Genomic DNA, 44,608 nt, shown 5'->3' with positions numbered 1-44,608 from the left:
GCTGAATGATCGACCATTCGTGCTCGGTGAGATCGTAACGTCGGCGCATGGCTGTCCTCCCCGTCGGCAGGACCAGTGAATCACCGCCTGAACGCGAAGGGAAGCAGGTTTATGGGTCCACGGCCTACTTCGAGCCTTGAGGTGATTGACGGAAGGGGTGGGACGGAACAGGTTTCAGCGGCGAAGCATGGCGCGGTGCCAAAGTGGACGGCGGAGATGTGCGTGAACGACCAGTCTGAATTGAAGTCGTATTCTTTGGCCGCTTCTTTCAAAGAGTGCCTGTATCAAGCGCGGCGGGCGAAGGGCTGGTCGCAAAGTGAACTGGCCCGACAGATGTGGGGGTCGGTTGAGGACAGCCGGGGATATACCGTGGCCAAGAACCGCGACCGGATTTCGGCCTATGAACGCGGCAGGGCGACGCCCGAGCGGGAAACGCTCGACCTGCTGGTCAAAGTGTTCGACGTGACAATCGAAGAACTGGCGCCGGACTTGGTTCTGCGCCGGGCTGAGAGCACGGGCGAAGCGTCGGGCGTTCACATGACGCTCGTTGACGGAAGCATGAGCGTGGCACGGCTAGAGGTAAATGTAACTGTGTCGCTTGAAACTGCGTCCAAAGTGATTGCATTGCTAGGGTCGGAAATGTCGGGGAAGGTTTCCGGATAGAATGATCGGACTTTGCCAGATCAAGAGGTATTGTGTCTGGTGGAAAAAACACAGATGGGGCCACGGTCCAAGTAGTTCCGGGCGTGCGGCTGAGCGGGTGCGGAGCGGGCTCCTCGCCGCTGCGGATGCGCGACAATGTGGGCACTCCCGCCACTGCGGACCTGGACATGCGTTTGGTTGGCCACGGACTTGCGTTCGTCTGGACCTTCGAATGCGGCAACAATTCGTAGGTCTTGACCACAAATCCTGATTGGAATCGGCCGCAAAAAGCGCGTGATTTCAACGTAGGTGTACAAAGCTGTGCGGCATTGCCGCACAGGTTTTTGAATAACCTTCAAAAGGCCGGTTGATAACAATTTTCAAATCAACTACTTACACCGGCGGAGACGTGGCCGAGTGGTCGAAGGCGCTCCCCTGCTAAGGGAGTAGACGGGAAACTGTCTCGAGGGTTCGAATCCCTTCGTCTCCGCCACCCACCCCTGTCTCTGTCAGCGCAGTCGATCTTTCCCTGTTTTCCCCCGATTTTCCGCGGGGTTGGCGAGGGCTATCCGCGAGAGAGACGACCACCCATCCCTGTATCAACCCGATTTCCCGGCGCCGTCTCCGGGGGCAGCATCGCGCGCTTCGGTTGGGCCCGGATTTCCCTGCTAACAGGGAATTTGCAGGGAATTTTCCCGGAATCCGGCCTCTGACCCTGATTTCCGTCGAGAATCCGCGTGCGTTATCAGCAACTTGCAGTCGAATTCCCTGCGCGAATTAACAGGGAACATTTTCGCGATTATCAGGGAAGTTTTCCGCAGGAACAGGGGACCCCGCGCGCAGATCAGGGATGTCGCGGATCTTGCGCGAACCCGTACACCCTGGCCTGCGCGTCCCAGTCCAGCGGAACTGGTTTGCGGATGATCCGTTCGAGCGTCAGGTCGGCTGGCTGGCGCCCCTCGAGGATGGCGGACTGGATTGCGGGCGCGAGGAAGGCCAGTTGCGCCCGGGTGCGGATGTAGGATTCGGAATGCCGTGTTGCGGCGGCAATCTCGCCGAGGGGCTTGCCTCCGCTCAGATCGGCCACCCAGGCATGGGCCTGCGAGATGGCGCGCAGCAGGGTGCGATCAGGCTGCGGCGCGCGGTCCCCGACGATGATCTTGCCTTCCACGCCCCGACGGCGCAGAGCGAAGGGCGCCTCGATCGAGAGGGCTGACAGATCGATCGCGTTCGGATGGAGATCGAGTGCTTTGGCGAGCGTCTTGGCATGGAGCGAGAGAACCATGCGGTGCTTCTCGATGCACCCGTCGGCCAGGATTGCGGCGAGCAGATCGGTTGTGCCGTCACAGAGCCGATCGGCCAGGTGGCGCACCCTGTCCCTGACGGCGTTGCCTTGCTGCAGGTCAGCCCCGGCGCAGATCCGGTGCTCGCGGGCGAGAGCGACGAGGTGCCGACTGATTACGTCCGTCACGGCCTGCTCCAGCGCCTGAGCCGAGAGCCGCCAACCCTGAGGATCAGTTCCGCCCGTGATCAACCGGTTCGAGACATAATAACGGATCTGCCGGCCATGACGCCGTGTATGCGTCGGGGTCAGCCGATCACCGATGTCATCGCGCAGCTTGCCCATCAGCGGAGCAACGCGGGTCGTGCCGGGACGGTCTGCTGGACCCTTACGGCGCCGCGGTCGTGCACCGGCAGCCGCCAGCTTTTCCTGGATCCGCTGCCAAACCGCTTCATCGAGAATGGGTTCATGCTGCCCATCCCAGATCTGCGTCTTATGACGGATCTTTCCGATGTAGAACGGGTTCCGCAGCAGTGCATAGATCTGGCCGCGAGAGAATAGATTGCCGCCCTGGACCCGCCCGGATTTGAAGCGGTGCTGCTTCGAGCGTAGCCCGATTTCATTTGCCCGGCGCATGACAGCGTTCAGGCAGCAGCGTTCATCATAGAGGGTGAAGATCGTCCGTACTGTTTCCGCTTCTTCGGCGTTGACGACGAGGCCGCGGGTTTTGGGATCTGGATGCGGATCGTACCCGAGCGGTGGTACCCCACCCATCCAGAGCCCCTTCTTCTTGGAGGCGGCGATCTTGTCCCGGATCCGTTCGGCCGTGACCTCCCGCTCGAACTGGGCGAAGGATAAGAGCACGTTGAGCGTCAACCGCCCCATCGACGAGGCCGTGTTGAAGGCTTGGGTGACTGAGACGAAGGAACAACCGGCGGCATCGAAGCGCTCGACCAGCTTGGCAAAGTCGGCAAGCGAGCGGGTCAGGCGGTCGATCTTGTAGACCACCACCATCTGCACGTGCCCCGCGTCGATGTCGGCGACAAGACGCTGCAAGGCGGGCCGGTCAAGTGTTCCGCCTGATATGCCACCATCGTCGTACCGGGCCTTGCCCGCAACCCAGCCCTCGTGCCGCTGGCTGGCGATATAGGCGGCACAGGCCACTGCTTGCGCGTCGAGCGAGTTGAAGTCCTGGTCGAGTCCCTCATCAGAGGACTTGCGGGTGTAAATCGCGCAGCGGATCCGGGATTTGGTCATGTTCAGGTCGTCCGCTTCAGCCCGAAGAAGCGCGGCCCGGACCACCGGGCCCCGGTGATGGCCCGGGCGATCGGCGACAGCGACGCATAACGCTGACCATTCCAGACGAAGCCACCGTCGATGACATCGACCACATGGGTCACGCCATTCCATTCCCGGATCAGGCGCCCTCCTGGCTTCAGGGCGGGGCTGGTGGTGCCCCGGTCGTCGCGGACCGCTTTCTGCAGCTTGCCGACGAAGCCCTTTGGCAACCCGCCAGATTCCCGGGCCTGCATCTCGAAGGCCAGGTACCGGCGCAGGAACGGGCTGCTGAGGCGTTTCGGGACGGGTGTGCCGAAGACCACGTCCCATGCCGCGATCAGCGCCGCCCGGTCCATAGTCTCGATCTCGGCCAGGCAGAGCTTCATGTCGCGCTCTCCGGACCGCTGGTGATGCGGTAGACGGCGCCGCTGCTGGTTTTGGCAGGATCCGCGCGGTCAATGGTGTATCCGGCCTTCCTGAGACCGCTCATCGCCGCCCGGACGGAATGCGGCTGCCAGCCGGTGGCGGATTGCAGGGCGTCGAGATCGGCGCCGGCCTTGCGGCTCAACAGTTTGCGCAAGATTGCGGTCTTGGTCTCGCGCGGGGGTGTCGATGTGGATTTGGACATGTTGGCTCCTCGGTTTTCCGGGCCAGAAGAAGGCTGGCCCTGGTACCGAGATGCGCCCGGGGTCCGACCGGGCTTGGAACCAGTGACGCTCGTGTCGCGCGCGAAGTCCAGTCCAGAGGGGCGCCAATTGCGCAATTTGGAGTCTTTTGGAATTGGCACGCCCATGCGCTCCAGTCTGTCCAAGACATCCTGCCGTTTGTTCTTCTTATCTTCTTCTTTTGCCGCCACGGCCGGGCCGATACGCGGCAATGCCGTCTGTCTTCAGAGCTGCGTAGAGGTTGGCCTCCGCTTCTTCCGGTGACATTTTCCCGATCGGCTCAGGCAGGTGGCGGTGGTCGAGCCAGTCGACGCATTCGAGGGCGACATATATGACGGCTTCGAGGTTGCGCCACTGCCCGCGGTGGTGATTACACGACCGGCTCGGGAGGCCCGGGGATTTCTACGTCAAGCCGCACCCGATACCTCGGGACGCGCGCGGTCGGTCGATGACTGGCTGCCGTCCTCCTGAGCGGTATCGTCCCCCATTCCGCGCGCCGCGGCGAAGCGCCGCATCTCGGCCCCCGTCGGCGTGGCGCCGGTGAAGGTTTTCACATAATCGGGGATGCGCGCCATCCGGGTCTCGGTGGTCTCGATCACCTGCATCGAGATATAGCCGATCTGGACGAGGTAGACGGTCCGCGCCCGCACGTCGGCCTCGGTCGCTTCGTAGCCGAAGCGCAGGAACATCGCTCGGATCGCGTCCAGCCGCGCTGCGTCCGCCGGGTTCACCCGGGCCGCCACCTTCTCAGACTGGTGCGCCCACCCGCGCACCGCAAGGTCGAAGCGGGCCCCGAACGGCCCGTCGTCCAGGAAGACGCCGATCAGGTTGAGCACGGCTTCCTGGATCGTCTCGGCATAGCTTTGCGTCGCGGCGATCAGGCTGCGGGTGTTGTCCTCGTCCCAGATCTCCAGCAGGGCCTCCAGCAGGGCTGCTCGGTCCTTGAAGAACCAGTAGAAGCTGGTGCGCGCAATCCCCAGCCGGCTTGCCAACGGCTGAATTTTCACCGCCTCCACTCCGCTTTCGATGAAGGCCTCCCTGGCCGCTTCGAGCCACAGCTCGCGCGAGCCGCGCCAGCCACTGGTCTTTTCGGGTCTCGGGGTTGCGCCTTCGTCGTGCATGGCGCGACCCTACCCGGTTGACCGGCGGCAGGCAAGGAAATGATCACTCATGAACTGCAGCTTGACATAAATGAACATTTTGGAAATCTTGGCGAAGCTACAGGGAGTCCCGCAATGTCCGATGATCCGCTTCTGCAGCCTTACCGGCTCAAACACCTGACGCTTCGCAACCGTATCATGACGACGAGCCACGAACCCGCCTATCCTGAGGACGGCATGCCGAAAGAGCGCTACGCGGCCTATCACGCGGAGCGCGCGAAGGCAGGGGTGGCGCTGACGATGACGGCGGGCTCGGCCGCGGTTTCGAAGGACAGCCCGCCGGTGTTCAACAACGTGCTGGCCTACAGGGATGAGGTCGTTCCGTGGATCAGGAATCTTACCGATGCCTGCCACGATCACGGCTGCGCCGTGATGATCCAGCTGACACATCTCGGTCGCCGAACCGGTTGGGCCAAGGGCGACTGGCTCCCGTCGGTCTCGTCATCGAAGCACCGCGAACCGGCGCACAAGTCCTTCCCGAAGCTGGCCGAGGACTGGGACATCGCCCGGATCATCACCGATTTTGCCGACGCGACCGAGCGGATGAAGGCGGGCGGCATGGACGGGGTGGAGCTGCAGGTCTACGGTCACCTGCTCGACCAGTTCTGGTCGCCGCTGACCAACGACCTCGATGGCCCCTACGGCGGGCAGAACCTCGACAGTCGCATGAAGCTGCTGCTCGACGTGCTGCGGGGGATCCGTAAGCGGGTGGGCGACGAGTTCATCGTCGGCCTGCGCTATACCGCAGACGAGGCCGAGGCGGGCGGTATCACACCCGAGGAGGGGCTGGAAATCTCGAAACGGCTGGCAGCGACCGGCATGGTGGATTTCCTCAATGTGATCCGGGGCCGCATCCACACCGATCCCGCGATGACCGACGTGATCCCGGTACAGGGGATGCCGAACGCGCCGCATCTGGACTTCGCCGGGGCTGTGAAGGCGGCGACAGGCATGCCCACCTTCCACGCGGCCAAGATCCCGGATGTCGCCACCGCGCGTCACGCGATTCAGGCCGGGCTTCTGGATATGGTGGGGATGACCCGCGCCCACATGGCCGACCCGCATATCGTGAAGAAGATCATGGAGGGGCGCGAAGACGACATTCGCCCCTGCGTCGGCGCCACCTTCTGCCTCGATCGCATCTACGCGGCCGGCGAGGCGCTGTGCATCCACAACCCGGCGACCGGGCGCGAATTGACCATGCCGCATACCATCGCACCCGCGACCGAGCGCAAGAAGGTCGTCGTCGTCGGCGCCGGCCCCGCCGGGCTCGAGGCTGCGCGGGTCGCGGCGGAACGCGGCCATGACGTGATGGTGTTCGAGGCCCAGCCGGACCCCGGCGGCCAGGTGCGGCTGACCGCGCTGAACCCCCGCCGGCGAGAGATGATCTCGATTATCGCCTGGCGCATGTCCCAATGCGCCGCCCGCGACGTCGAGTTCCGCTTCAACACCTGGGCCGAGGCCGATGACGTGACAGCGCTTGCCCCCGATGTGGTGATCGTGGCGACCGGCGGTCTGCCGAACCTTGAGTTGTTCGAGCGCGGCAAGGAGGCGGCAAACGTGGTTTCGGCCTGGGATCTGATCTCGGGCGATGTGAAGCCGGGGCACGAGGTGCTGATCTACGACGAGGCGGGCGATCATCCCGGTCTGATGGCGGCCGAGATTGCTGCGAATGCGGGCGCGAAGGTCGAAGTGATGACCCCCGACCGCACCTTCGCCCCCGATATCATGGCGATGAACCTCGTGCCCTACATGCGGGCCTTGCAGGACAAGGATGTGACCTTCACCGTCACCCGTCGCCTTAAGGACGTGGCAAAGGATGGCAACCGCCTGAAAGCCACGATCGGGACGGATTACAGCGATTTCACGGAGGAAAAGACCTACGACCGGGTGGTGGTGAACTACGGCACCATGCCGATGGACGAACTCTACTTCGAGCTGAAGCCGCTGTCGTCGAACCTCGGCGAGGTCGACTACGACGCGCTGATCGCCGGCCGACCGCAGGATGTGGTGACGAATTCTGAGGGTGGTTTCAAGCTGTTCCGCATTGGCGACGCCGTCAGCGCGCGCAACACTCATGCCGCGATCTACGATGCGCTTCGGTTGATGAAGGACGTCTGAGATGCGCAGCGCGAAATTCCGACCGGGCAAGGTGGACCGTTCGCCCACCGGCACGGAGCTGTCGGCGCGGATGGCGGTGCTTTGCGCGCGCGGCAAGAGGCAGGGGGACGCCCCGCAACCCTTCCCGAAATCTCGGGCCGCGGCTGGATCACCCGCATGCAGCAACACATGCTCGACCCCGGGGCCCGCGGCCCGGGGGCTGTCCGCTAAACGATACTTGGGGCGCACGCTGATAACCCCGAATCAGGGCCTCGCCGGACCGGAGGGACGGACTTGACCTTCAAGCATGTCTTCGCACCACTCACGCTGCGTAACAGGATTCTGAAGAACCGGATTGTCTTCGGCGCCCATACCGCCAACATGGCTGAGGCCGGGCTGCCCGGCGATCAGCATCTTGGCTATTACCTCGAACGCGCGCGGGGCGGGGCTGGCATGATCGTAGTCGAGCCGATGCCGGTTCACCCCACGGCGGTGCTGACGCGGGGCAATTTCCTGCCCGGCACCGACCGCGTGATCCCCGGCTTCAGGCGCATTACGGAAGCCTGCAAGGCTGAGGGTGCTGTGATGATCCAGCAGCTTTACCACGTCGGTGCGCATGGCGACTGGGATAATTCCTGGCGCGCACCCTGGTCGCCCTCGGGCGGACCCAGCTATCACGACAACGACGGCAGCCACGCGATGAGCGAAGCCGAGATCGAGGAGACGATCCAGTCCTTCGTCGACGCGGCGCTCCGCTGCAAAAAGGCCGGGTTTGACGGGGTCGAGGTCTGGGCCGCCTATCATTCCATGCTCGACCAGTTCTGGACGGACTTCTCGAACCAGCGCGAGGACCGGTGGGGCGGGTCGCTGGAGAACCGCACCCGGTTCTCGCGCGAGGTGCTGAGGCGGACGCGCGCGGCCTGCGGTGAGGATTTCATTCTCGGCTTCGCGATCTCGGACGACCCCCACACCGGCGTCTTCCCGACCCGCGACGAGATGGTCGGGATCATCAAGCTGCACGACGACGAGGGGCTGATCGACTACGTCACCGTCGGCACCGGCAGCTATGCCGATTTCCAGAAGATCATTCCCAGCTTCCAGTTCGCCGAGAATCTCGGCGCGGATCTCGCCGAACGGCTGAAACAGGCGGGGCTGCGTGCGAAGGTGACGGCCGAGGCGAACATCCGCACCCCCGAGAACGCCGACGCGCTGATCGGCGCGGGGCGGGCCGACATGGTGTCGATCGTGCGTGGCCAGATCGCAGACCCCCACTTGGCGACCAAGGCGCAGGAAGGACGGGCCGAGGACATCCGTGGCTGCCTGTGCTGCAACCAGCAATGCTGGGGCCGGCGCAGCCGGGATTACTACATTTCCTGCCTTATCAACCCTTCGGCGGGGCACGAATACCTGTGGGGCGGGGACCGCTTCACCCCGGCGGAGGCGCCGAAATCGGTGCTGGTCGTGGGGGGCGGGCCGGCGGGACTCGAGGCCGCGCGGGTCGCCGCCGCGCGTGGCCACCGGGTGACGCTGGCAGAGGCCGGGCCCGAACTGGGCGGGCAGTTCCGGCTGGCGGGGCTGCAGCCGCGGCGGGCTCAGATCACCGACCTGATTGCATGGTATGGACGGCAGCTGGAGAAGCTGGGCGTGGACGTGAGGCTCAACAGCTACCTCGAAGCGGCGGAGATTCTTGCCGCAGGGGTCGATGCGGTGGTGCTGGCTACTGGATCCCAGCCCGCTATGACGGGGTTCCAGAAGGCACTGCCGCGCATGGCGCAGATGCCCGGCATCGCCACCGGCCACGTCTGGTCGGCCGAGGATGTGATGGGTCGCGCGGCGCGGCTGGGCAAGCGGGTGCTGGTGCTGGACGAAGGTGGCCACTGGCGCGGGGTCGGCACTGCGTGGCACCTGGCCGAGGCCGGTCACGAGGTGACGATAGTCACGCCAGACGTGATGATCGGGCGGGATCTTCAGCGCAGCGCAACCGACCTCCCTGCCCGTCAGACGCTGGCGCGGTTGGGGGTGCGCTTCATTACCGAAAGCGCGATCACCGGGTGGAGCCCGCAGGGCGCGCGCTGCGTCTCGCTGCTGACTGGCGAGGAAAGCACGATCGCAGCAGACGGTCTGGTGCTCGCCACGAGCAATCGGGCGGACACAACGCTGGCTGAAGAATTGCGCGCCCGCAGCCTTGCCCCCGTTCTGATCGGCGACGGTAGCGCGCCGCGCCTTGCCTCGGCGGCGATCTACGACGGGCGTGTCGCCGGGCTTTCACTCTGACCCCGCCGGGAGACGGATTCGTCGCCCACGGGGGCGCGGCCTATTCGGTCGTGATCCTGCGCAAGTCGAAGAAGGGCCGCAACCCGGAACTCGTCCGCCCCTACCGCCAGCGGACCTGCGAACTGGGCAGCAGCCCGCGGTGGGCGCGGGACATGGGGTCGGATTTAGACCCGAAGGAACACGGCCTGAAACCGGTCCATTGCCGCGACGTGGCCTGCCTGGTCCATATCTGACCTGCTGCCGAGGCATCCGAATGCGCCTGAGGCCGCACTACCTCACACCGCATGACCTTGAAGACTCGAAGATCGCCTTCGAGAGCATGATCGTCGAGCTTCGCAATTGGAAGCCGGTGTGGGAGAATGACTGCAAATACTACCACTGCTCGGACAGCCACAAGCGATCCGTGCCGCAATATTCTGAGCGGTAGAGCAGCGGTCTCGGTGCAGCCATGTGGATTGAGCAGACGGACCTTGGCGCAGCCGATATCGGGCGCCACACTACGCCTTGATTGATCGTTTTTTCCATCGGTCTCGTGATCAGTGATCGCGCATATCTTGGCGAAGCCGCCACAGCCGAGGCGCTATGGTGACGCCTCGCAGCAGCACATGGCGTGCTGCAAAGTGCGGTCAGGACGAGGCGACCAGCCAGTCGTAGACCAGCCGCGCGCGCCCCGAGGCATGGCGGTGCAGTTTGATGTAGAAGTCCTCGGGCAACTCGACCCGGTCGGCCAGCAGCGGCACCAGCACGCCGCTGTCCAGGTAGGCGTGCGTCAACCCGACCCAGCCGAGTACCGCTCCCATGTCGTCCTGGGCCGCCTGCAGCGCTATGAGGTAGTTGTTGACTTGGTGGCTGTTGCGCAACGGGCCGGTGTGGCCAAGCGCCCTGAACCAGTCGGGCCAGTCCGTCCAGCCCGTCACTGCGCTGTCGAAATGGATCAGCGGCAGTTTCGTGAGGTCCTCGACCCCGGCCACGGGATGGGCATGCGCGAACGAGGGGCTGGCAAGCGCCATGATCCGGTCGTGAAAGAGGATCGCACAGGTACCGCTTTCGCGCGCCATGTTGCCATAATGGATGCTCAGGTCACACTCGGCCGGATGCTTGCCCGTGTCGCTGACGATCTGCGCGACTGAGATGTCGCCATGTGCCTTCCAGAACTGCGCCAGCTTCGGCGTCAGCCACAGAGAGCTGACCGCCGTCGTCACACCTATCGTCACCGAGGCCCGCGTCGGGCGTGATTTCAACTGGTCCACCGCGTCACTCATCGTCTCGAATCCGCGCTGCAGCGCGACCAGCAGGTAGGCGCCGGTCTCTGTCAGTTCGACGCCGCGGTGATGGCGCAGGAACAGCGGTGTTTGCAGTTCGGCCTCCAGGGCCCGGACCTGGTGGCTAATTGCCGCCGGGGTCACATTCAACTCGCGCGCGGCGGCCTTGAAACCTTCGTTCCGGGCGGCAGCCTCGAAACTGACAAGGGCGCGCATCGGCGGCAGGTCGTAGGGGCGTTTGGGCAAGGTGGCCTCGCTTTCCATTTCTTCGGATAGCCCACCGAGGACACCCGGAGAGGAGATGCGGCCCGGTGATGGCTTAATTCAACTAAGTCAGGATGAAAATTACTGTGATTGCAAGTTCGCCCTTCGCGGGCCGAATCTGGGGCAGAACCAGGGGTCCCGCAGACGGGCAATGCAAGGGAGGTCCCAATGCAGCACGATACCCAGATCGCGGCCACCGCCGCCCGTGGCCGCCGCCGTGGCCGGGGCACTATCGCCCGCAGCGCCGAGCCGGGCCAGAACCTGCACCTGCGCGTGCCCTACATCAGCCGCAAAGTCCCCACCTATGATCTGGTCGGCGAAGAGGCGCTGGAGCGGATAGAGGCCACCGCCAACCGCATCCTCGCCGAGATCGGGATCGTGGTGCGCGATGATGCAGAAGCCGTGCACCTGTACCGCGAGGCCGGGGCGAAGGTGATCGACCAGACGGCCGAATCCTGGCGCCTGACCTTCGCACCGGGCCTTGTGCAGGAGATCCTGAAGACCGCTCCCGCCCGCTTCACCCAGTACGCCCGCAACCCGGCGAACAACGTCGAGATTGGCGGAGACGCGGTGGTTTTCGCACCGGCCTACGGCTCGCCCTTCGTGATGGACCTCGACCGGGGCCGACGTTACGGCACGATCGAGGACTTCAAGAACTTCGTGAAGTTGGCGCAAAGCTCGCCCTGGCTGCACCATTCGGGCGGCACGATCTGCGAGCCGACCGATGTGCCGGTGAACAAGCGCCACCTCGACATGGTCTACGCCCACATGCGCTATTCCGACCGGGCTTTCCTCGGATCGATCACCGCGCCGGAACGTGCCGCCGACAGTGTCGAGATGTGCCGCCTCCTGTTCGGCGCGGACTTCGTCGACACTCATTGCGTCGTGATGGGGAACTTCAACACCACCTCGCCGCTGGTGCTGGACGGTGTAACGACTGCCGGCATCCGCACCTACGCCGCCGCGGGACAGGGCTCGATCCACCTGCCCTTTCTCCTGGGCGGCGCGGTCTCGCCGCTGACGATGGCGGGGGCGGTGGCGCAATGCCTGGCCGAATCGATGGTGTCCTGTGCGCTGACTCAGCTGGTGCGTCCCGGCGCGCCCGCGATTCTCGGGTCGTTCCTGTCGTCGATGTCGCTGCGCTCGGGCTCGCCCACCTTCGGCACGCCCGAACCCGCGTTGGGCAGCCTCGTCATGGGGCAACTGGCCCGGCGGCTGAACTTGCCGCTGCGCTGCGCCGGCAATTTCAGCACCTCGAAGCGGCCCGATGGGCAGGCGATGCAGCAGGCGATGATGTCGATGATGTCAGCCGTCCAATGTGGTGCGCACTACATCCTGCACACGGCTGGGTTCCTCGATGGTCTGCTGTCGATGTCCTACGAGAAATTTGTGATGGATTGCGACATGGCCGGCGCGCTGCATGCTTACCTCGCCGGGATGGAAGTGGACGAGGAAACGCTGGCCTTCGAGGCGCTGGCCCAGAACGGGCCGGGTGAACATCTGTTCGGCACCGACCACACCTTGCGCCATTACGAGATGGCTTATTGGGACAGCGGCCTGAATGACGACCGCACCTTCGAGACATGGGACGAACAGGGGGCCGAAGATTATGCGACCCGCGCCAACGCACGTTGGAAATCCCTGCTGGACAGTTACGAAGCGCCGGCGATCGATGAGGGTATCGACGAGGCCCTGAGGGACTTTGTCGAACGCAGGAAGTCGGAGGAGCCCGACGCCTGGTATTGATACGGGAGACCGCTGACTGAAAGCCGGGCACTCTACTCAGCTGAGAGTATTTTCGTGTACCCGGACGATGTCGTCATGTTTCATGCTGTCGGCCTGGATCGTCCTCGGGTGCGCTGCCGACCTGGGCGAGTTTCCCGGAAACACCCATTTTTGACATATCGGGATGTCAGTTTGGGCAGGGCGGCCGGTTCCATGGAAGAAGTTCGTCGATCCGGTTCGTCGGATGCCCCACTGTCAGACACTGCAGGGCATCGGTCATCCAGGCCTGTGGCTCTGCGTCATTCGGCTTGGCTGTGGTAATCAGGGTGCTGATCGTGGCCCACCATTCTGCACCACGTTCGGACCTGGCGAAGAGATGATACTTCCGGCCAAGTGTGATCGGTCGGATAGCAGGTTCGATTGTATTGGTGTCGAGGCCGATCCGGCCATCGTCGGGGAACCGGCAGAGCGCAGCCCAGCGTGCGAGCGTATAGCGGATCGCCTCGGCGAGGCCGCTGCGTTGCGGCAAACGCGGAAGTTGCGGCTCGAACCAGGGCTTCAGGTCATTGATGATCGGGAGTGAGTGCAATCGCCTTGCCGCCCGGCATTCAACATCGGGCCGGCCACGGATCTCGGCTTCGACCGCGTAGAGGACGGCAATCCGGCGCAGGGCTTCGTGCGCGACCGGCGACCCGGCTGCCTTGCACCTCATGGAACTTCCGCCGGATATGCGCCCAGCAGGCCGCACGAGTGATGTCTCCACGCGCGGCAAGCGGCTTGAACCCGACATAACCATCCACGTGCAGGATACCCTGGAACCGGTCGAGATGTGCGGACGGCCTATCGGCCCTCCGGTCGGGCTGAACAGATCGACGACCGCCGGTGGATCATTCCGGCGCCACGGTCGATCATCACATGTTGATCAGGACATGGGTCAGCCGGGCCCGGCGCGCCAACCCCTTCGCGATCGGCCGCTCGGGGGCCGGCGCCTGATATCTGGTTCCACGCTGCCGGCAACCATATTTCGGGCGACCGAGGCGCACGATCTTCAGTTGTGCCCGAGCACAATCAGGCATCTCACTGATCCTCTCGCCGACCAGGCGCAGCGGACCCCCGCAGCGCGGGCAGATACCCGTCCCGACACTGACCACGCGATCCTCGCGTGGCAGGTGATCCTGCAGGCTGAGACGCTCGCTGGTCCGATCTGACTGCAGAGACCAAGGACGATTGTCTTTACGCCCGGTCTCGGCCTCCACATCTCCGTCGTCACAGACCTGGCCGTGAAGTGAAGCTCGGCCCCGCCATCAAGCCGGTAAGTGTGCATTCCCGGTATGTTTGCCGCCAGTTCTCTGTTCTGGCCAAAACCTCCCTGTCAGCCGCGAAAGAATTCGCTGCTTTTAGGGAAATTTCGGCGAGGCCGGATTGCCACAAACTGCCCGCACAGCCAGCATAATTTTCACTTCATTATCGATCTTCTCGCCTTAATCCCCATGGTGCCTCCGGGAGTTCTGAGCCCCGCTTTGCATCTGGTTCCGGTCCCGGTGGCCCGGTTCGGCAGCAAATCCTGCCCAGGTTTCAACTGGTCTTGAGACGCGAGCCGTTTGCCAAGGCCGCATCGCAACCGTTGAAATGTTTCCGGCGCAAAGGGGCGCGTGCATACATGGCGGTATCGTCATCTGCGCGGCGACTGACATTGTTTCGTGCCGGTCGGGCGATAGGATGATAGACTACAAACATGATGTTGAAGGATGTAGCCGAGGCCGGTAGAGGCCGCTGGTCGCTGCCGGCGCAGTTTCTGTTCGCCGGCGGATTTGTCATGACTACGGCTATGTTAGCGGTCGGCTCCTGGGTGTCGATGCGGATCGAACAGGGTGTTGTTCAGAGCTCGGCCACCGCAGCCGCAGGCTACGTCGAGAACTTCATTGCCCCGCTCGGAGACCAGCTTGCCGGCACGGGCACTCTGGAAGAGCCGGTGCAGCGCAAGCTTGAAGAAGTATTCACGCTGCCGGCTCTTGCCGAGCAGGTCGTGTCATACAAGCTATGGCACCCGGATGGATTAATCGTGATGGCGTCGGACAGCGCCATTGTCGGCCAACGGTTCGAGGAGGCGGACGATCTCCAGCGGGCATGGACCGGAGAGGTCGCAGCATCCTACCAAGAGTTGAACGACGATGAAGACGCCCGCGAGGCCGAGCTGGGTATTCCGCTTTTGGAGGTCTACAGCCCCGTTCACGCATTTTATTCGGGTGACGTGGTTGCCGTGGTGGAATTTTATCACAACGGCACTGTGCTGGCGGCGGACCTTGCGAATGCGAGGCGGGCAAGCTGGTTGGTTGTCGGGTCGGCCTTTCTCGCAAGCGGGCTCCTGTTATTCGGCATCGTTCAGGCCGGCGGCCGAACAATCGACCGCCAACGACGCTTGCTTGAGATGCGCCTGACCGAAACCCGGACCATGTCGGCACAGAATGACGAACTGCGCCGCCGTGCGGTCTCGGCCTCGGCGCGGGCGACGGCGCAGACGGAAAAGGCGATCCGCCAGCTTGGCGCCGATCTGCATGACGGGCCGGCCCAGAACCTGGCGCTGGCCGCGCTCCGGCTCGATGCCTTGCTGCCGGAGGCGGAAAAGGGAAGCAATGAAGCTTTTGCAGTCCGGTCGGCGCTCGATCAGGCATTGTCTGAAATTCGTGGTATTTCACGCGGGTTGGCGATTCCGGATCTTGACTCGATCGGCCTTGCCGACGCGATCGAACGGGCGGTGCAGGAGCATCGGCTGAAGGCGGGCACCGAAGTGAAGCTGGAAGGCGTGCTCCCATTCGGAACGGGTTTCGATTATGCCCGCAAGCTTTGTGCATTCCGCTTCCTGCAGGAAACCCTGTCGAACGCCGCCCGCCATGGCGGTGGTGCTGCAACGGTCCGCGTGGCGATGCAGCCACAGGCGGTGACCATTACCGTCTCGGATTCCGGCCGCGGGTTCGACCCGTCGAGCGCATTGCGCCTGCGCGACGATGGTGGGCAGGGGCTGCTCGGCCTTGTCGACCGGGCTGAAAGCCTTGGCGGCAGCCTGACGATCCAAAGCGCGCCTGGCACGGGTACGACCATTACCCTCACCTTGCCAAGAGAGGACCGAACCGCATGACCACTCGCATCATACTGGCGGATGACCACCCGATCTTCCGGAACGGGCTGGTCTACAGCATCGAGGAGACCGGCGACTTTCAGGTTGTGGGTGTCGGTGAGAGTGCAGATGACGCGGTGCGCCTCGCCGAAAAACACCGGCCCGATATTGCCCTTCTCGACCTGTCGATGCCGGGGGGCGGCATCTCGGCCGCGGCTCGCATCGCCGAGGCCGGCTATGCGACATATGTGGCCATGCTGACCGTCTCGGAGGACGATGCAGACATCACCGCGGCACTTGGCGCCGGTGCGACGGCCTATATCCTGAAGGGGATCTCGGCTGATGAGCTGCGCCGTGTTCTCGGTCGGGTCGCCAAGGGTGAGGCGCATATCACGCCGGCACTCGCGGCACAGGTTCTGGCCTTGATGCATGCGCCCAAGGCGCCCAGGCAGACTGCCCTCGAGACGCTGCGAAAACGCGAGGAAGAGGTTCTGCGGCGGGTCGCGCGGGGGCTGTCGAACCGCGAAATCGCCGACGAGCTTTCACTGCAAGAGAAAACAGTGAAGCACTACATGACGGAGATTCTCACGAAACTCCACGCGCGCAATCGCGTCGAGGCGGCAATTATTGCTCATGAGGCCTGGCGCGAGGAGTGACACTCGGCAGCCAGCCTGGCCAAGCGGGGTGGGATGGGCCGGTTGCGCACCGCCAGATTTCGAACAGGTCCGGATCTTGTCTCGATCTGCGGACAGCCCGGCATGCTGGAAACGCGGAGCCAAACAACAGGGGGTCCGCGTTTCCAAGGGGCCGGTGGGCCAAGGGGAATACGCCAATCAGGGGTGGCACTCGTGTTACTCAAAAAGTGCTCGGGTCGTCTCCACTGGAGCTACCTGGTGCATCGGGGTATTTGCAGCCGGAGCCAGAGCTTGACGAGTGCCGATCAGCGATGGGGGAAAACTGCCACATTGTCCCTGTGGATATAATGGTACATCGGCCTAGCAACTTTAGGCCTTTGGTCCGATCCCGCATCAGACTTTAGTCTGATGCCCCGCAGATGCACACCGGGAGAACACGGCCTGCTACCCGGAAAAGATCGTCAAACCGCCATGTTCGATGGGAAGTCCTACAGGGTCCGCGCCAAAGCAATAGACGGGGCGAGTTGGCTCACGAGGCGATCCAGGGCCGTCACAGGCTGCTCGGCGACGAACACAACGTCATTGGGGCGGAGTTCGAATTTCGTTGCCAGCACGAGATTGGCGGCGTTCAAAGCGTTGAGGTGCCAAGCCGTGACGCCGGAACCGCTGTTCGAAGCACGCAGAACGTAGAGCTCGGAGATGTTGCCGGTGCGGTTTGGAACGCCTTCGCTTTGAGAAAAGAGAGCGTCGGCGAGCGATGCCGTGCGTTCGAAGGGCAGGGTGAACCTGCTCTGCACGCCAACCTCGCCGGCAATGTAGACGTAGTCGCGCTCGACCGAGTCCAGTTCGACACGAGTGAGGTAGTTCTCCCGCGCCTCTTCAAGCTCATTGCGGCGCAGGCCGATTTCGGTTTCGAGCTGCGTGAGCGCGGCCTGGCGGGCCGACTGCCGGAAATTCGCGAGCTGGATTTGCTGTGCGAAATAGCCTTGGGCTTTTTCGAGGTCGAACTCGGTATCGACATAGATCGAATCGCCGTCTTTCAGGGCAAGTGTCTGAATGGACGGATCGCTCAGATAGGCGGTCACCGGGATCTGGTAGAGCTTGCCGCCGCGGTAGAGCCGGATCGAGGCATAGTCGCGATCGGCGACGGCCAACCCGCCTGCGGCCGTGAGTGCGGTGTTGAGCGTCAGCGGCTTTAGCGTGATCGCAACGGATGTCGGGTTGCGGACGGCGCCACCGAGCGCAACCTGCTGCGAATTGAACTCGGCGATCTCGATCGAGAAGGTCGGATCAATCTGCCTGCCGACAAGGGCCTGGAAAATCTCGGCTTCGGCTTCTTCCAGTGAAAGTCCGGCCAGCCGGATCCGGCCCACATCGGGGATGGTGATCGCGCCATCGTCCTGGACCGTGTAGCCTTGGCGTTGTGTCTGAGCCGCGAGCAGGCCAGCCAGTGCCTCGACGGTATCGCCCGCGTTCGGCGTGGAGAGGAGGATGACGTCGCCTACGCCGATCTTGTAGGCGGTCGGATCTTCCGGCGGGGGAAGGAGGGTTGGCAGATTGGCTGGCCGGTCTTCCGGCAGAAAGGCAGCAGCGGGCAGCGCACCCGCGCCGACCGCACTGCCGCTGGTGCCGGTTGTCCGGGAAAAGATTGCCGGCAGAGTGCGCGGCCGATAGGGCGAGCCATTGGCTGCGGCCAGGTTCTGCGCGTTGATCTGCGCGACGGTGACGTCGCCGACGGCGGTGGTCTCGGCCGTGACCGTGGGCGAATTGTAGATCCCGCCGCAGGCTGCAAGAGAAAACAACAAAATCATCGGGACAAATGCTCGCATAGGGTTTGCCTCTGGATTTGCGTCTTGCGAAACAGGAAGTCAGTTTCTGAGACGTTACCGAATGGCTGACATTTTCCCAAGTCTGCATGCGCTTTGTGAAAGAATCTGTGGCTGAGGAGCACCATGTGTGCGGAGGCTCACACAATGCCGGGCGGATGTTCGGAGGATTAAGTCCTGATGGCGCGTTCGAGCGGCCTGGCGCAGCGCTGCCGGCCCAATTGAGTGGTGTGGAACAGCTCGATCACGGCCCCCAATGCCGGGGGGAATGCCGAAACCGCCTCGCCGCATATTCACGGGCCGGAGACTCACTGAGTTCCATGTGCTGAACGATAGGTCAGCCGGGTTCTGACATCGGTCAGTGGCCCGGCCTCATCAATACGTGGAGGTCAGCACCTCGAAGCGGTTGGGCCCGATCAGCGCGGCGGAAAGGCGTCCGGTTGCATAGGCCCCGGTATCCACGCCAATCCGCCCCTGATCGCGCGACACCTCCGCGACGATCGTGTGCCCGTGCACGACCCAACATCCGTCCTTGCGCGGGCGCGCAGTGAAATCGCGGTGCCCCCAGGTCAACACCTCGGGGGATTGGGCAGCGATAGGCAGGTCCGGATCGGCCCCGGCATGAACCACGGCGACATTTCCACTAGTAAAACGCGAGGGCAGGGCGCGCAGCCAGGTCAGAAGGTCCGGGCCAAGCGCGTTTGCCAGCGCGTCTCTGGCGCGCATGGCTTGTTCCGCGTTCGCCGTCTCGTTGATCCCTCCGATGCCGAAACTCGCGAGGGTCTGGAGGCCGCCGAATTTCAGCCAGCGCCGGGAATCCTGCTCCGGATTGTCGAGGAAGCGAAGCAGCATCTCCTCATGGTTGCCGCGCAAGAACACCGCCTGCGCGGGATTGGCCTGGGACAAGGCATAGAGACGATCCAGAACCGCCGCGCTTTTTTCTCCACGGTCGATATAGTCGCCGACGAAGACAAGCTGGTCGGGGTCGTGGCTGGAGATGTCATCGAGCAGCGCTTCCAGAAGCTGATCGCAGCCGTGGATATCGCCAACCACGGCAAGGGTTTCCGCCGGTTCCAGTGCGGTGTCGAAACCGACACAGCGGATCCTGGTGCGGCTGCGTGCGATGCTTGAAAAGAGCCTCATCACTTTCATTTATCGCGCCGCCGCGATCGAAAGCAAGTTGGACCTTAGTCCGTGTAATACTTGCTGCCGTAGGTCGAGTAGGCACCGTAGCGGTCGCCGTAGCCGTATCGTTTCATTCCCTTTGCGTCGATCTGGGTCAGCACGATACCAGTGACGGCGCGACCGGCTGTCTCGAACAGGCGGATGGCCTCGTTGACCTGGTGCCGGGGTGTGTCGTCCCATTTAACCGTGAAAAGAATCGCATCGACCGCCTGCGCGATGATGCGGGCATCGGGCACCACGAGAACGGGCGGTGTGTCGATGATGATCACGTCGTAGATTGCGCGGGCGTCATCAATGAATTCCTGAAAGCGGTTGGATGAGAACACATCCGCTGCGTTCACCGACGTGTCTTCGCCGATCAGCACATCAATGCCGACCCGGCCGAGGCGTTGGACGCATTCCTGAAGATCGCGCTTGCCGGACAGGACAGCGATGAGCCCGTCGGCATTCCGGAGGCCGTAATGCTCCGAAAACACGCGCCGCCGGATATCCCCTTCCACCAGCAACACCCGCTTTCCCATCCCGGAGAAGTTCTGAGCGAGCGCAAACGAGGTGGTGGTTTTGCCTTCGCCAGGCACACAGGAAGTGGCCAGAAATACCTGCGGCGGCTTGTCGATGTTTGATAGGACCAGAGAGGTGCGCAGATTGCGCACCGCTTCCGCTGCAGCGGAGGTTGGGTTGTCGATCAGGTAGTCGATGGCCTCGCCCCGGTCGCGTTTGGGTATCCGTGGGATTTGGCCCAGCACGGTATGGCCGGTGGCGGCTTCAACGTCTTCCGCAGTTCGAAAGCCGTTTTGCGCCATTTCACGAAAGAGGACTGCAGCGGTGCCGATGAGCAGGCCGATTAGGCCCGAGAGCGCCAGGATGCGCGATTTGCGGGGGGCCGAGGCGGTGCCTGGCTCGGCGGCTTTCGAGATCACCCTGCTATCGGGCTGTTGGATGCCTTCCTGCGCGGCGGTTTCTTTCATCCGCGACAGGAAATATTCATAGAGCAGGCGGTTGGCCTCGGCCTCACGCTGGAGCTGTTGCAGCGTCACAAGGTCTTTCGATTGCTGATCGTAATCCGCTTCGAGTTGCGCCACGGAGGCCGCGAGGGATGCGCGTTGTGCGTTTGCACGGGCGAGGTCCTCTTCCGTCCGAACCCGGAGAAGCTCCAGACGGGCGAGTATCGTGTCTTCCGTCGCGCCGGTGTTGGCAAGGCGCGTGAGCGTGACATCATCGGCCAGCCGAACCATTTCGTCGATATCGCCACTGTCGCGCGCCAGGCCGAAGGCTGTGAGCCGGGCGTCGAGGAGCGATGTGGAGGTTTCGAGGCTCGCAAGTCGATCCCGGGTATCCTTTACCTGGCGATTGAGCGCGTCGAGCGCGTCGGCGCTGACCAGTCGGGTCTCGGCCGCAAAGGACTTGACGCGGGCGTCGGCGGTTTCGAGTTCGCTCTTGAGGGTTGAGACGCGATCCGACAACCAGACGGTTGCCTGTTCCGTTGCCTGGAATTTGAACTCGATCTGATCGAGGATATACAGCTCTGCGAGCGTGTTTGCGATCTCGGCGGACTTGAGTGGATCACTCGTGATGACCGTGATAACGAAGACATAGCTCGAACGCACGTTGCTGATCGACACCGCCTCAAGCACACGATCAATCGTTGCGTTCAATACCTGTTGAGCGGAGGGTGTGGCCGGCGCGTCAACCAACCCGATGGCTTGCATGATGGACCTGCGCGAAAAGGCGGACGGAACACGAAGCTGCGCGTTGAACTCCGGGTCTTCAGTAAGATTCATGCGTCCGACGAGTTGCTCCACCAATCCACGCGACCGAAGCACCTCGATCTCGGTGTTGATCGTCGCCTGATCGCCGGAGAGGCCAGACATCACATTCTGAAGGTCGACAAATTGCGATTGCCGGTTCTCCAGGGCAACCACGGATTTCGCGGTGAACATCGGCACCGCAATCCTGTAGGCGTAATAGCCCCCAATGAAGATTGCGAGCAAAGTTGCGAGCAATATCCATAACTTGCCGCGCCAGATCGTGCGCGCAAGTTCGAGCAGGTCGATGTCATCGTCCTCCTGGATCCTCTCGCCGGGTCGGGAAGAGATTGCCCAGCCACGGCGCATTTCGTCTTTCATCCCGGCTCACCTTTCGAGGGCAGGTCTTGAAATAATAGGCCACATCCCCGAACCCACGCAAGTTTCTCGGCTGGCGGCGCCAAATTCAGATACCGCGTCGCAGGGTGACGGTAACCAGGGTGAGCCAGAAGATTTTGATGTCGAGCCACAGGCAGGCGTTGCGGATATAGGTCAGATCGGCATGTGCCTTGGCCCTGGTCTGATCGAGGCCGATCGCGTAGCCGAGCGTGACCTGGGCCAGTCCGCTGATCCCGGGGCGGATGGCATGGCGCGCCCGGTATTCCGGGATCGCCTCGAGATATTCCAGAGCGTGGTCATAGTAATCCGGCCGCGGCCCGATCAGGCTCATCTCGCCGCGGAGGACATTGATGATCTGCGGCAATTCATCGATCCGGGTCTGGCGCAGGAACCTGCCGAATGGCGTGATCCGGTGATGTTCCAGCGGGTCGCGGTAGCCGCGTTTGACCTGCTTGCCGGGCGCTTCCGGCAACATGGTCCTGAACTTGATCGCGACGAACCGTTTGCCGAAGCGGCCCATCCGGTGCTGGTAGAAGAATAGCGGGCCGGGGTTGAGGCGCAGGTTCAGGACGAGGAGTAATAATGCCAGGGCCCCGAGCGTCGGGAGCAGCGCCACGCTGCCCAGTATGTCGCTGATGCGTTTATTCAACCAGAAATGGTCGGTGCCCCCGACAAGCAACCTCAGATCACGGCTAGGGTGCCACTCCGATATCCGATCTGAAAAATCTTCGCTCGACATGGAAAATCCAATCGGCAAAAAAACATATGAAACTATGGAATTGTGGCGCCCAAAAAAACCGGCACCTATCCCCCACTCGCTATCTATTCTGCGGATTTTTGTCTCTACGCCAAGTTTTTTCTCGGGGGATGGCAGATAATTGCTTTGGGCCGGTTCGGTCGCCCCCAAATCTCACCTCGATCTGGTCCCGTATACAGAGCTGGGCAAACGGATTCGCGAGCAGAGCGGATTTCTGCGGGTCGGTCGCGACGGCCGCGATGTTGAACACCTCGCCCAACCGCACGTTGCTGATCGATATGGAGGACAGACGCCGATCAATCGCCGCATCCGGGGCCTTTCCCTCGGGCGGCACGACCGGGGCCTCGCGCGGCCCCAGGGCCTGCAGAGTGGTCGCGCGCGAAAAGGCAGAGGGCACGGGCAGGCTCACATTGAACCCCAGATCCTCGACGAGGTTCAACTCGTGTACGAGGTTTCGGCCAGCCCGCGCGACTGCAGCACTGAGGTGTCCCTGGATTTGTCGACGCTTTGCCGCCCAACTTTGAGGCGAGGAGGCTGAGATGGGGACAAGCAATTACGGCGCCGAGTTCAAGCGGGATGCGGTGCATCAGGTCACCGCCCCATGCGATCTCGCCGAGACGACGTCGATCAGGACTTAGGGATTAGACGGTGAGGCGACCTAATGAGGCCGGGGCTGCGCGCAGGTCCTGTGGCGGGGCGTAACATTTCTCGGGCGCAGCCGGGAAAAGGGGTTTCCAATCTCCCGAGTGCCTGCTAACGCTCAGGACTGAACGACCATGTCTGTTCCGTTTGACATATTTGAGCCCGTTGCCCCGAGGCGCGCCGCAGGCAGTCCTTGTGCGGTAGCCGTGGAAGGTCCGGCTCGCTGATGTCCGGCCAACGCGATGCCCTGCAGGAGGACGTGCGGTTCCGTGTATTGCGCCTTCTCCAGGATAATCCGGATATGTCCCAGCGAGAGCTTGCGGCCGCCGTTGGGATCAGCGTCGGCGGCATCCATTACCTGATGCGCGCCCTGGTCGACAAAGGGCTTGTAAAGTTCGGCAATTTCACCGCGGCCGAGGATAAGCGTCGCTATGCCTACATTTTGACTCGCAAGGGCATAGCGGAGAAAGCCGCGCTGACACGCAGTTTCCTTGATCGTAAACTGGCGGAATACCAAGCCCTCCAGGCGGAAATCGCGAGCCTGCAAGACGAGATCGGCCTCGACCCTGCCGGCGCGGGTGTGTCGTCGGGCACATTGGGGAAGAGACGGTGACCCCGGGGCGGCAAGGCGGTCTTTCCCGTGGCCGCGTTCGAAACCCCGCTCCTGCCGGCAACCACGGCGATGCCGAAGGAATTGCTGCCGATCGTCGACAAGCCGATCACTCAAGAGGTCGCCGAAGAAGCCGTCCATGCCGGCATCGACACTCTGGTCTTCGGGCCCGGGCGCCACAAGCGCGCGATCGAGGGTCATTTCGACGCCAATCTCGAGCTCGAGGCGGCGCTGCGCGACAAGGACAAAGTCGAGGCGACGGCGATCATCCACACTGCCCGCCGGGGTGGAATGCATCTTCGTGCGTTAGCCGATCCAACAGGGCCTCGGCCATGCGGTCGCATGCGCAGAACGCGCGATCGGCGGCGAGCAGTTCGTGGTGCTTTTGGCTGGTGGTTTCATGTTGTCGGACGGGCCGCGAGCGTGACCGCCGACCTCGTCGCGGCCTACGGGGCATCGAGCCACACCCAGCTCGCTGTGACGGAGAGCGCGGGGGCGGAGATCTCGAAATTTGGCGTGGCGGTTTCGGTGAACGCACCGAGGCAGGTGGCGGGCCTCGTTGAATGCCAACCATGGCCACGACGCCGTCCCAGCTCGCTTCGATTGGGCGCTACCGTGCTGACGCCGGACATATTCGACATCCTGCCTGACCTGTCTCCAGTTATGTGCAGCTCGCAGATGCCACCGACATCCAGGCCGCTCATGGCGGGGCCGCCGCGTTCCGCCTGGCCGATGCGCGTTACGGCTGCGGATCCGTCGAGGGCTATGTTGCAGCCATCACCGCGGTGGCAGCACGGCGGAATGGGGCGGGTGTGTCCCCGTGAGCCCCGTGCGGCACGAGGGCAGTACGGGGTCGACCTCGCCCGGTTTGGGGCCAACGCCGGGAATTTGAGTTATAGGGCGTTTGCAGAAAGACATGTGCACAATCCAACTTAAAAACAATACGATATTGTCGCCAAAGCACACATCGTGTCAGCTTGAAGCGACATGCTCAAAGTCAAACTCCGAGCATCGTGTGCCCTAAAAGGTAAATCTAAAGCAGCCTTAAATGAACGGAATATTTTTCCGGAACCCTATCGAGAACGCTTTTTAACCGACATGACTTGCGACGCATAAATTTATTACATCGCGTTTGTGCATCTATTCCGATGCGCAGTATGAAACCCCAACCAGTATCCGCAGCAAAAATTTTCATATGATTGACCGTTCGGAAATTGGTCCGCCAGACAAAACATCGATAGGAGGGCGCCCGGTGCGAAATTCGGCATTAGCGAGCGGCGCCGGACTAATTGCGATACGGATAGCAAACGCCTTCCTAGGCCTTGCGACTGTTGCAATATTGGCAAGAAACCTGTCGCCCTCTGAGTATGGCCTTTATACTATGGCACTTACAGTCTCACAATTCTTATCACTACCGCTTTGTATGGGAATTCCTACATTGCTTACCCGGGAAATCTCCATTGCAGTGCAGAGCCAGGACAACAATGTACTGTTCGGACTGAAAGTATGGTCGCGTCGAGTGATATTTTGGGGGTCTCTCGTACTAGGAACGCTGATAATTGGATCCTATGCCGCGGTGCGAGCAATAGAATATCCAGTTTTGGAACAGCTTTCTTGGCCAATTATACTGTCAATGACGGCATTGATTCCAGCAATTGCTATAATCAAGCGAACGATGGGGGCTCTCTCGGGTTTCGGGCGGGTGGCGCAAGGTCGGCTGCCCGATGGGTTAATTCGACCGATGTTGTTCTTGTTGGCTGCATCCGTGGGGCTGATACATTTCGATTTCTCTGTCAGCGCCTTAATCTCAACCCACCTTTTAGCTGCCTTGATTGCTGTAATATTTGGGGCATGGCTGACCAGACAAGATTGGCCAACAGAGCGCACTCCAGATTTCCATTTTACGCAGTGGCAAAAAAGTCTGTTTCCCCTGACCGTATTTGCTGCCGCGGGCGCAATCAAGAGCTACTCTGATCTACTTATGATAGGTGCAATCGTTGGTACCGATCAGGTTGCCCAGTATCGAGTCGCGATTCAGATCGCTTCGGCGGCAATGATTGCCAATATCATAGTTAACGCAATCCTTAGCCCGCGCTTTGCAGCGCTGCATTTGTTGGACAATAGTGCGGAAATTCAGCGGCTGGCTGTATTCGGTAGCCGGGTGGCCTTTGTTGCCGCCATTTCGTTCGTTCTTATGATCCTAATTATTGGAAGCTCCGGTTTTAGCGCGGTTTTGGGCCTCGAATACGCCACTTCATACGAGCTAACATTGTGGCTGGCGATAGGGATAGCAGCCAGCGCGTTCTTTGGCAGTTCCGTATTGATCTTGAATATGTCCGGACGCGAAATATACAGCGCAAGATACTCCTATTTTACTGCCATTGCAAATATCGCTCTTAACGCAATACTGATCCCGTTTTTTGGGGCGCTGGGTGCGGTTATCGCAACTGTTTTTACTACAGTTCTCATGCAGGCACTTGCGTGGATTCTTGTGCGCCGTGAATTGGGAATCAGGACCGATGCGTTCGGTGTATGTCTTCCTAAATAGTACAACTGAACAGCCGACATCAGGCACGTCCAAAGAACGGAGTGCGCCAATCTTTTCTGGTATCTACTGTAAACTTTGGTGTGCAGCATGGGGATCGTGATATAGAAACTGGCGAGAAAAACTACATTTTAAAGGTGGGCATGCGGCGGTTAAGAAAGAGGCTAATGCGCTACACCGTTGCCATCGGCTTTATTGCCGCTCTATTCGGTTTCAGTTACTTCCAATGCGATCCGAGTCAGTGTAGTGACAATATTGCCGTCGCCATTGGTGTAGCAGGTATCGGCTTGGCAATTGTCACCTCGCTCTATTTCGCGTTCTCGTCAATCCGGTTTGACCCAGCCACGCTGTTTGTTCCGGCAGTTATCTATCCGATTGGCATAGCACTGTTCTTTGGGTTTGGCACCAGTTCAGTATACTTTTCGAATTCGGCAACGCGCAGCCTATTGTCATATGGCACATATCCAGTCGACAACTACGGGCTGCTACGGACCAGTTTCCTTACATACACTGGCGTGACGATTAGTTTGTTATTCATGGTCTTATCAATGCGTTTTCGGTTCTCTTTGGATCCAAAACAGGCTTCCCAGGGCCAGCATCGCCCGATCTCGCAGGAGCGGACTGCTGTTTTTTTTATTATCTCGGGAGCGTTTCTGAAATATGGTCTCATTCTTCCAGAGTCCTGGGGTATCGCGAGCTACACGTTACCTGGGACACTGAAGACCATGAGCCCACTTGTCGATCTTGGGTTTGCCATAGCGGCATTCCTTTCGGCGAAAGGAAGCCGTAACTGGACCTTCATTTTTTGGGTGTTTTGGCCGGTCCACGTTGCTTTCAGTTGCCTGGAGTTTTCCAAACGCACCATTATGTTGGCTATCCTCCTGCCGGGCACGGGTGCGTTTCTTGCACATCACAATTGGCGCAGGCTATTGCCGTGGGTGCTTCTTTCGTTCTTGGCTTTTGCCTCCCTTCAGGACGTTAACTCAGCCGGTCGGAATACAATCATTCAACGGAGTGGCAACATCGCGGACGCGGGTTTCAGTGAGCGCGTCGGGATCCTGTTGGCCATCGGCAAAGGCGACATTGTACTGACCAATGTTATCAGCGCCGCAAAACTAGAGGCGCAAACCTGGTGGCTTAGGTTGAACTATTCAGGGCAACAGCTCCAAGCCATGGAACTCCGTGACAACGGGGTCCGAGGAGAATGGACGACTTCTCTATTCCAAGCGATCATTCCGCGCTTTCTCTGGCCGGACAAACCGGTTTCTGTATCGCAAGGTCGTGCTTTCAACCAGTTGGTCACCGGTAATAATGACGCGAGTTCGCACGTCGGTATGACTGTGTTTGCGGATGGATACTGGCAAATGGGTTGGCCCGGAACAGTCCTTTTTTCAGCGCTTATGGGATTAATTCTGGGTTTCGTCACTCGTGTTTCATATTTCATGGTCAAGGAGCGGCAGTTGATATACTTCCCTGTTGTTCTTCTTGGAATACAGATGGCCGCGCTTGGGCCTACGGGGTACTTTCAGCGGGCCTTTGTTGGTATGCTCCCGATTTTTATTGGATATCTTGTTTTGGCTCGAATCTTAGGGCGAAGTGTGCTGAGTGTACGCCAAAGCTCGCATAGGCGAACAACAGTGCAACCCGCCTCCGGTGGTCCTTCGAGTTGACCCATGTCCTCATCCATGGTCTGCGCCGTTCTGGCACCACGATTTTGTGGGAAACGTTGAGGAGCGATCGCTCGTTGCGATGTTACGACGAGCCATTTCATCCTCGGTTCACCGCGGGCCAACGCGACAACCACAAGGGAACCTGGACCGAGTTGGCCGAAGATGTTTCGAAGCTTCTCGTACAACCGGTCCCGATCCATCCGCTGGATGAACTCGATTGCGGGTCTTCGCAGGCGCAGATCGATTGGCTGGCGGCCTTGATGGCGGCCCGGGACCGTGTCGTCATCGACTTGGTACGTTGTTGGAACCGTATGCCGACGCTAGTTGCAGGCAGCGACGATGTGATTAACGTACAGATTCTGCGCGACCCTGCCAATTGGGCGGCCGCCCAGTTGGTGCCGACGGCACCCCCGAGCATCAAGCGTCGACTCACGAACTTGTATCGGCGGGAGACCTTTTTTAGCCGAAAAGGGTACTACGATGGTTACCAATACCAACAGATCATTGAGGCAGCAATCAATCGAGATCATCCGTTGTTCCGTTTTTCGCGACCAACCGTGGACGAGCTGCGTAGAGCCCCCGCCTACATCAGGCTCCTTGCGTTCTGGTGGGGCGCCAATACCACGCTGGCGCGCTCCTTAATGGCCGCCAACCAGACCTACGTGGCCGTATCCCTATCTGAGTTTTCGACGAATCCGAAACAGCAGATCGCACGTATCGCGGCGGCGGCCGGTTGGTCCAATACGCATGTTGACGTGGGCGCAGTACGCGTGGCAAGGGAAAGTTTCGGAACTACATCGCCATTGTGGAAGAGCGCCGCACAATGGCTCGCGATCCCGGTTGACATTGTTACCGAAGGTGGGGGCACTGCTGCCCGAATGGTGGATGCGTTCCGGCGCGCAGAACAATATTGAACTTGCGCCTGCTCTACGTTGGTAGTCTGCGCGCGGGCGGAAACGGGCTTGACCGTGTCGCACTCATGGAGTCACGTGGCTTTTGTGTGATCAAAGCAGATCGCCACCGTTACATGGCGATGGGCACGCGGTTCGAACGCTCATTAGCTGCACGCCTCAATCTCGGTCGCGGCGTCAGACGTTTCAACCTGTTGTTAGAGGCGGTTGCAGAGCGCGACAGATTCGACGTAGTCTTCGTCGACAAAGGAGTTTGGGTTCGCCCACAGACGCTACGTCAGTTGAAATCCTGTGCGCGCCTTTTGGTCCATTACACCCCAGATGCCCAGTTTCGCGAATATCGTTCACGAAAATTCCTCCGCAGCTTGCCCGACTACGACCTGTCAGTGACAACCAAGCCCTTCGAAATCGAGGACTACCGCGCTGCTGGTGCGACCAATGTGATGCTCATCCACCAGGGATTCGGTGGGCGTATCAAACCCGTTCCTGACGACGACATCCCGGATCCGCTCGTGTCTGATGTCTGTTTTGTGGGACACTATCAATCCGCTTATGCTCATATTCTTCGACTGCTCGCAGACCGGGTTCCATTGGCAATCTGGGGGCCGGGATGGACCGAATACGCTCGAACGCACACCTGGGCGAAGAACGTCGTTCGCGGGGGCGCGCTATTCGGCAAAGACTATGCGAGTGCGATATCCGGAGCAAAAATCGCCATCGGGCTGCTTTCGAAACGGATCCCTGAGACGACGACCACACGCAGTTTCGAGATCCCCGCTTGCGGTACAATGCTCTTAGCGGAGCGCACGAATGACCACATGGCATTGTTTGATGAGGGTCGAGAAGCGGAATTCTTCTCCACCCCTGCAGAGCTCTGCGACAAGGCGGCTTACTATCTGGAGCACCCGGTGGAACGTGAAGCGATCGCTGCGGCAGGCCTGGCGCGGAGCTGGTCATCGGGGTACGCGATCGAGGACCAGTTTCGATCGGTTATTGACTGGATCCTTTGTCAAATCACCCCAAGGGCACACAGCTAGTGCGGAGAAAGCTAGTGCGCAGAATGCTTTGGAGGTTGGGTCGCCGCATCTACATGCAAGCGCGCGGCGAACCGCAGAATAACCTACCGGCTTCGAGCGGCGAGATCTACATGCAACAATCCGTTGCTAGGGCGATGTGCGGCATCGAAAACCCGGTCATATTTGACGTTGGGGCCAATATCGGGCAGTGGAGCCTGCAATTCATCGACGTCATTCTCAACCAGACTACGATAGATCCGACCACCCTTTGCCATCACGCGTTTGAACCGGTTCCGGCGACACGGGCCAAGCTATTGGAAAGCGTCGCCGGAACGCGGCCCGACTACAAAATCAATGTCCACCCCTTTGCCCTTTCAGATCGGACAGGAGAGACGTATATCAATATCCTTGGTTCTCCAACGTCAGGACGAAACTCAATCGTCGATAGCTTGCTTCCTGCCGAAAAGGCGGCGGAGCGAGTAACGATCGAACTTCGGACGGTGGACGAAGTTTGCGCTGAACTCGGCCTCAAGACTATCAATTTTCTAAAAATCGACGCCGAAGGTCATGACTATTCCGTGATCCTCGGTGCGAAACGGATGCTCAATGGCGAACGGATTGACGCAATTCAGTTCGAATATACGAAGCGCTGGATCGACAGTCGTTGTTTCCTAAAGGACGTCTTCGCATTGGTTGAAGGCACGCCCTATATAGTTGCGCGCATCCGTCCAAATAAACTGGAGGCATTCGATAGTTGGCACGCCGAGTTGGACCGCTTCTTCGCAGCAAATTATGCCTTGGTCCATAAGCGCGCTCTGGGCTGGTTCAGAGTGACGCCTGGCACTTTCGATGCGTCCAATACCTACGCTTAGAGAATGATCGAGCGTCTAGTTCTCATTCCCCCCGTCCGCAAGCTCAGCTCAGCATTGTTTCACTACCGCTCTAATGCTTGGCGATGGAGTACGGCATTTCGGAACGGGCGCGAGGTCAAGATAGACCGTCCCATCTTCCTTCTTGGCACGCAGAATGGGGGGCTCACGCTGTTATCCCGTATTTTACACCGTCATCCGAACGCTATCTCTGTAAGCGGAGATCATCGCTACTGGGCGGGCGAGGATGAGGCACAGAATGCACTGTCCGAAATCCTTCCGGAAGATTTCGGATGGCGGCGGGTCGATCTACCTGCGTTCCCGTCTACCAACCACGGCTGGGTCTACGGCACGGATGCCTTTCTTCCCTACTACCGCCGCCGCGCAAGTGAGGTCGATCCCGCAGTCGCAATGCGCTACCGACGGATCCTCCAGGGCATTATCCGCCAACATGGCGGCGACCGATCGGTGCGTCTGATAGACAAAAGCCAGACGCTAACGGTTCGAGTCGGTGCAGTTCAGAAGGCGTTGTCAGAAAGCACACCCCGATTTGTGCTTATCAGCCGAAACCCTTGGGCAGTGATATGGAGCCAAGCAACACGTAATGGTGTGGTGCGAAGGCTCAACCTTCCGGTAGAAGACAAGGTGCGGCTCTGCGCCGAACACTGGAGTAACAGCATGCGGGCTGCACTAGAGGACGCCGACGCCGACCCTGGAATTCGACTTCGCCACTGGCGCTTCGAGGCTCTTCTGGACAATCCCGAACAGATCGTGAGCGAAATCTGCAACTTTTGCGGGCTGGAGTACGCGCATGGAATCCTTCCAGCAAAAAAAGATCGAATTCATTTGGGCGCGCGCTACGATGCCTACAACAAGAGAAAGTGGTACCCGCTGCGCCCTGACGTGAATACTCAGTATCTTTCAGAGGTGTCCAACGAAGCGCTTAAAATAGTTACAAAGCACTGTGGTGAACTCGCCGAACGTATGGGCTACGAAGTGCCCCAGCCAAAGTAGACCGCAAATGCCCCGGCTTTTTTTTCGCCCGCTCTCGGAACATATGAAGCGCCGCTACAACTTCTTTACACAAAGGCCGGGCGCTCGAAACCAAACTGCGTTGCGCGATCCGGTCCCGGAACGCACGTCGGTCTCTCGTTGCCGGCGCCGATCGAATTTCTACTGCGTGCAAAAACTCCCCGTCAACCTGAATGCACTCCTCCCCGATCGAGAACCTGTAAAAATCCTTGCGAAATGTCTCGCACCGCAATTCCGCACGAACACGTAGAACATCTCCAAGTGCTTTACTCAGAAGATCGAAAGTTCGTTTTTATCGCAGTGCCGAAGACCGGAACGACAACAATTCAAAGAAAGCTACTCTCTATCGACACAAATATTGAGCGGAACCGAGTGCGGAACGGAAGCGGGGAAATGGTCAGAGTACACACTCATGCGACGGCCAAGGAAATTCGCGCCATCATGGGTAAACGAGCCGAAGCTTTTACCTTCGTCGCATTTTTGCGTCACCCCCGTGATGTTCTTGTATCGAAATACCATTACTATCGTTCCGGCCGCGCTGCTAAACGTCATGGGTTTTCCAGTTGGGCGCGGTCCGAAGGGGGGCGCTGGAGACCAGCGATCACCCTGCGAGTTGCTAGTGCTAGGTTTCTGCCGTTCCCGATATGGGCGAGAGTTTACCCAGTCAAACAAAGTTCTAGTTTCATCACGGATTCTTCAGGAGCACTGACTGTTGACAAAGTGGGATTTCTTGATCGGATTCAAGACGATATGAATGAGATCTTTGGTGGTCTCGGTTACGATCTGAACGAACTGGAGCTCGGCATTGAGAACCAAACCGACTATGTGCACCCAGTGACCGGCGATCCGACTCTCAATGCCATCGTGACCAGGCGATTTCCAAAGGACCTAGCGATATTCGAGAAGTTGTACGCCAAGCGAACGACAAGAGTATTTCGGGGCAAATGATGAGAATCGTTAAGAACTGTTGCTCGCCGCTACATCAACACTTCCTGAGCATCAAACACCATCTCAAAGGAATATTGGACCGAGAACGCGAGGGAATGCATCTATCAGGACTAAGATGTACAACACTTTGCGAGCCAATTGGAAAATCCAACCCATTCAGCAGCCCCGCACCATGACAGAGCGATTGGTTAAAGTATTGCACGTAACACCTGCATTTTACCCGGCAGTTGCTTATGGTGGTCCAATCGTCTCAACCAAGATGATCGTTGACGGAATTGCGGCGCTGCCAGATTTCCAGGTTCGAGTACTCAGCACCGACATATCCGACCCAAGTTCCGGTGAACACCTTAGACTGCCCGAGAACCCCGCCACATTTCCTTCGGGCTATTCTGTGCAGTACTGCAGGAACGTTGCACACCCCTCAGTATCTCCAGGCATGATCTTCCGACTGCCAAAAGCAATCCGCTGGGCTGATATCGTCCATTTGACCGGGCCATACGACTTCTATGTGCTCCCCACATTGCTACTTTGTCGCGCTTTTTCGACACCAGTTGTCTGGTCCCCACGAGGAGGCTTTCAGGCTACGGCTCAGTGGAAAAATTCTCCCAAGACGAGATTGAAACATGCTTTCGAGCGCCTCGCTGGCCTGGTGCTTTCGCGACGCCACACAACACTGCACACGACCTCTGAGTTCGAAGCGGTCGTCAGCCAACGCAATTTGGGTACGATTGACACTAGTGTAATCCCGAACGCGGTCGAAATTCCCGATATCGCAGGGCCGCGATTGTGGAAGCCCGATGGAAGATTTCGTATCGCCTTCTTAAGCCGAATTCATCCCAAGAAAGGGCTGAACCTTCTCGTCGACGCGGTTCAACTTTTGCCCGAACGTTTCACACTTGATATCTACGGAAGCGGGTCCGACACCTACGTGGCAGAACTCAAAGACAAAGTCGAAAGCCTGGACCTCACTAGCCGGGTCAAATTTCATGGCCTCGTGTCAGGAATTGAAAAGGCCCGCGCCTTCACCAACTGTGACATATTTTGTCTACCTACATACTCAGAAAACTTTGGGATCGTTGTGGCTGAAGCACTGAGTTACGGTACACCAGTAGTGACTACTACTAACGCACCATGGAGCGAAATAGAAACGAATAACTGTGGCCGCTGGATAGAGGCCGGAACTCCAGAACTCGTTGAAGCGCTAAGCGCTCTTGAGAACGCGGACCTTGAAGAAATGGGACAACGTGGTCGCGCATGGATCCAAAGTGAATTCTCGGCCGGGAGACTGACGCGCCAGTTTGCAAACCTTTACCATTCATGCACCACTTGCGGAACCGCATCGGTATGATTGACCAAAGCCCGCAGACTCCAGAGCGGCACGGATGGAGAACATGCGCAATACACGCGCCCAATACAAACGATCACCGATTGAGAATTGCGCACGATCTCTATGCATTTGGCCAATCGAACAATCTAGCATGTCAATAAAATGAATGATCCCCATTATCAGATTCGACCCTCCCGTCTATCGGTCAGTATGTACGTTCAATGTGCTTTCAAACTACTGAACTTCGCAAACCAGGTCTTCCTCCGAGACCCCAAGAATTGACGGACAGGGTCATGAATCCAAGTACACCGTAATGCATAGGAAAGTCACGCTCCTATTGATCAACAGGCGCCCGCATGCGGGCCAATTTTCAATGGAGAATATATTTCCATTAATTAAAAAGCAACTGCAAGCATCTGGCTGGGATGTCGACCAATACACGTCACCATGTCTCTCAAAAGGAATACTACCTCGCCTATGTAACCTAATGCACATGTACGTGCACCAAGGGCAGATCAACCATATAGTCGGCGATGTTACCTACCTCGCACTTTTTCTTAAACGCCGCAATCTCTACATAACAATTCATGATCTGAATATTTTTGAGAACAGCGTTGGCATCAAGAAATTTCTGATCGGAATGCTTTGGTATCAGATCCCAATAAACAGGGCCCAACGCATTTCTACGGTTTCAGATTTCACGAAGGAGGCCATTGTAAGCCAGTTTAACATTTCGCCGTGCCGGGTGTACGTAATTCCCAATCCTATTAACTCCGCGTTTAAGTTCGTCGAGAAACGTCCAATTAGCACGCGCAGGACGGTAAATATTTTGCAAATTGGGACCAAAGAAAACAAAAACATTGAACGTTGCATGGTCGCACTTAACAAGCTTTCCGATCGCTATCGCCTACGACTTACGGTTCTGGGAAGATTAGATCACAAAAGGGATCTGCCATCGAACGGAACACTTGAGATTGTTAACAAGTGGGACCTATCCCTAAACGATGTGGCGGCACTATACCAAGAGTCACATTTGATCCTCTTCGCATCCACTTACGAAGGATTTGGAATGCCCATACTCGAAGCACAAGCCGTGGGGAGGCCGGTTGTAACGAGTAACCTGGAGCCAATGAGAACTGTCGCGGGTAAGGGCGCATTCTTGGTTAACCCTTGGTCGTCCGCCGACATTGCCAGGGGAATTGAGACTTTGATAACGAACCCTCAACTAGCTGACTATCTTGTTGAAAGCGGACTCAAAAACTCAAAACAGTACTCCCTTCAAAAAATTGCTGAACGCTACTCCGCCATGTATCAGGCAAACAGTTGAGTACTGTTAACCAGAATTCTTTCAGCAAGATCTGGTAACTGGGTGAATTGAGAGGTCTTTCAGTGTGTCTGTGCGTGAATTGACAAACCTTTTTAATTTCTTGTGAAGTATCGAGCGGAAATAGACGGTCTTCGTAGCATAGCTGTTGTGCCGGTGATTTTCTTCCACGCCGGATTCGGTCCTTTTGCTGGCGGATTCATCGGCGTTGACGTTTTCTTTGTTGTTTCCGGGTACTTAATTACAAGTATTATTTTGCTCGACATCACTAGCAACCGTTTCTCGATATTGAATTTTTATGAGCGTCGCGCCCGGCGCATCCTCCCTGCGCTGTTTGTAACTATGGCGGCAACAGCGCCGTTCGCATACTTTTTCATGATGCCCGGCGAGTTTAATCTTTATGGGAAGACGCTTGTAGCGGTCAGTCTTTTTTTTTCGAATTTTCTGTTCTGGCGTAGCTCGGGATATTTTGCAACGGATGCTGAGCTGAATCCGTTGCTACACACATGGAGCCTCGCTGTTGAAGAGCAGTTTTATATTGTATTCCCAATTGTTCTTGTAGGTCTCTGGGCCCTCGGCCGACGTCGCGCCGCGTTCATGACGGTTCTTGCCCTGGCGCTTATAAGCTTCATACTTTCCGAAGAACTGTCTACAAGAGCCGCTTGGGCAAACTTCTATTTGATTCCTTCTCGGTCTTGGGAACTACTCGTAGGTTCAATAGTTGCATTCTGGGGCTTCAGAGAACAACGAGACGTTCGCTATTTCGATCATCTTGGAGGAGCACTTGGGCTCTGCTTGATACTTGTATCTTTGTTTGTAATTGACTCGACGACTCCGTTTCCCTCCCGTTGGACTCTTCTTCCCGTGACCGGTACTGCGCTGGTATTGCTTTTCGCTGTTGAGGGAACTGCCGTATCGCGTTTTTTGTCCTATAAGCCATTTGTGTTGACTGGCTTGATCAGCTATTCTGCCTATCTGGTTCATCAGCCGCTGTTCGCATTTGCAAAAATTCGTATGATTGGTGAGCCCCCGTTATCATTGATGCTTTTTCTTTCTGTTTTGTCGTTTCCGTTGGCATGGGCACTTTGGTGGTTTGTGGAGTTGCCATTTCGCCGGCGAGGTTGTTTTTCCCAGAAGCATATATTTTTAGCCGGTTTGTTTGGAATTCTGGGCTTCGTTGTGTTCGGGGTTGCCATCTCGATGAGCGCGATTGAACAAGGCCATATCCAGCCTAATGTCCGCGCCATTGCCGAGGTCAAAGAAGACACAAATCCGCGCGAGGAGCGGTGTTTTCGCAATATCGATCGGGTCGCAGACCACCCAATAGGTGAGTGTTATAGTGAAGGTGCTTCGCCGGTCGCGATCATTGGTGATAGCCACAATGAGGCATTGTCGGCGTCGCTCCATCCTACTCTTTCAGAGACGGGATATGGAGTGTATGAAATCAGTCGTCCAGGTTGTCCTCCAGTTCCAGGTCTACATAATGCTCTGGATATCGAAAATACTTGTGATAGTCACAACAGGTCGCTTTTCAGTTTTCTGATGGATTCCGATATGGAAACTGTAGTGCTGACTGCGCGTTGGTCTCTTTACGTACTTGGGACGCCGTTTGATAATTCTGAAGGCGGTGTTGAGCATCTCTCGAATTGGTCTGGCATGGATTTGGTCACCGTTTCCAAAGAACGAATTTCACGGGATGATTCCTCTCGGGTTGAAAGGGTCTTGTCACAGCTGAAGAGCGAGGTCTTGGAATTGGCTTCTGAAAAACACGTGGTGCTCGTGTATCCCGTGCCTGAGGTCGGCTGGGATGTGCCCGCTTTGCTTGCGCGCACGGAGCAATTCGGCCCGGGTCAGTTCGATTTTAGTACCGCGTTCAGTCGCTATCGTTCTCGAAATGCTTTGGTCTTGGATTTGTTCGATGGCATTGAACACCCGAACGTTTTTAGGGTGAAACCGGCAGATATCTTCTGCAACACTGTGTCACCTGGGCGTTGTATCTCCGTATTGGACAAGATGCCTCTTTATCGAGACGATGATCATTTGTCGGCTTCCGGTGCTGCACTCTTGGCATCCGAAATACTTCGCGTTGTCAACTCGACCCATGGGGATCCTTAGATTCTGATCAGCTTAGGCGGAGAGAGGTCCAGCACCTGTGACGTGCTCCCCTGAGAAGCCCGGCATTTAGGGTTAGCCTGTTCTCCAACTGAGGAGACAGACGATGAAGAGAAGCCGCTTCAGCAAAGAACAGATCAGTGGGATTTTGAAAGAGCACCAGGCTGGGCTTGGCGCGAAGGAGTTGTGCCGCAAGCACGGGATCAGTGATGCGACTTTCTACAAGTGGCGGTCGAAGTATGGCGGGATGGAAGCGTCCGACGCGTGTATCGGTGAACGTCGAAGCGCCTTGCCGATACGGAACTGCGGACAAGGATGAAAGAACTGGCTGCCGAGCGGTGTCGGTTTGGCTATCGGCGTCTGCACATCCTGCTGAAGCGCGAGGGATGGTAAGTGAACTGGAAGAAGCTGTACCGGCTCTACCGCGAAGAAGGGTTAACCGTTCGTAAACGGGGCGGACGCAAGCGGGCAGTCGGGACGCGGACGCCTATGGCGATCCCATAGAGGCCGAACCAGAGATGGTCGCTCGACTTCATGTCGGACGCGCTGGAAGACGGGCGGCGGTTCCGGGTGCTGAATGTGATCGATAACTTCAGCCGGGAATGTCTGGCCGCCGTCGTGGGCACATCAATTGGCGGTGCGCGTGTCACTCGTGAGTTGGATCGGATCGCCGAGTTGCGCGGTTACCCGTGCATGTGGTCTCGGACAATGGCACGGAGCTGACTTCGAACGCGATGCTGAAATGGCAGGAAGACTGCCAAGTCGGCTGGCACTACATCGCGCCGGGCAAGCCAATGCAGAACGGCTTGGTCGAAAGCTTCAACGGGCGGATGCGGGAGGAATGCTTGAACGAACACCTGTTCCCTTCTCTGCGCCATGCCTGCCGCATGATTGCGGCATGGCGCGCCGACTACAATCACCACCGGCCTCATTCCAGCCTGGCTGGCCCGCCGCCGCACGAATACGTTAACCGGTCCAAGGAAGACCAAAACCTGCACAGAGCTAACTGAAAAAGGCGGACTCCTAGGGGAGCAGGTCACAGATCGCATGAATTCTTCAATGTTGAAACCCGGAGGCAACGGCCCCCGGGTTCCTTTTTTTCGCAAATCCGTCCGAATCACAAATCGACCTATGTATTCGCCGATGTCAAAAAGTCTTCCTAGATCGCGAAGATAAAGTCGGACGAGTCAATGGTTGCACCACCTTGCACCAGGATCGTGTTCAAGGGGTCGCCGGTGATAGAGATTGTGGTTTCGCTACCGGATGGCACAACCGTCAAGCCGCTGAAATCCAGCCCGGCGAAAGCGCTGAAGTCGAGCAGATCAACGCCGTCCTCGAAGTCGACAATGGTATCGTTCCCCCAATTCGGATCGAATACAAACGTGTCTGCGTCGTTGCCGCCATAGAGCACGTCGTCGTCGGCACCGCCGTTGATCGTGTCCACGCCGTTTTCGCCGTTGATCACGTCATCACCTGCGCCACCGTTCAACACATCGTCTCCCGAGCGACCACGAAGGATGTTTGCGTTGCCGTCGCCAGTCAATGTGTCTGCGAAGTTGGAGCCGTTGACGTTCTCAATGCTGATCAGAATATCGCCCGCAGCATCGCCACCGGTACCTACGCCCGACCCGAGGTCAACCTGAACGGCCGCACCAGATTGAACATATTCGGCCCGGTCCTGGCCCGTACCGCCATTGAGGGTATCGGCTCCGGCGCCACCGATCAGCAGGTCATCATTGTCCCCGCCCAGGAGGTTGTCGCTGCCTGCGTTACCGAAAATGACGTCATTTCCGAGACCCCCGGCGAGTGTGTCGGCTCCGCCTCGGCCGGCGATCCAGTTGTCACCATCATCACCGGTGAGATTGTCAGCAAAGTCCGAGCCCTCCATCTCTTCGACGTTAGTGATAAGGTCCCCACTGGCGCTGCCGCCGGCACCGGTACCAAGCGCGAGGTTGACGGTCACGCCTTCCGACGAGGCGTTCCAGGATGCCCTGTCGATACCGTTTCCACCATCGATGAAATCTGCGCCGCCGCCGCCTCTCAGGAAGTCATTGTTGTCTCCACCGCTGAGGATGTCATTCGCACCGCCGCCAAACAGACGGTCGTTGCCAATTCCGCCCTCAAGCCAGTTGGCGCCGCCCTTACCGAACAGACGATCATTTCCACCCTCGCCGGTGATATGATTGTCCGCGGAGCTCCCAAGCAGTGTTTCACTTGCCGGCGTGCCGGGCACAAGAACAAAGTTCGCCGTATCGGTCACATGGATTGCGACGTTCTTGGCTTCCGACGAGTTGACGCCGTCCGACGCCGTGATCGTCACGTCATAGACGTTGTCGCCGCCGGTATCGACCGGAGCACCAAACAATGGAACATCTGCGAAATGAAGCTCGCCGTTTGCCGAAAGATTGAACGCCCCGGCGTCGACACCTCCCAGCGTGTATGTGATTTCTTCGCCCGTGGTATCCAAGTCGGTCGAGTTGGCATAGTAGATCGCCGCAACCGGTGAGGTCACTTCGGTGACGTTCACACGGCTGGCCCCGACCATCACCGGCGCGTTGTCGTTAACGTCGTCGACAACGATCTTGAGGTTGAACTCCGATCCGCCAGAAGCGTCGGCAGCGGTCACGGTCACGTTGTAGAACTGTTTCGCCTCATAGTTGATGAAGCTTCCAACGCCGCCACCGATGAAGATCAGCTGGTTCCCGCTGCTCCCGGCACCGCCAGGAACGATATCGAAGAGCGCGGCATCCGGGCCAAGAAGTCCAAGCGTAACAGCACCGTTCGGACCGTCGGAGTCAATGATATCGAGATCACCCACAACGGTGCCAACACCCGGCACGGGTGTGCCGTCGACGAAGTTCGTATCTAGCTGAAGCTCGCCGATGATGGTTGTGCCGTTCTGCACCCTCTCAACCGTGTTCGGAAGATTAACGAGCGGCGCGAACTCACCAGTACTGATATCAAGTAGCGCGTCATCGAACATCGCCCATTCGATACCGGTGAGAGTATCGGTACCTTCCGTTCCTGCAGTGTCAGTGACGGTGGTTTGACCAGGCAAACCGGAACCAAACGTAAAGTCGTCAATGGACCCTCGGAACAGCGCGATGTCCTGGCCAAGGCCGTCACCAATCAGCCGGTCATCGCCTTCGCCGCCGATAAAGGTGTCGATACCGAGACCACCGGTGATCCGGTCGTTGCCGGCATTGCCGTTGAGAATGAGGCCGATATCGTCACCGACGATGATGTCGTCCCAGATCGTACCGCGGAGCTCTTCGATATCGAGGAAGGTGTCCCCCAACGCTTCACCGGTCGAAAGCGCCGGATTCAGCATGTTGATGGTAAGGCGAACGCCGGTCATGATCCCCGGGTCGGCATCAGCAAGCCAGTCCTCGTAGTTGGCGATATCGTAGCCGCCAACGCCGCCGTCGAACGAGTCCGCGCCGGCACCGCCGAACAACATGTCGTCGCCCGCGAAGCCCTGGAGCCGGTCGACCCCGAAGCCGCCGAACAGGATGTCGTCGCCGTCGCCGCCGTCGAGGCCGTCGTCGCCGGCATCGCCGTAGAGGATGTCATCACCCTCTTGGCCAAGCAGCCCGTCGTCCTGGGCACCGCCATGCACGATGTCATCGCCGGGTCCGGCGAAGATCTCGTCGAAGCCAGCATCGCCGAACAACACATCATTGCCCGAGTTGCCATTGATGATGTCGTCGTCAGCGCCACCGTGGATCTCGTCGTCGCCGGCGTCGCCGCGCAGCTTATCGAAGCCGGCGTCGCCCCAGATAATGTCGTTGCCGGCGCCACCATAGACGTGGTCGTCGTTCTCTCCGCCGAAGAGCGTGTCATTGCCACCTTCGCCGTAGATCATGTCGTTGCCAGCACCGCCTTCGATGACGTTGTCAGAATGCGTGCCGGCCAGAATCTCCGAATAGTACCAATTGGCTTGTGTAGGCGTTTTCAGAAGATCAACTGCGGCGGTCGCGCCCATCTCCACCAGATCATCTGGTGTGCCGAACACGTCCCCATTCAGATGAACAGCATCGCCGCTGCGCATCATCAGGTCGGCAAGGGTTTGACCTTCAATCTCGGCGAGTAGGTTGCCACCGATCCGCGCAAGGTAGTAGAACCGGTCGCCATTCTGGAGCGCGATCATCTGCTGAGCGAAAACGAAGTCAAACGTCGAGCCAAGTAGTCCGAGCGGGACTTTCTTTTCGGCCAGGCCGCCGATCCAGAGATCGATATTGTCGACACCGGAGGTGGCAGCATCTTCATTCATGAAGGCCGCATCGTTGTCGATGAGATCTTGGGCGGCTGAGCGCATCGCCGTGGTGTTTCCACTTGCACGAGCCGTGTCGAGGGTTGCGTGCGTGCCGTATGCAGCAATGAAGTTGACCAGCGACCCCTCGTTCAGAAGATTGCCACCGAAATCAGCCCAACTCTCATAGGGACGCAGGCTCGCCTCACCGCCAGTCTGCGCGAAAAGATCAGCGCGCAGCTGGTTCAGCGACGGCAACCCTACCTCACGGCCACGGGCGATGTTGATCGCGGCGAGGTCGAGTGGCAGACCGACCAGGAAGTTCCGCAGTGCATCGGTGACAAATTCGTCGATCCGCGCGCCCTGTTCGAACTGGCCACCTTTCAGGAAGTCGCCGGCGCCGAACTGGTTGAACATCTCGGGGTTCAGAAACGCGTTCACGAGAGTCAGGTCTACAACGTCGCCGGTCGTGTTCATCGTCTTCACGGTATCAGTGAGCTGCGAATGCCCAAGGCGATAGACGGCCTGCGAGAATTCTTCCGTGATGTTCGGATTGATGTTGATGTCGTATTGCGCGAACGCATCGATGTTCGGACTCATCCGGCGACCGAATTCCTCGAACACGAGATGCTGATATTGCATCTCGTTGGCGAGCTTCGTCGCTTGGAATTTCATCTCCCCGGTCCACTGCGCCGCGAACGTCGGATCGAGCTGGTTCTGCTGGGAAATCCAGTCTTCGATCATGTGAAGGATGCGGGTGTGTTCGCCGTGGAACGCCTGGTGGATCGCCGTGAGCGCAGCATTCTCATTGACCCGCGGGTCGCCGGAAACGTAGTGCGCGTCGAGGAGTTCATTGTCGTATTCGTTCGCAGCTGGCGGAATAGTGTTAATGACGTTGTCACCATCAGCGATCTTGCCGCCATCCGGATTCGCGAAATGCGCAATGTCGGCAAGGAATGCCTGCCCGGTGCCAGCGCCCGGCAGGAATTGTCCAGTCGCCACATCCCACATCGTCCAATCAGGGACGTCGAGCACATGGGCGTCGGTCAGCATCTCCGTCGGAAGGGTAACGCCTGCTGCCGTCGCTTGAGCCTGGGCCCACTTCAAAGCATTCGCTTTGATGTCCGCCCAAGTCCCCATGCCTCCGTCGACGCCATGCACGAGCTCGCCAGTCGCCTCGCCGTTCATGTCGTATTCCATGAGGTAGAACGTCGTCGTCGCCTTGGACCCATAAGTCTGACTCTGTTCGACGAACGGCGCGGTGTGGTTGATTGTGTTTCCGTTCGCGTCAACTTCGCCGCGGTTAAGCGGAATCACCCCGGGACCGGGCATGTCCGGCGTCGGGATCGTGAGCGAGTCGCCGCCACGGCTGATGAAGTCCAACCCATGGTCGAAGAACTGACCGAAGAATGTGAAAAGGCTGTTTTCCGGGAGCCGGTCGACTGAGCGGTCGCCCTGCGTGAGAAGCGGCGCAGTGTCGGTGGCCGGGTTGTTATTGGTCATGTCGACGACCAAGTTGCTGATCAGGCGTTCTGACCCGTCGGTCACGATGGGACCGGTCGAGGCGTAGGCGAGCGGGCTCGTTGAATCCGACCAGTTCACAAAGGCGTGGTCGACCATCCCGAACGTCGAGGGGTCCACGATATTGCCGAACTGATCCACAAGCGGCAGGCCAGAGATGTTATTGTTCGAGCCGTCGATCGTCCTGATGCCAATCGGGGCCAGCGGGTCGGCGCCGGGCGCCGGAGTGTCCCCGGCGTTCACCTGATCGAACATGAAAAGCAGGTCATTGATTGTAAGATTTGCGGTCATAATAGTATCCCCTTGCGCTCCACCCGGTCGTTCCCCAACAACCATCGACATGTGGATTCTGAAAAATTAGGACTTTCGCCTGTTCAAAAGTTACATGCCTTGGACTAAGGGCCTAAATTAAGATTTCTGTAATCTCGGACCCGATCGTCCGGACTTCCCCGGTTTCAGGCTATAAAGGCCACAAGGTGTATTTGCGGCCAACCACCTATAATCACCGGGCTTTTTCTACGATCTCGATGATGCTGAGGATGCAACTCGCGCGCGCACAGACACGTAAGAAACAAGATGTTTCCGAACTGTGAACGCCAGGTGGGGTAACGTTTTGATTCGCGCGAATGCTCTCGGTAACAACTTGTTTAATATAGGTTTTACGAAGGGTAGGACCTTCGATGGGCGGAGATGGGCACGGCCGGAGCTCCTGTGATCCTGCCGGGAACTTCACAATTGACGGGTGGAACCTCCGTGCCTAAGATGGAAACCTACCGAAATTTGTGCGGTATATACGGATTATTTCATTTGTTTGCTCGGCCATGCCGCCGGGTTAGAAGTTACTGAAAGCCCTGGGGGGGGTGAAGTGATGGGTGCATTTTCGCGCCGGGAAGTGAGCCCGGTCGTTGTCTATGGCGTAGACTCTTCAACAAAGGTCGAGGCAGAACACTATCTCAATACGGTGCAAGACCTGGGTCAGGTGGTGCCGGTATTTGTGAGTGCGGCCGATATGGAGAATCCGCTTCGGTTTTCCGGATGTTCGATGTTTGTGATGATGGGCTGGAATGCGCTGGAACATGAAGTGCGTATACTCCAGGAATTCCGGAAAGCATCGCCTCATATTCCAATCATCGTCCACGGTCGCAGGAATGATCCACAAATTCGCATGGAAGCTTTTGTGCAAGGAGCCGACAATTTTGTCTCTTCGGATTGCCCCAGTGCTGAAATCCATGCGAAAATTCAACGCCTTTGGAGGCTTGCCCATACCAAACGTGACAAGGAATCCACAATCGAAGTGCATGGCCTCGAGGTTTGGCCGGAAGAGAAGGTGGTGCTGAAGGAGGGACGTCGGGTCCAACTCAGCAAACGAGAGCTCGACATGTTGGTTTGCCTGGCAAAAAAACATCCGCAGGCAGTGTCACGTCAGACACTCGAGCGTGAAGTATTTGGCTGCCGCGCTGATCCCGGCACCAATGTTGTAGCAGTTCACATGCACCGGCTTCGGAAGAAAATTTC

The 44,608-nt window shown here is 58.9% G+C and carries 34 protein-coding genes, 1 tRNA gene and 3 pseudogenes (1 of these 38 only partly in view); 24 read left to right on the top strand and 14 right to left on the bottom strand.

The genetic code is table 11. The annotated features are described in order from the left end of the window. Positions 1-222: 222 nt before the first annotated feature. Entirely contained in the window at positions 223-663 is a 441-nt protein-coding gene (locus QMG28_RS15835; protein ID WP_281843288.1) for a helix-turn-helix domain-containing protein, read from the top strand. A gap of 382 nt (positions 664-1,045) precedes the next feature. Further along, positions 1,046-1,135, top strand: a tRNA-Ser gene (locus tag QMG28_RS15830). A 351-nt stretch (positions 1,136-1,486) separates the two neighbouring features. Here QMG28_RS15830 and QMG28_RS15825 read toward each other — a convergent pair. The 4 genes from QMG28_RS15825 to QMG28_RS15805 all read right to left on the bottom strand — a co-directional run bounded on the left by QMG28_RS15825 (position 1,487) and on the right by QMG28_RS15805 (position 4,988). Continuing rightward, positions 1,487-3,181: a recombinase family protein gene (locus tag QMG28_RS15825; RefSeq protein WP_281843287.1), complete on the bottom strand. Its 1,695-nt coding sequence runs from the start codon at positions 3,179-3,181 to the stop codon at positions 1,487-1,489. A 2-nt stretch (positions 3,182-3,183) separates the two neighbouring features. Continuing rightward, positions 3,184-3,588: a DUF2924 domain-containing protein gene (locus QMG28_RS15820; protein ID WP_281843286.1), complete on the bottom strand. Its 405-nt coding sequence runs from the start codon at positions 3,586-3,588 to the stop codon at positions 3,184-3,186. Then, complete coding sequence (locus QMG28_RS15815; protein ID WP_281843285.1) at positions 3,585-4,058, bottom strand: DUF3489 domain-containing protein; 474 nt, start codon at positions 4,056-4,058, stop codon at positions 3,585-3,587. The genes QMG28_RS15820 and QMG28_RS15815 overlap by 4 nt, the downstream gene beginning before the upstream one ends. Before the next feature lie 216 nt (positions 4,059-4,274). Then, on the bottom strand, positions 4,275-4,988 hold the full coding sequence (locus tag QMG28_RS15805; RefSeq protein WP_281843284.1) for a TetR/AcrR family transcriptional regulator: 714 nt from the start codon (positions 4,986-4,988) through the stop codon (positions 4,275-4,277). Between the two features lie 114 nt (positions 4,989-5,102). On the opposite strand from QMG28_RS15805, the gene QMG28_RS15800 reads away from it, so the two are divergent. From QMG28_RS15800 to QMG28_RS15780, 5 genes and pseudogenes are all read left to right on the top strand, one after another. Beyond that, the gene (locus tag QMG28_RS15800) at positions 5,103-7,148 is read left to right on the top strand and encodes an NADH:flavin oxidoreductase (RefSeq protein WP_281843283.1); all 2,046 of its coding nucleotides are present in this window, start codon (positions 5,103-5,105) and stop codon (positions 7,146-7,148) included. Between the two features lie 19 nt (positions 7,149-7,167). Then, positions 7,168-7,381 (top strand): annotated as a pseudogene (locus QMG28_RS15795) (proline racemase family protein); the annotation flags it as partial. Positions 7,382-7,421: 40 nt separating this feature from the next. Further along, positions 7,422-9,401, top strand: coding sequence for an oxidoreductase (locus QMG28_RS15790; RefSeq protein WP_281843282.1), 1,980 nt, complete (start codon positions 7,422-7,424; stop codon positions 9,399-9,401). Between the two features lie 50 nt (positions 9,402-9,451). Next, positions 9,452-9,634 (top strand): hypothetical protein, encoded by a 183-nt coding sequence (locus QMG28_RS15785; protein ID WP_281843281.1) that lies wholly within the window; start codon positions 9,452-9,454, stop codon positions 9,632-9,634. Between the two features lie 20 nt (positions 9,635-9,654). Beyond that, positions 9,655-9,828: a hypothetical protein gene (locus QMG28_RS15780; RefSeq protein ID WP_281843280.1), complete on the top strand. Its 174-nt coding sequence runs from the start codon at positions 9,655-9,657 to the stop codon at positions 9,826-9,828. Positions 9,829-10,027: 199 nt separating this feature from the next. Here QMG28_RS15780 and QMG28_RS15775 read toward each other — a convergent pair whose 3' ends face one another. Beyond that, positions 10,028-10,909, bottom strand: coding sequence for a LysR family transcriptional regulator (locus tag QMG28_RS15775; RefSeq protein WP_281843279.1), 882 nt, complete (start codon positions 10,907-10,909; stop codon positions 10,028-10,030). Between the two features lie 186 nt (positions 10,910-11,095). On the opposite strand from QMG28_RS15775, the gene QMG28_RS15770 reads away from it, so the two are divergent. After that, positions 11,096-12,673 (top strand): trimethylamine methyltransferase family protein, encoded by a 1,578-nt coding sequence (locus QMG28_RS15770; RefSeq protein ID WP_281843278.1) that lies wholly within the window; start codon positions 11,096-11,098, stop codon positions 12,671-12,673. A 166-nt stretch (positions 12,674-12,839) separates the two neighbouring features. On the opposite strand, the gene QMG28_RS20980 is transcribed toward QMG28_RS15770, so the two are convergent. From QMG28_RS20980 to QMG28_RS20970, 3 genes and pseudogenes are all read right to left on the bottom strand, one after another. Further along, on the bottom strand, positions 12,840-12,974 hold the full coding sequence (locus QMG28_RS20980) for a transposase domain-containing protein (RefSeq protein WP_353545364.1): 135 nt from the start codon (positions 12,972-12,974) through the stop codon (positions 12,840-12,842). An 84-nt stretch (positions 12,975-13,058) separates the two neighbouring features. Next, positions 13,059-13,458 (bottom strand): annotated as a pseudogene (locus QMG28_RS20975) (IS66 family transposase); the annotation flags it as partial. A 105-nt stretch (positions 13,459-13,563) separates the two neighbouring features. Then, the gene (locus QMG28_RS20970; RefSeq protein ID WP_353545363.1) at positions 13,564-13,803 is read right to left on the bottom strand and encodes an IS66 family transposase zinc-finger binding domain-containing protein; all 240 of its coding nucleotides are present in this window, start codon (positions 13,801-13,803) and stop codon (positions 13,564-13,566) included. A 584-nt stretch (positions 13,804-14,387) separates the two neighbouring features. Here QMG28_RS20970 and QMG28_RS15760 point away from each other — a divergent pair. Together QMG28_RS15760 and QMG28_RS15755 are read left to right on the top strand one after the other, a co-directional pair. Beyond that, entirely contained in the window at positions 14,388-15,788 is a 1,401-nt protein-coding gene (locus tag QMG28_RS15760; RefSeq protein ID WP_281843276.1) for a sensor histidine kinase, read from the top strand. Next, positions 15,785-16,423, top strand: coding sequence for a response regulator (locus QMG28_RS15755; protein ID WP_281843275.1), 639 nt, complete (start codon positions 15,785-15,787; stop codon positions 16,421-16,423). The genes QMG28_RS15760 and QMG28_RS15755 overlap by 4 nt, the downstream gene beginning before the upstream one ends. A gap of 467 nt (positions 16,424-16,890) precedes the next feature. Here QMG28_RS15755 and QMG28_RS15750 read toward each other — a convergent pair whose 3' ends face one another. The 5 genes from QMG28_RS15750 to QMG28_RS15730 all read right to left on the bottom strand — a co-directional run bounded on the left by QMG28_RS15750 (position 16,891) and on the right by QMG28_RS15730 (position 22,753). Further along, positions 16,891-18,213, bottom strand: a complete 1,323-nt coding sequence (locus tag QMG28_RS15750; RefSeq protein ID WP_281843274.1) for a polysaccharide biosynthesis/export family protein — start codon at positions 18,211-18,213, stop codon at positions 16,891-16,893. Between the two features lie 390 nt (positions 18,214-18,603). After that, positions 18,604-19,371, bottom strand: a complete 768-nt coding sequence (locus QMG28_RS15745; protein WP_281843273.1) for a metallophosphoesterase family protein — start codon at positions 19,369-19,371, stop codon at positions 18,604-18,606. A gap of 44 nt (positions 19,372-19,415) precedes the next feature. Then, positions 19,416-21,539, bottom strand: coding sequence for a polysaccharide biosynthesis tyrosine autokinase (locus QMG28_RS15740; RefSeq protein ID WP_281843272.1), 2,124 nt, complete (start codon positions 21,537-21,539; stop codon positions 19,416-19,418). An 85-nt stretch (positions 21,540-21,624) separates the two neighbouring features. Then, positions 21,625-22,296, bottom strand: coding sequence for a sugar transferase (locus tag QMG28_RS15735; protein WP_281843271.1), 672 nt, complete (start codon positions 22,294-22,296; stop codon positions 21,625-21,627). A gap of 79 nt (positions 22,297-22,375) precedes the next feature. Continuing rightward, positions 22,376-22,753, bottom strand: coding sequence for a hypothetical protein (locus QMG28_RS15730; RefSeq protein WP_281843270.1), 378 nt, complete (start codon positions 22,751-22,753; stop codon positions 22,376-22,378). A gap of 429 nt (positions 22,754-23,182) precedes the next feature. Between QMG28_RS15730 and QMG28_RS15725 the strand changes: the two genes are divergently transcribed. The 13 genes and pseudogenes from QMG28_RS15725 to QMG28_RS15665 all read left to right on the top strand — a co-directional run bounded on the left by QMG28_RS15725 (position 23,183) and on the right by QMG28_RS15665 (position 38,330). Continuing rightward, the gene (locus QMG28_RS15725) at positions 23,183-23,569 is read left to right on the top strand and encodes a MarR family EPS-associated transcriptional regulator (RefSeq protein ID WP_307726356.1); all 387 of its coding nucleotides are present in this window, start codon (positions 23,183-23,185) and stop codon (positions 23,567-23,569) included. A 27-nt stretch (positions 23,570-23,596) separates the two neighbouring features. Then, positions 23,597-24,502 carry a glycosyltransferase family protein gene (locus QMG28_RS15720; protein ID WP_281843269.1) on the top strand — a complete coding sequence of 302 codons (906 nt, stop codon included), beginning with the start codon at positions 23,597-23,599 and terminating at the stop codon, positions 24,500-24,502. A gap of 196 nt (positions 24,503-24,698) precedes the next feature. Then, positions 24,699-26,114 carry an oligosaccharide flippase family protein gene (locus QMG28_RS15715; RefSeq protein WP_281843268.1) on the top strand — a complete coding sequence of 472 codons (1,416 nt, stop codon included), beginning with the start codon at positions 24,699-24,701 and terminating at the stop codon, positions 26,112-26,114. A gap of 164 nt (positions 26,115-26,278) precedes the next feature. After that, on the top strand, positions 26,279-27,781 hold the full coding sequence (locus tag QMG28_RS15710; RefSeq protein WP_281843267.1) for a hypothetical protein: 1,503 nt from the start codon (positions 26,279-26,281) through the stop codon (positions 27,779-27,781). Then, positions 27,778-28,695 carry a hypothetical protein gene (locus QMG28_RS15705; protein ID WP_281843266.1) on the top strand — a complete coding sequence of 306 codons (918 nt, stop codon included), beginning with the start codon at positions 27,778-27,780 and terminating at the stop codon, positions 28,693-28,695. Before QMG28_RS15710 ends, QMG28_RS15705 begins: the two co-directional genes overlap by 4 nt. A 65-nt stretch (positions 28,696-28,760) precedes the next feature. After that, a complete protein-coding gene (locus QMG28_RS15700; protein WP_281843265.1) occupies positions 28,761-29,729 on the top strand; it encodes a CgeB family protein in 969 nt (322 codons plus the stop codon). Positions 29,730-29,839: 110 nt separating this feature from the next. Next, positions 29,840-30,580, top strand: coding sequence for an FkbM family methyltransferase (locus QMG28_RS15695; protein WP_281843264.1), 741 nt, complete (start codon positions 29,840-29,842; stop codon positions 30,578-30,580). Between the two features lie 3 nt (positions 30,581-30,583). Then, positions 30,584-31,591, top strand: coding sequence for a sulfotransferase family protein (locus QMG28_RS15690; protein ID WP_281843263.1), 1,008 nt, complete (start codon positions 30,584-30,586; stop codon positions 31,589-31,591). Between the two features lie 234 nt (positions 31,592-31,825). Then, entirely contained in the window at positions 31,826-32,557 is a 732-nt protein-coding gene (locus tag QMG28_RS15685) for a sulfotransferase family 2 domain-containing protein (RefSeq protein ID WP_281843262.1), read from the top strand. 115 nt (positions 32,558-32,672) lie between these two features. Then, positions 32,673-33,905: a glycosyltransferase gene (locus tag QMG28_RS15680; protein ID WP_281843261.1), complete on the top strand. Its 1,233-nt coding sequence runs from the start codon at positions 32,673-32,675 to the stop codon at positions 33,903-33,905. Between the two features lie 466 nt (positions 33,906-34,371). Then, complete coding sequence (locus QMG28_RS15675; RefSeq protein WP_281843260.1) at positions 34,372-35,211, top strand: glycosyltransferase family 4 protein; 840 nt, start codon at positions 34,372-34,374, stop codon at positions 35,209-35,211. A gap of 102 nt (positions 35,212-35,313) precedes the next feature. Next, a complete protein-coding gene (locus tag QMG28_RS15670) occupies positions 35,314-37,323 on the top strand; it encodes an acyltransferase family protein (RefSeq protein WP_281843259.1) in 2,010 nt (669 codons plus the stop codon). A gap of 103 nt (positions 37,324-37,426) precedes the next feature. After that, a pseudogene (locus QMG28_RS15665) lies at positions 37,427-38,330 on the top strand (IS3 family transposase). Positions 38,331-38,479: 149 nt separating this feature from the next. On the opposite strand, the gene QMG28_RS15660 reads toward QMG28_RS15665, so the two are convergent. Further along, positions 38,480-43,384 carry a peroxidase family protein gene (locus tag QMG28_RS15660; RefSeq protein WP_281843258.1) on the bottom strand — a complete coding sequence of 1,635 codons (4,905 nt, stop codon included), beginning with the start codon at positions 43,382-43,384 and terminating at the stop codon, positions 38,480-38,482. A 577-nt stretch (positions 43,385-43,961) separates the two neighbouring features. On the opposite strand from QMG28_RS15660, the gene QMG28_RS15655 reads away from it, so the two are divergent. Continuing rightward, positions 43,962-44,608: the 5' portion of a response regulator transcription factor gene (locus QMG28_RS15655; protein ID WP_281843257.1), read on the top strand. It continues 118 nt past the right edge of the window; only the first 647 of its 765 coding nucleotides appear in the window; it begins with the start codon at positions 43,962-43,964; its stop codon lies off the right edge, out of view.

Source organism: Sinisalibacter aestuarii (assembly GCF_027923545.1).
GTDB classification, from domain to species: Bacteria; Pseudomonadota; Alphaproteobacteria; order Rhodobacterales; family Rhodobacteraceae; genus Sinisalibacter; species Sinisalibacter aestuarii.
This window is presented reverse-complemented; position numbering and strand designations above follow the sequence as displayed.

Excerpts from the sequence above, each read along its gene's own strand:
- QMG28_RS15825 (WP_281843287.1), bottom strand. The coding sequence starts at position 3,181 with ATGACCAAATCCCGGATCCGCTGCGCGATTTACACCCGCAAGTCCTCT.
- QMG28_RS15805 (WP_281843284.1), bottom strand. The coding sequence starts at position 4,988 with ATGCACGACGAAGGCGCAACCCCGAGACCCGAAAAGACCAGTGGCTGG.
- QMG28_RS15740 (WP_281843272.1), bottom strand. The coding sequence starts at position 21,539 with ATGAAAGACGAAATGCGCCGTGGCTGGGCAATCTCTTCCCGACCCGGC.
- QMG28_RS15745 (WP_281843273.1), bottom strand. The coding sequence starts at position 19,371 with ATGAGGCTCTTTTCAAGCATCGCACGCAGCCGCACCAGGATCCGCTGT.
- QMG28_RS15675 (WP_281843260.1), top strand. The coding sequence starts at position 34,372 with ATGCACATGTACGTGCACCAAGGGCAGATCAACCATATAGTCGGCGAT.
- QMG28_RS15760 (WP_281843276.1), top strand. The coding sequence starts at position 14,388 with ATGATGTTGAAGGATGTAGCCGAGGCCGGTAGAGGCCGCTGGTCGCTG.
- QMG28_RS15750 (WP_281843274.1), bottom strand. The coding sequence starts at position 18,213 with ATGATTTTGTTGTTTTCTCTTGCAGCCTGCGGCGGGATCTACAATTCG.
- QMG28_RS15680 (WP_281843261.1), top strand. The coding sequence starts at position 32,673 with ATGTACAACACTTTGCGAGCCAATTGGAAAATCCAACCCATTCAGCAG.
- QMG28_RS15735 (WP_281843271.1), bottom strand. The coding sequence starts at position 22,296 with ATGTCGAGCGAAGATTTTTCAGATCGGATATCGGAGTGGCACCCTAGC.
- QMG28_RS15800 (WP_281843283.1), top strand. The coding sequence starts at position 5,103 with ATGTCCGATGATCCGCTTCTGCAGCCTTACCGGCTCAAACACCTGACG.
- QMG28_RS15820 (WP_281843286.1), bottom strand. The coding sequence starts at position 3,588 with ATGAAGCTCTGCCTGGCCGAGATCGAGACTATGGACCGGGCGGCGCTG.
- QMG28_RS15770 (WP_281843278.1), top strand. The coding sequence starts at position 11,096 with ATGCAGCACGATACCCAGATCGCGGCCACCGCCGCCCGTGGCCGCCGC.
- QMG28_RS15660 (WP_281843258.1), bottom strand. The coding sequence starts at position 43,384 with ATGACCGCAAATCTTACAATCAATGACCTGCTTTTCATGTTCGATCAG.
- QMG28_RS15695 (WP_281843264.1), top strand. The coding sequence starts at position 29,840 with ATGCAACAATCCGTTGCTAGGGCGATGTGCGGCATCGAAAACCCGGTC.
- QMG28_RS15725 (WP_307726356.1), top strand. The coding sequence starts at position 23,183 with ATGTCCGGCCAACGCGATGCCCTGCAGGAGGACGTGCGGTTCCGTGTA.
- QMG28_RS15700 (WP_281843265.1), top strand. The coding sequence starts at position 28,761 with ATGGAGTCACGTGGCTTTTGTGTGATCAAAGCAGATCGCCACCGTTAC.
- QMG28_RS15780 (WP_281843280.1), top strand. The coding sequence starts at position 9,655 with ATGCGCCTGAGGCCGCACTACCTCACACCGCATGACCTTGAAGACTCG.
- QMG28_RS15685 (WP_281843262.1), top strand. The coding sequence starts at position 31,826 with ATGTCTCGCACCGCAATTCCGCACGAACACGTAGAACATCTCCAAGTG.
- QMG28_RS15710 (WP_281843267.1), top strand. The coding sequence starts at position 26,279 with ATGCGCTACACCGTTGCCATCGGCTTTATTGCCGCTCTATTCGGTTTC.
- QMG28_RS15690 (WP_281843263.1), top strand. The coding sequence starts at position 30,584 with ATGATCGAGCGTCTAGTTCTCATTCCCCCCGTCCGCAAGCTCAGCTCA.
- QMG28_RS15755 (WP_281843275.1), top strand. The coding sequence starts at position 15,785 with ATGACCACTCGCATCATACTGGCGGATGACCACCCGATCTTCCGGAAC.